The organism is Staphylococcus sp. 11007852, from assembly GCF_011394325.1.
GTDB lineage: Bacteria > Bacillota > Bacilli > Staphylococcales > Staphylococcaceae > Staphylococcus > Staphylococcus agnetis.
The window spans coordinates 1-50029 of the sequence record NZ_JAANBJ010000034.1; the positions used below are offsets into that span (position 1 = coordinate 1).

The window sequence follows — 50029 nt, forward strand, 5'->3', positions numbered from 1 at the left end:
TTAAATGATAAGGAATGAGATTTATTATTTTTACAAGTTCTTAATCAATTCATCCGCAAATTCAGATGTTTTAACTTCAGTCGCACCATCCATTAAACGTGCAAAGTCATAAGTCACTACTTTAGATGCAATCGTTTTCTCAACAGACGCTGTAATTAAATCAGCAGCTTCTTGCCAACCTAAATGTTCAAGTAACAACACACCGGATAATAATACTGATGATGGATTTACTTTATCTAGATTTGCATATTTAGGCGCTGTACCGTGCGTCGCTTCAAAAATAGCGTGACCCGTTTCATAGTTAATGTTTGCGCCTGGGGCAATACCTATACCTCCAACTTGAGCAGCTAGTGCATCTGAGATATAATCTCCATTTAAATTCATTGTCGCAACAACATCGTGGTCAGATGGGCGTGTTAAAATTTGTTGTAAGAAAATATCAGCAATGGAATCTTTAATAATAATTTTACCATCATTTTCAGCTTGCGCTTGAGCGTCATTTGCAGCGTCTTTACCTTGTTCATCAACAATTTTGTCGTATTGTTGCCAAGTAAATACTTTGTCACCAAATTCGCGTTCAGCTAAGTCGTAACCCCATTGTTTGAAGGCCCCTTCAGTGAACTTCATAATATTACCTTTATGAACGAGTGTGACTGATTTACGTTGATTATCTAAAGCATATTGAATCGCCGCGCGGACTAAGCGTTCTGTCCCTTCTTTGGATACAGGTTTGATACCAATACCACTTGTTTCAGGGAAACGAATATTTTTCGCACCCATTTCATTTTGTAAGAAATCAATGATTTTCTTAACTTCATCGGAACCTTCTTTAAACTCAATACCTGCATAGATGTCTTCGGTATTTTCACGGAAGATGACCATATCCGTATCTTGAGGATTTTTTACAGGCGATGGTACACCTTGGAACCAACGAACTGGACGTAAGCACGTAAAAAGATCTAACTCTTGACGTAAAGCCACATTGAGCGAACGAATACCACCACCAATAGGCGTTGTGAGCGGACCTTTAATTGCGATAAGATATTCTTTTATCGTATCTAATGTTTCTTGAGGTAACCATTCACCTGTTTGGTCAAATGCTTTTTGACCTGCTAATACTTCTTTCCATGAGATTTCTTTTTCGCCATTGTATGCTTTTTTAACAGCTTCATCGATGACACGACTTGCTGCTTTCCAAATATCTGGTCCAATACCATCACCAATAATAAATGGTACAATAGGTTGATTTGGTACATTTAAACCTTCTGCTGTTTTGACAATTTTTTCACTCATTATAAAGTACCCTCCATGAATTTAAAATCTCGTCTAACTTTAGACTTATTTAACGTTTTTCGATTGGTTCGTATTTACGATCAGTTTCACCAATATATGTTGCACGTGGACGCATAATTCTATTATTACGTAATTGTTCTAAAATATGTGCAACCCAACCTGATGTACGGCTGACAGCAAAAATTGGTGTAAATAAATCATGATCAATACCCATGCTGTGATATACAGTTGCACTGTAAAAATCAACATTTGGTAATAATCCTTTTTCCTGTTTTACAATGTCGGCAATTTTAAGTGAAATTTCAAACAATTCACTTTGACCTGTTTCTTCCGTAATTTTATGACTCATTTCTTTTAAATATTTTGCACGTGGATCGCCATCTTTATAAACACGATGACCGAATCCCATAATTTTTTCTTTGTTGTCGAACGCTTTTTTCAAGTATGCTTCAACGTTATCAATTGAGCCAATTTCAGTTAACATTCTCATAACGCGTTCATTTGCGCCACCATGAAGTGGACCTTTCAAAGAGCCTACAGCAGCTGTAATTCCAGAATACATGTCTGACATTGATGAAACAGCACATCTAGCTGTAAACGCAGAAGCATTCAACTCATGGTCAGCATGTAAAATTAAAGCTTTGTTAAATCCTTCAACTTCAACATCAGTTGGCTTTTCCCCTCTAAGCATATATAAAAAGTTTGCCGCATAAGATAAGGATGTATCTGGTTTAACTGGTTTTTTCCCTTCACGTACACGTGCAAAAGATGTTACTAATGACGCAATTTTCGCTTGAATGCGGATGCCACGTTCATATAATGCTTTCTCATCATTATCATCTGCATTATTGTCAAAGTGTGCTAAGTAAGACACTGACGTACGTAATGCTGTCATTGGATGAACTTCATCTGTAGCATATTCTTCAAAATGACTATACATACGCGGATTAAGCGTCATATAATGGTGTAATTTATCTTTTAATTCTTGAAGTTCTTTTTCGTTTGGTAATCGGTAATTCCAAAGAAGAAACATTACCTCTTCGAACAAAGCATTTTCAGCCAAATCATCAATATCATAACCTGCATATGTTAACTGGCTATCGATAATTGAACTAATCTTTGTTTCTGCTGCAATTACACCTTCTAAACCTTTCTGTAGTTGTGCCATATGAATTTCCCCTTTACTGTATATTCGCTCTTTTGTAATGGCTTTCATTAGTCATTATAGCTAATATCACGCTATTTGTGAATATTTAATGAACGTTGAAATATCAGAATAATCTAATATAAACAAATGTTAAATGGACCTCATTTAACTTCAATGTATTGATATTATCATGTTTCTAGCTATTTTAAGAGCTATGTAAAATAAGTGATTTTTAATCATTTGCTTTCTTTATCATATTTAATAATAAGAATTGATAAGCATGAAGCGTCATTTAATATCTTAAAAACAACATCACTAGATGTTGTTTGAAGTGAACATATAAAAAAACCACTATATATCATTTATACCCGATATATAGTGGTTTTGTCTTTATTTATGCTTTTGATTTAAAACTTTTTTATAAAACGTTTGCATAACCTTCAAATACTTTACCTTGTGAAGCATCAACAGTTACTAAAATATTATCTTTAATTGTATCAAGTACGCCATTTACGCCTACCACTGTTGGAATACCTTTTTCTAAACCAACGATAGCACTTGGTGAAGTTAAGCCACCTTCTTCGGTAATTAATCCTATCGCATGATCTAAATAAGGGACAAAGCTTTCATCAATGGAAGGTGTGACAATAACGGATTGAGATAAATCTTTACCTTCTAATTGAGTAGCATCGTTTACAACAACAGTACGACCAACCGCTGATGTGCGTCCAATACCTTGACCTGAAGCAATTTCATCACCAATTAAGTGAAGCTTCATTAAGTTTGTTGTACCTGATTCACCAGTAGGTACACCCGCTGTAATAATGATTAAATCACCATTTTCAACACGCTCTGACTCAATTGCAGTGGCAACAGCATTATTTAACAACTCATCTGTAGTAAAGTTTCCTTTCTTAATCACAGGATAGACGCCCCAGATTAATGTACATTGACGCGCTGTTGTATCATTTGGTGTGACAGCTAAAATATCTGATTTTGGACGATATTTTGAAATCGTTTTTGCAGTGTTACCACTTTCAGTTGCTGCAACAATCGCTTTAACGTTTAAGTTAAGGGCTGTGTGCGCAGCAGAAACACCAATCGCGTTCACAAGAGATGTTTCAACAAGTTTCGTACGGTCTGACAATAATTTTTTATAGTCTTGCGCTTGCTCAGCAGCAACGGCGATATTATGCATCGCTTTAACTGCTTCTTCAGGGTAAGATCCTGCAGCAGTTTCACCTGATAACATTACAGCATCAGTGCCATCATAAATGGCATTGGCAACATCCGATGCTTCAGCACGTGTCGCACGTGGATTACGTTGCATTGAATCTAGCATTTGAGTCGCAGTAATGACAGGTTTACCTAATTTATTACATTTACGAATTAAATCTTTTTGAACGATTGGAACTGTTTCAGGTGGGATTTCAACACCCATATCCCCACGTGCAACCATTAGACCATCAGAAACTTCAAGAATATCATCAATATTATCAATACCCTCTTGGTTTTCAATTTTAGGGATAATACTAATTGTGTGGTGATTTGCTTCTTCTAAAATTTTACGAATTTCTAATACGTCACTTGAACGTCTTACAAAGCTTGCAGCGATGAAATCAACATTTTGTTCAATACCAAAACGAATATCATCAGCATCTTTTTCAGTAATACCAGGTAGGTTTACACTCACGCCCGGTAAGTTTACACCTTTTTTGTTTTTAAGTTCACCAGTATTTAGGACTTTACAATGTACATGACCTGCATTGACATCAATCTCTTCAACAAGAAGCTCAATTAAACCGTCATCTAATAAGATAAATGAGCCAACGTGTACATCATTAATTAAGTTTTCATATGTGACTGAAAACATTTCTGGTGTACCTTCTACTTCAGACATGCTTACAGTTACATTAGAACCTTTTTCAAGTGTAATTAAGCCGTCTTTCATATTATGTGTACGAATTTCTGGCCCTTTCGTATCTAATAAGATACCGATATTTAAGTTTAATTTATTGGCAACTTTGCGGATGGATTCAATACGTGCACGATGTTCTTCATGTGATCCATGAGAGAAGTTTAAACGTGCAACGTTCATACCTGCTCTCATAAGTTTTTCTAACATTTCCTCTGATTCTGATGCTGGACCAATCGTACAAACAATTTTCGTTTTTTTCATGGCTATGCCTCCTATGTTAAATCGATAATTCCTTAGTTAATTCAAGCATACGTTTATTTATTTTATTCGTATCATCATTGTTAAATATTAAATCAAATTCAGTTGCAGTTAAATGGTTATCTTTAATACCTACCCCTTTAGCAGTTTCACCATTCATTAATAATTCCAACGCATAGCCTCCAAGTCTAGACGCTAGAACGCGATCGACACCTGTTGGGCTGCCACCACGTTGAATATGACCTAAAACAGAGACACGTGCATCGACATTAATGTATTTTGTCAACTCTTCAGCACATTGATTACCTGACATACATCCTTCAGCAACGATAATGATAGAATGTTTTTTACCTCGATCAATACCGTGTTGAATTTTTTCAGCAATATCTTGGATGTTATAATCTGCTTCAGGTAAAATGATTGATTCTGCACCTACTGCAAGACCTGACCATAGCGCTAAATCACCACAATCACGTCCCATAACTTCAATAATAAATGTACGCGCATGACTTGATGCAGTATCTCTAATCTTATCGACTGATTCAATAATCGTATTCAATGCAGTATCAAAACCAATTGTAAAGTCTGTCCCTTTTATATCATTATCAATAGTTCCAGGGATACCAATAGTTTGAATGTCTTGGCACTCTTCAGTGATGCGTTGTGCACCACGGTAACTTCCATCTCCACCAATGACGACAAGCCCTTCAATACCTCGTTTACGTAAATTCTCAATTCCTTTAGCTCTGACACTTTTGTCTTTAAACTCAGGGCAACGTGCAGAATATAAGAACGTTCCTCCTCGTTGAATCGTATCACCTACAGAACCAAGTTCAAGTTTATGAATATCATCATTAATTAATCCTTGATACCCTTGATATACGCCATATACTTCAATGTTGTGATAAATCGCTTTACGAACTACTGCTCGTACAGCCGCATTCATTCCCGGTGCATCTCCGCCACTTGTTAAAACTGCTATTTTTTTCATGTAGACATTCCCTTTCTCGCTTTGTTGTTACTTTAAAAATACCATAAATCTAAAAGGCAATCCATTAAAAATAGAATCAACTTTCGATGAAAACGGTTTATTACAAAAATGTCATGAATCGTTCATATTACACGTTTTCATATGTGTTTTCATTATTTGTATTATGACATCCTAATTGTGCATTTTAACTTATAAATGATGTCATATTCTAACGGTTTCTCTGAAAGGACCCTCTCTTTAAATATAGCGCACACGTAGTTGGTTCACCAAGTTTCAATCTATGTGACTTAGTAGTGTAGAACCTCTTGCTAAATTTAAAAGCCCCCAAATTCATATTGTATGACTTTGGAAGGCTTTATGTTGTGTTGTCGAAAAAATCTAATACGTAAAATCACGCTTCTACATACGTACCCATTTTTCTAAATTTATTAAAGCGATCTTCTTTAATCGCATCTGGACTCATAGTTTCAAAATCTTTTAAATGCGTCGCAAATTTCTCTTTAATATGCTTTGCTTGTAATTCAATATCCTGATGCGCACCACCAAGTGGTTCATTTACCACTTCATCAATAATATTGAGTTCTTTTAGATCATAAGCCGTTATTTTCATAGTCTCTGCTGCGATTTTAGCTAATGAACTATCTTTCCATAAAATACCAGCTGCCCCTTCTGGAGAAATAACAGAATATGTACTATTTTCAAGCATCAGTATGCGGTTACTCACACCAAGGCCAAGCGCACCACCACTTCCGCCTTCTCCAATAACAATAGCGATGACCGGAACTGTTAAGCCGGCCATTTCAATTAAGTTACGCGCAATCGATTCACTTTGACCTCGTTCTTCTGCTGCTTTACCTGGGTATGCACCTTTGGTATCAATAAATGTAAAGATGGGACGTTGGAATTTCTCAGCTTGCTTCATCAAACGCAATGCTTTTCGATATCCTTCGGGATGTGCCATTCCAAAGTTACGATAAATATTATCTTTCGTGTCTTTACCACGTTGTTGACCAATTACTGTTACAGGTAGCCCATTAAAATAAGCAATACCACCTATAATGGCCGGATCGTCACGAAAGTTACGATCTCCATGAAATTCAATAAAATCATCAAAAATATGCGGAATATAATCAAGTAACGTTGGTCGCTCTTGTAAACGAGCAATCTGTACACGATCCCACGGTTTTAAAGTTGTGTATACTTTTTCTTTCTCTGTCAGTAATGCTGCTTCTAACATTTCAATTTCATCAGATAAATCTACGTCATTTTTAGATTGTGCTTCTTTTAGTGAGTCGATTTTATTTTTAATTTCTTGAATTGATTTTTCAAATTCTAGCATTACGATTTCACCTCACTATGCATTGCTAACAGTTGTGCTAACGTTTGCTTCATTTCACTGCGATGTACCACTTTATCAAGTTGGCCATGTTCAAGTAAAAATTCTGCAGTTTGGAAATCATCAGGCAATTTTTCATTAATCGTTTGTTCTATAACACGACGACCTGCAAACCCAATTAATGCTTTAGGTTCAGCTAAATTGATGTCTCCTACAGAAGCAAAACTTGCCGAAACCCCACCTGTTGTTGGATGCGTCATATATGAAATAAATAAAAGTCCAGCTTCAGAATGTTTTTCTAAAGATACACTCGTTTTAGCCATTTGCATTAAAGAAATAATACCTTCTTGCATACGTGCACCGCCTGAAGCAGTAAATAATACAAATGGTAATTGGTGCTCAGTACAATGATCAACAATTCTACAAATCTTTTCACCTACAACTGAACCCATACTTCCCATTCTAAAACGTGAATCCATCACACCTACACCAAATTCAATACCATTAATTTTAGCTGTACCTGTGACAACCGCTTCATTCAATCCCGTTTTAGCTTGATCTTTTTCAACTTTCTCCTCATAACTCGGAAAGTTTAGAGGATTAGCAGAAGTCATGCCTTTATCAAACTCTTTAAACGACCCTTCATCTGAAATCGCCTCAATACGACTGTGTGCGGATAAAGGGATATGGTGGTCACAATTGAAGCACACGTTCAAGTTTTCAGTGAGTTCCTTCGTATACATAATTTTTTTACAATTAGGACACTTGGTCATAATCCCTTCAGGAACATCATTTTGTTTCGAATCTTGAACAGTGACGTATTTTTTCTTTTTTGAATTTCGATTGAAAAAATCTTTAAACATACTTTTACCTCCACACTACCTTTATCTCTGTGTTATTTAAGGTCAGTTAATGTTAACGTTTTTTGATAGATATCTTCAGGATCTACATCAATGCGTGCGACACCAGATTCCATCGCAGCTTTAGCAACCTCTCTTGCTACAGAAGGTGCTACACGTTTATCAAAAGGACCTGGAATCACGTAATCTGCATTAAGTTCCTCATCTGATACTAAACTCGCAATGGCTTTCACAGCCGCTTGTTTCATTTTTTCATTGATATGTGTTGCACGTACATCTAAAGCACCTCTAAAGATGCCAGGAAACGCTAATACATTATTAATTTGATTTGGAAAGTCTGAACGCCCTGTTCCAATCACTTTTGCGCCAGCTGCTTTAGCAAGGCTTGGTGTAATTTCTGGGTTTGGATTTGCCATCGCAAAGATTATTGGATCATCTGCCATCGTTTTAACCATATCTTCAGTTAAAATATTCGCTACTGATACACCAATAAAGACATCTGCATCTTGAATAACATCTACTAATTTCCCATCTATTTTGTCTTTATTTGTCCATTTCGCAACAAAGTCTTTTGTAGGGTTCATTCCATGTGGACGCCCCTCATAAATCGCACCTTGTGAATCACACATCACCATATTTCTAACTCCATATGAATAAAGGAGTTTGACTATAGCGATACCTGCTGCACCCGCACCATTTAAGACAACGCGAATATCTGCAATATCCTTGTTAACGATACGTAATGCATTCATTAAACCTGCCATTGTTACAATTGCGGTTCCGTGTTGATCATCGTGAAAGACTGGAATTTTCGTTTCTTTCTTTAATCTTTCTTCAATTTCGAAACAACGTGGGGCTGAGATATCCTCTAAATTAATGCCACCAAAGTTAGGCTCTAAAAGCTTAACCGTACGAATGATTTCTTCAGTATCTGTAGTTGAAAGTGATAACGGAATGCCATCTACACCAGAAAAACTTTTAAATAAAACAGCTTTTCCTTCCATTACAGGAATACTTGCTTCAGCACCTATATTTCCTAAGCCTAACACAGCAGTACCATCAGAAATCACCGCAACTGTGTTACTTTTCATTGTATAATCATAAACACTTTCAGGGCGTTCATGGATATCCTTACATGGTTCAGCAACACCAGGAGAATAAGCTAAACTTAGTTCTTCTTTGTTGGTTACTTTTACTTTTGGTGCCACACCTAATTTCCCTTGGTTTTCTTTATGCATATGTAAAGCATCGTCTCTTAAAGACATTCATTATCAACTCCCGTATTTACTGTCACATCTTCTAGACTGCCGAACAGTCGAACTTAAACGTCATTATACTATACGTCATAAAAAATTGATATACAAATTACATTTTCAACACTCTTATAATAATCTTATATTTTTCGGGCTCATAGATTGAATGAGCGTTTGTATGTGACGTTTCTCTATAATCCCTAGATTAAATGTTTGTTTAGCATCATTATCAAAAAACACAACATGTACGCCATCCTTTAGGCCTGATGGTACATCACTTTGATAGATGTATTGATTTAAGTCATCGCTTAATTTTTCTCTAATAACAATTTTTCGTGTAGCAGCCAGCTTGTCTTTTTCAAATTGTTCTAAACCTTTAAAACTATTGATAACAATTTGAACCTTATTGTTGCGACGTTCAAACTTTCCTTCCACAACATAAAATTGATGTTTATCAATACGAGAACCTATCGTTTGATACAAATTCGGGAATATAACACCATCCAATTGTCGTACACCGTCATTTAAAACTACAAAAGCCATTTGCTGTCCTTTTTTAGTGCGGATAACTTTTAAATCTTCAAGCATAACGAGTATAGGTTCGTTATGCGCTTTCATGGTCAATGGAAAGACTCCAAGATATTGTTTGCGTTCAAAAGCTTTTTCTGCGGGGTGTTTTGACACGTAAAACCCTAAATAATGTTTTTCGTAATTCGATTTTTGTTGATCAGGCATTTCCTCAGTTTCATCATATTCTTGTTTTGTAGTAGAAAATGCTTCTAAAAATGTTTGGTCTAAGTCAGACTGAATATCACTGACTTTATCAATAGATTGTAAAAGTGTTGCCCGATTTTTATTAAAACAATCCATCGCCCCTGATAGTATCAAAGCTTCTAATAAGCGTCTTGAACGCACTCTTCCAGGTATTCTCTGACAAAAATCAAACAGGTCTTTGTACGGCCCATTCTCTTGACGCTCTTTCACAATCGTTTGCACACTTTGATAACCCACGCCTTTAATGGATCCTAATGAAATATAGATTTGATTTTTATAAGTGCGATACCGCCAATGGCTATAATTAATATGCGGCCCATTAATTTCTATATTTTGATGTTTTGCTTCATAAATCATTTGTGAAGTTTTAACTTCATTACCAATCACATTGCTTAAAATATTTGCATAGAAAAATGGTGCATAGTGTACTTTTAAATAAGTCATAATGTAGGCAATTTTAGAGTAACTTACAGCATGTGCTCTTGGGAACCCGTAATCTGCAAACTTTAAAATCAGGTCAAAAATTTCTTCACTTAGGGCTTTCTGATAACCTTTTTTTGATGCGCCTTCGATAAAATGTTGCCGTTCATTTTCTAGAACTGCTCTATTTTTCTTACTCATTGCACGTCTTAAAATATCTGCTTCTCCGTAACTAAACCCAGCAAATTGGCTCGCGATTTGCATGATTTGTTCTTGATAAATAATAACGCCATAGGTCTTTTTTAAAATAGGTTCTAAATCAGGATGCAAGTACGTAACTGTAGTAGGTTCATGACGACGTTTAATATATGTTGGGATTTCTTCCATTGGACCAGGTCTATATAAAGAGGTTACGGCAACGATATCTTCAAAATGTTGTGGCTTTAATTTTTGAAGTACCCGACGTACGCCTTCAGATTCGAGTTGAAATATTCCCGTACTCTCTCCCTTAGAAAGCAACTGAAAAACTGCTTTATCATTGAAAGGAATGGCTTCAATATCAATGTGAACACCCAAATTTTGATGCACTTGTTTGACTACTTGATGAATAATGGTTAAGTTTCTTAAGCCTAAAAAATCAATTTTCAAAAGACCTAGACGTTCAGCTTCTGTCATTGTCCATTGGGTAAGTAGACCTGTCTCCCCTTGCACTAAAGGAATCGTTTCATATAATGGTTGGTCATTAACGATAACCCCTGCGGCATGTGTGGAGGTGTTTCGCGGTAAACCTTCTAATTTTTTACATAACTCAAACCATTGTTCGTGACGATGATTACGGTGCACAAATTGTTGAAATGCTTCTGAGGTATAAGCTTCATCCAAAGTGATACCAAGTTTACTTGGGATAAGTTTAGAAGCTTCACTTAACGTTGCTTCATCAAATCCCATGACACGACCTACATCTCGCGCTACTGCTTTTGCTAAAAGATGACCAAATGTAACGATTCCTGCCACTTTGAATGCACCATACTTTTCTTGAACATAATGAATGACTTTTTCACGTTGCGTATCTTCAAAATCAATATCAATATCTGGCATTGTTACACGTTCAGGATTTAAAAAACGTTCAAATAGTAAATCATATTTTAAGGGGTCAATCGTTGTGATATTTAATAAATAACTGACTAAGGAGCCTGCAGAAGAACCCCGACCAGGCCCGACCATAACTCCATTATTTTTGGCATAATTAATAAGATCACTCACAATTAAGAAATAATCACTATACCCCATGGTTTTTATCGTTTGAAATTCGTGAGCTAGGCGCTCTTGATACATTCGAGAAGTTAAATGTCGGCGTGTTAATGCATTTTGTAATTGCTCCCATAAGAAAGTATCTGCATCCATCCCTTGCGGTGTTTTAAATTCTGGTAATAAAGGTTGATGATAGACAAGTTCGGCCTTACAAAGATTCGCAATTTCATCAGTTGTCGTCAACCATTCAGGAGGTAAATTCATAGCTTGTAATGATTCTATCGTTTTAAAGTGGCATTCAGATGCTTGTTCCATATCCATGAGGTTCAATTTAGTGTTGTCTCGAATGGCACCTAGTACTGCTACAGTGTCTTTATCGTCCGGTGTTTCATAATATGTCGCTTCTATCCAAGTTTTTGAGACGTTATCAAGGGTCGAACGGTGATCCGTGTAAACAGAAGTCGTTTGAGGTAGAGCATCAAACCAAGAAGCCACCTCTTGATTAACATCTTTAAATATTGCCACTGTATGCGCGCTATATTGAGGTAAATCATGGATATTAACTTGTAAAGTTTCATGTAAGTTTATTTCTGAAGATAAGCGATATAATCCTTTTAATCCTTCATTATTTTTAGCGAGCAAGACAACCTCTTTTTCTATTAATCCATCAGTCACATGTATCGTAAGCCCTAAAATAGGATGAATACCAACTTTTACACACATATCGTAAAACTGGGGAATACCATACATGACATTAAGGTCAGTAAGTGCAATGGCTGTGTAACCTTCTTGTTTGGCTTTAACTACAATACGCTCAATCCGAATACTTGAATTGAGCAAATCATATGAGGAATGTATATTTAAATGCGCAACCATTGCAATACCTCCTTTTAGTTTAATTTCATTTTTAAAGCTTGTGTTAGAGATTCAAAAGTCTCCCAATCACTAACCGAAACGCCCGAAGCATTTGGATGTCCGCCACCGCCAAACTTCTCGGCTATATCATTAATTACTATTTGTTTAGAACGAATACGACAACGAATTTCATTACCTTCATCCACAGCAAACACCCAAATTTTTAAACCTTTGATCTCAGCTATGCTATTCACGAATAACGATGCTTCATTCGGTGCAATTTGATGTGATTCTAGAACATCTTTCGTTATTTTAACTTTACAAAAACCATCGTTATCTAATTCAAAATGCTGTAACACGTATCCTTGAAATGCTAATAAATATGGCTCTTTCTCAGCCATTGCATTTAATAGCGCATGGTGATCAATGTTATGTTCCAACAATGAAGCTGCCGCCTGCATCGTTTTAGGCTTCGTATTATTGAATAAAAATCGTCCAGTATCTCCTACAATACCTAAATATAATGCACTTGCGATTGCACTATTGATATAGTGTAAATCACCCGATTCTTCTATCAATGAATAGATAATTTCACTTGTAGACGAAGCGTTTGTATCAACATAATTTACCATACCATATTGGTCAACAGGTGGATGATGGTCTATTTTAATAAGATAATCTCCAAAATGATATCGGTCATCATCGATTCTAGGGGCATTAGCCGTATCACAAACAATCACTAAGGCATGTGCATACACTTCATCTGCGATTGTATCCATTTCTCCAAATAAAGTTAATGTTGGTTCATTAGCCCCTACACAATACACTTGTTTTTCCGGATACTTTGCTTGAATATATTTTTGTAAACCTGTTTGAGACCCTAATGCATCAGGGTCAGGTCTGACATGTCGATGAATAATTATCGTTTCATATTCTTTTATTTTTAATTGTATTTCTTCAAACTGATTCATGTTAACACTTCCTTAATTGTCCAATAATTGACACATGAGTAAAGCAGTCGCTACAGGTTGTTGACCACTTTGCATCGTCACTTCTAGTTTTGCGAAATTTCTTCCCATATCCAATATATTGTATAGTACTTCGATTTCATTTTCTATTTGTACTGTTTTAATGTAAAAAATATTCAAGCTTTCTATCATAACTTCTAGTTTCTTTTGTTTACGCATGACATATTTGATTGTTTCTTCAATAATTGCGACCGAAACTGATTTACTTAATGTTCCGAATTGATTCGTTAGCTGTGGTGTAATTTGAACATGAATTTGATTATTACGAATATCAATATGCTTCGCCACTTGATCATTAATGGTTTCGCCAACTTGAGGTTGTCGTCCTGCAATCTGCATCGCCTTTAAAACATCTTCACGAGATATAACACCAATGAGTTTTTTATCCGCTGCGGTTACGGGGAGTAATTCTATGCCTTCCCATATCATTGAATGGGCACAACTCGCTACTGTCGTACTTAATTGCGCACTCATTGGTGGTTTTGTCATCACACGGCTTAAAGGAGCTTTAGGTGATTGACTTAAAATATCTTTACTAGTAATGATACCCGTTAATTTCATTTCTTCGTCAACGATAGGAAACCTAGAATGTCCTGTTTCTTGCGCTTTTTTACGTACTTCTTTGACGGGCATCGTATCAAATAAATAAGACGTTTCTTCTATTGGAATGACAATATCTTCTACTAATAATATCTCTTTCTTAATCATTTGATTGTACATGGCACGATTAATGATATTTGCAACCATAAATGTATCATAATTAGATGAAATAATTGGCAGATCATGTTCATCAGCATATTGTTTAATTTCTTGAGATGTTTCAAAGCCGCCTGTAATTAAGACGGCGCTTCCTTTATTTAATGCTGCTTTTTGAACATCTTCTCTATTCCCAACTATCAACAATGTATTTTTTGAAACATAATTGACAACGTTGTCTTTTTCCATCGCACCAATGGCAAATTTAGTAAGCGAATTGAATTGACCACCTCGACCAGCAATTAACTGGCCATCCACAATTTTGGCGATTTCACCAAATGTAAGCACATCTAACTGTTCACGTGTCTTCTTTTCTATGCGCACTGTACCCACTCGATCAATTGTAGCCACTAGACCACGTTGTCCAGCGTCTTTTATAGCTCGATATGCTGTCCCTTCTGAAACATCTAAATCTTTTGCTATTTTTCGAACCGAAATCTTTTGACCGATTGATAGCTTTTCAATATGTTTAATAATTTGTTCATGTTTTGTCATCTTATACTACCTCAACAATTATAGGGATAAAATTTTAAGTAGACCCGCTTCCTTGATGTCATTGTCTTCATTATTATACATTTTTTTATACCTTAATGTGAAAGAGAAATATTATATTACAAGCAGAAGTTTAATGGATTTTTGTAAATTATTTGTTTAAAATAAAATAAAAAGGAGGAATGTATGATGCATACACATATTTTACTCGCCGTTGATCCTGATTTAGAAAATGTCAAAGCAATCGAAGAAGTTCAAAAACTGTCAGGTCCCTCCACGATTGTAACTTTATTACACGTCATCGGCGAACAAGATGTTCAAGCCTCTGTACGACTAGGAACACATGTAAATGAACTGAAACATTTACGAAGTGAAAAAATGTCGGAAACCAAACAACGACTTGACGCTGCCAATATTCAATATGAAGAAATTATTGAACGCGGAAACCCTAAAGAGAAAATCGTTGCTTACGCGAATAGCGGTCGCTATGATATTGTCGTTTTAAGTAACCGTAAAGCTGAAGAAAATAAAAAATTTGTTTTAGGTAGTGTAAGTCACAAAGTCGCAAAACGTGCGAAAATACCAGTCCTTATTGTTAAGTAAAAGAAGGACTAAACAAAACACAATTTAATACTTTAGAACGTGAAAACCTTCAAAGTGATACGAATCAACTTTGAAGGTTTTTAAGTTTGAATAACGTCTTACTTGCAATAACAGTAGTAATTATTTACACCAATTGAACTGCTTCACCTGGTTTTAATATTTGCACCTCTCCATGTGTCACAGCATTTTTAAATGCTTCAGGATCTTGTTTAATAACTGGGAATGAATCAAAGTGAATCGGCACACTAATTTTAGGCTTAATGAAGTGATTCACTGCATAGCTTGCATCTTCTATACCCATCGTAAAATTATCACCAATTGGAACAAAACACACATCTACTGGGTGACGTTCGGCGATTAACTTCATATCGCTGAATAAACCTGTATCTCCTGTATGATAAATCATTTTACCTTCAAGTTTTAGAAGAACACCCATAGGCATACCCAAATAAATTGGTTTGCCATCATCATCCATTAAGCTTGAACTATGAAACGCTTGGACAAATTTTAATGTACCAAAATCAAAAGTCCATTGTCCGCCAATATTCATGCCATGCACATTTTCAATCCCATGTGCTGAACTTAGATAATTCGCTACTTCTGCCGTACCAATGACTGTGGCATTCGTACGTTTGGCAATGTCAATCGTATCTCCAAAATGATCCTCGTGACCGTGCGTTAATATGATATAATCCACATCAAGGTTTGAGGCATCTAAGTCTGATAATACATTACCTGTTATAAATGGATCAATGATGCCTGATTTGCCATTTGCCTCAAAATACACTGTTGATTGTCCGTGAAAAGATAGTTTCATTATGCATCCTCCTTTTTGTTACTTTCACTATACCACGTCTTTACCCCCAACACACATTCTTACAAATTGAATTGTTGTTCATTCTTATTTAGAATAAAAGTATTAAGGAGGCGTTATAAATGAATCAAATTGAACAATTGGTTTCTAAATTAAATGAAGCACAAGTGGATGCAGCTTGGATAAGTCATCCAATTAATATTTTTTATTTCACTGGATATAAAAGTGAGCCCCATGAGCGCTTGTTCGCATTGTTAGTCAAAGCGTCAGGTGAATGCGTTTTATTTTGCCCACAATTAGAAGTCGAAGAAGTAAAAGCATCTCCATTTGAAGGAACTATCATAGGGTATTTAGATACCGAAAACCCTTATCAAAAGTATGATGCATCCATTAAGACAATGTTTATTGAAGAAAATCATCTTACATATCGTCGTTATCAAGAACTTACTAAAGCATTTCATATTAACGCAGTATATCCTGTTGATCCTATCATACAAGAAATGAGAAATATAAAAACGGAACACGAAATCAACATCTTATCTAAAGCCGCACAACTAGCAGACGAATGTATGAGAATCGGAGAAGCTTTCTTAAAAGAAGGTGTCACTGAAAGAGAAGTTGTTAATCATATTGAAAATGAAATTAAAGCATTCGGTGTCAACGAGATGAGCTTTGATACGATGGTACTATTTGGAGATCACGCTGCAGCGCCTCATGGTACACCTGGTGAACGTCAATTAAAAAACAATGAATTTGTACTGTTTGATCTAGGTGTTATTTATCAGAATTATTGCAGTGACATCACACGAACAATCGCTTTTGGCCACCCTAGCGATGAAGCACAAAAAGTATATGACATCGTTAAAAAAGCAGAACAAGAAGCTATTAATAAAATAAAGCCTGGTGTTAAAATTAGTGACATCGATATAACTGCGCGTCAAATCATTTCAGACGCTGGGTATGGTGAATATTTCCCACATCGCCTAGGACATGGCCTAGGACTAGAAGCGCATGAATATCAAGATATATCTGAAACTAATGATAATGTTTTAGAAGAAGGTATGGTCATTACTATAGAACCTGGTATATACGTTCCGGGTATCGTTGGTGTCCGTATTGAAGACGATATACTTGTGACCAAAAATGGCTATCAATCTTTATCTTCATATCAGAAATAACACCTCCGTCAGACACATTGCGTTGTTCATGTGAAGTACAGATGTCTTTCATATCGATGTGATTCTCATTGAATAGCATTTACTTTTAGATTTACTCGTAAATACTTACACTTTGAGCTCAAACGGAACATAGATTATGCCTTCACTCGTCATCTTTAAATACGTGTTGAAGGCATTTATTGTGTGAACACATTGATGTACGATGTGGAGCTTATCTAATTTTTATGCATTCTCACTATTATTGGTGAAAACTACCGTAACGATGAATAGGGTGGGCACTGACATCAGTTCCCCACCCTATTAAGTGTTCGTAAGATTTTATTTATTATTTTAGCACTTCTGCAACTGGCGTAAATGATTTATTAAACGCCTCTGCAACAGCTTTGTTCGTCACTAAGCCATTAAACGTGTTTAATCCTTGTGATAAAGGTACGTTGTCCGTAAGTGCTTGTTTGTATCCTTTATTTGCTAATTGTAAAGCATATGGTAGTGTTGCATTGTTTAAACCAATCGTTGATGTACGTGGTACAGCTCCTGGCATATTGGCAACCGCATAATGCACAACCCCATGTTTAATATAAGTTGGGTCATCGTGTGTAGTAATACGGTCAGTAGTTTCAAAAATGCCACCTTGGTCGATTGCAATATCAACTACAACAGAACCCGCTTTCATTTGTTTAATCATATCTTCAGTAACAAGTTTAGGTGCTTTAGCGCCAGGAATCAGCACAGCACCAATCACTAAATCACTTGCTTTGACATGTTCTTCAATATTAAGTGGGTTAGACATAATCGTATGTACACGGCCATCAAATAACTCTTCAAGTTGTTGTAAACGTTTAGGATTTACATCTAAAATCGTTACATCTGCACCTAATCCTAAAGCAATGCGTGCCGCATTAGTACCTGCTTGTCCACCACCAATAATTGTAACTTTACCTTTTTGAACACCAGGTATACCACCTAATAGAATGCCCATGCCACCGTTAAATTTTTGTAAGAACTGCGCACCAATTTGAGCTGACATACGTCCAGCAACTTCACTCATTGGTGTTAAAAGTGGTAATGAACGATCAGCGAGTTGAACTGTTTCATAAGCAATTGCTACCACTTTCTTTTCGATAAGCGCTTCAGTTAATTCTGGCTCATTTGCTAAATGTAAATAAGTGAATAAAATAAGCCCCTCTTTAAAGAAGCCGTATTCTTCTTTTAAAGGCTCCTTCACTTTAATCACCATATCTACGTCCCATACTTGCGCTTGACTTTCAATGATTTCTGCACCAGCTTCGATATAATCAGCATCTTCAAAAAAAGACCCCATACCAGCTGATTTTTCGACGAGAACTGTATGACCAGCCTCAACTAATGCGTGGACACCACTTGGTGATAACCCCACTCGATTTTCATTATTTTTTATTTCCTTAGGAATACCAATTTTCATTCTCCCTGCACCTCCCAAGACTAATGATAACGCATGTATAATGTAAGCGCAATCATAAGATTGGTTTCTTTTTGTAACATATGATAATTGGCAGAATTTACAAAAAATATGATATAATTAAAGTGAAATAAGAAAGGAGTTTTTGCCATGTTAATGTACAAAAATATTCTAATCGCTGTAGATGGTTCACACGAAGCAGAATGGGCTTTCAACAAAGCAGTAGCAGTGGCTAAACGTAACGATGCCAAACTTACTATCATGAATGTCATTGATTCTCGTACGTATACTTCTTTTGAAGTTTATGATTCTAATTTCACAGAGAAATCTAAATCATTTGCGGAGAAACTATTAGATGGGTATCGTAAGATTGCTGAAGAAGAAGGCGTGGCACATGTTGAAACGAAACTCGAATTCGGTTCACCTAAATCAATTATTCCTAAAAAAGCGAGTGAAGAAGGCAGTATTGATTTAATCATGTGTGGTACTTCTGGATTAAATGCTGTAGAGCGCTTTATTGTAGGTTCTGTATCAGAAGCAATTGTTCGTCATGCTGAATGTGATGTATTAGTTGTCCGTACAGAACAAATTCCAGAAACATTCGAGCCTCGAGTTGCTACAAAAGAACTCCTACAAGATCATAATATTTAATACAAAATGTTAAAAAAAGGGTTGGGCTTATGCCCACCCTTTTTTAATAGTAAAACTGCCTACTTAAAGGTAGGCAGCACTACTTATATATTAAAGATTACCGAAAGTCATAACGTCACGTGCAATCATCACTTCTTCATTAGTTGGAATTACTAAAACTTTTACAGGTGAATGTGGGTAATTCAATTCAGCTTCTTTACCACGTAACCCATCGTTTTTACGAGGATCCCAATAAACGCCCATAAATTCTAATCCTTCTAATACACGCGCACGAATCACATCTGAGTTCTCACCTACACCTGCTGTGAAGACGATGACATCTACCCCATGCATACGTGTCGCATATGAACCCATATACTTGTGAATACGAGATGCGAAGACTTCAAGTGCTAATTCCGCACGTGCATTACCATTGCTAGCATCGTCCTCAATATCACGTAAATCACTTGATGTACCTGTAATACCTAACAAACCAGACTCTTTATTCAATGTATTTAATACTTCGTCTGCAGTTTTACCTGTTTTTTCCATAATGAATGGAATAAGGGCAGGGTCAATATTACCTGAACGTGTACCCATTGTTACACCTGCTAAAGGCGTGAAGCCCATAGATGTATCCACAGATTCGCCACCATCAATAGCTGCAATTGACGCACCATTACCAATGTGGCAAGAAATAATACGTAATTCCTCAACAGGTTTACCTAACATTTCTGCTGCACGTTGTGAAACATATTTATGACTTGTACCATGGAAACCATATTTACGAATACCATAATCTTTATAGTAATTGTAAGGTAAGCTATAAAGAAATGCAGATTCAGGCATAGTTTGGTGGAATGACGTATCGAAAACTGCTACGTGAGGGATGTTTGGTAATAGTTTTCTAAACGCTTCGATACCCATTAAATTCGCTGGGTTATGAAGTGGTGCTAAGTCTGTTAATTTTTTGATATCAGCAACTACATCATCTGTTACAAGCTCTGATTCAGGGAAACGTTCACCACCATGTACAACACGATGACCTGTACCATCAATATCATTGATATCGTTAATAATACCATGTGCTTGTAAACTATCTAACATCATATTTACAGCTTCTTCATGGTCTTTAATGTCTTTAACTTCTTTTACTTTCTCTCCGTTCACTTCGATAGTGAAAATAGAATCTTTTAATCCTATGCGCTCGATTAAACCTTTTGTAATCATTTTTTCTTCAGGCATTTCAATTAATTGAAACTTTAATGATGAGCTACCAGCGTTAATCGCTAAAATTAACTTAGACATGTAAACGTCCTCCAATATTTATAAGTTTTATATCCAAAATCTATTTAAACATTATCACAGTTTGATTTCAAGAGTGACACAGATTATTTTTTTGGATGATTTTTTTGCATCCATTCATTTAATTCACTTAAGAAATTTTGAAAGTTTTGTGGCTGTTTTAAATCTGGAATATTTGCAAGTAAAACTTCGACAGGATGGGTAATACCCTGTGCTTTCTTTTGTAAAACGAGCAATGATTTTTGTGCACGTTCACTTTTAAATAAATTTTTAGGTAAATGAAGGAAAGCTTGCATTTCAGTTTCTGTTGCAATGAAATTTTGCAACTGTTTCACTTTGGCATCTTCAAATAGTGCACGTGGTACGACTAAAAATGCAAAACCTGATGGTTTAAGTGCTGTTATCGCTTGTTCAATAAACAAATGATGCGCGTAACTGTGACCTTCTTTAAAACCTAATTTCATTTCATGACTACGTTCATCAACTGGGTAATACCCGATTGGTAGGTCTCCAATCACTACATCTGCCTCCTCAAAAGGTAATGGCATAAGTGCATCTTGAGGATAGACATCGAAAGGAATTTCAAGAAAATTAGCTAAATGTATACTTAAGCGCGATAAAACTGGATCCACTTCAACCAAATGATGCATTAATGTTTTCTCAGACATGACTTCGTTTACAGTAGCACTTAAGTGCCCTGCTCCACTACCTAAGTCTGCGATGTGAAGTGCCTCACTATCAGTTTCAAATTGAGAAATTAAATATCCTAAAATCAAACCAATTGAATCTGGTGTAATTTGATGGTTCGCCTGCACCTCTTCTTTTTGTAATTGGCTCAAATAAGCAAATTGAAATGCTTTGCGTCGATCTTGTAATGTAGATTGTTCTAAGACATCACGTTCTTTAGTATACAACTGTTCCATCGAAAGACCTAAATTCTCTATAAAACTTTGACCATTTTCATCGTTCAGTTGCTTCGTAGTCTCATCCAACTTTTTAAAAAGTTGTTCCATAATTGAAGTTGGTTGTGTCATTGTTTACTTCCTTTCAAAAAATAAAGGGGTGGGACTTGAACGTCCTCGCCCCGAATACATCAACCTTAATGCATTACATTAATAGTTGTTTATATTTCAAAAACAGATACTTCAAATATACCCGTTTTTAATGACTATGATAATTTTCGATATGCGTCTAATGCTGCTTCAAAATTTGGAAAATCTGTACCTTCAGATACAATTTCTTTATATACTACTTTATTGTTTTCATCTAAAACAAAAACTGAGCGTGCAAGTAATTGAAGTTCATCCATTAAAACGCCATAAGCCTTACCAAAAGAATGTGATTGGTAGTCACTTAACGTGATAACATTATCTAAACCGTTTGATGCACACCATCTTTTTTGAGCAAATGGTAAATCTAGAGATAATGTTAAAACATAGCCATCTTCATCATTCGCTTGTTCATTAAATTGACGTGTTTGTTGATCACAAACACCTGTGTCAAGAGATGGTACCACATTTAATAATTTTTTCTTCCCATCAAATTGAGATAACGTAACTTGTTGTAGCGCTTGATCAACGACTTTGAAATCTGGAGCTTGATCCCCTACATTCACCTCGTTACCTAACAATGTAACAGGATTTTGTTTAAATGTAATTTGTGCCATAACTGTATTGCCTCCTTAAATAAATCCGAGTCAATTTTATTATACGAGTTATGTAATGACTTCGCACGTCATAGACCTTCGTTTTCTTGAATATATTTTAAATATTTATTCTTAATCACAACTGTATCTGCAAAATAATCATGTACACCAATGTGTTTAGGTGTGAAAAACACTGCTAAATATGGTAATCCGAGTAGAATGTTAGATATAATGCGACCAATCCATTCTCTAAATATAACGTCAGACCATAGTGGCTTTTTTAAGTCCTTACGATAAACCTTGATGCCTAAAATCATTTTTCCAAGTGTTTGTTGGAAGTATTTCGTCATTAAGACGAAATATAAGAAATATAATAATGCATTCAGTATATGTGTAAGGCTAAAATAAGATATCCACAATTTAAATTCATCTGCCCCTGTAAACACTAAAATAGGGTTCAAAATGATATTAAACACTGACCACAAAATAAGTAAGTCTATGATATAACTCAAAAAACGACGGCCAAATCCTGCATAGAAAAATGCATTTAACTCATATTTATGTTTCGTCAAAAATGTAGATGCCGGCGGGTGTGCATGATATACATTATTTGATGTATTATGATGGTATTCATTGATTGTCATGCTTACCACCTACCCCTCATATAAATACATTGGACGCGTGTCCGAGTTATTATTTAAAATTTGTTTGATTTCAGTGAAATTCGCTTGAATATTTTCTAATGTCGCTTTCATTCCGAATATAGAGCCAAGTCCTTGTTGAGATTCATCAAACGTAATCACTTGAGGGTTTTTAACTTTCATTTCTTTTCCCATCGCTTTTATCGCATCTTCTTTATATCCAATTTCATCAATTAAATGATTCGCTTTCGCTTGTTGCGCGCTATAAATACGGCCATCAGCAAGTTTACGTACTTTTTCTTCAGACATATGACGTCCTTCTTTGATTACTTTCACAAATTGATCAAAACTATCTTTATTTATAGACTGTAGTATTTCACGTTCTTCATTGGTCATTTCACGTTCTGGACTCAAAATATCTTTATGATTGCCAGATTTAATCGTATTGGTTTTAATACCAAGGTTATTTAATAACTCTGAATAATCCTTTGCTTTCATAATGACACCGATAGAACCTGTTAATGTTTGTGGACCTGCGTAAATTTTATCCGCTGGCATGGAAATATAATACCCCCCTGAAGCGGCAAGTGTTTCCATTTGAACATAGATTTTTTTACCCTTATCTTTAACTTCTTTTAATTTTTGATAAAATTCATCACTTTCATATGTACTTCCACCCGGAGAATTGACTACTAATAAGACCCCTTTAATAGAATCATCTTTTTTAATTGTTTCAAGTTGTTTCAACGCCGATTTATGATTATAACCTTCACCTCCACCAAATAAACCACCTGATGATTCACCCGAGATTTCACCTTTAACCACAATCTCAGCAATTTGATGAGATGGATCTCCGTTTTTAACTACGGATGTAGGTGCTTGATCGAGATCATTCAAACTGCCATTAAAAACATTTGAAACCAATGTTGTCACAACACTCATGACAATACCACCAAATACAATCACCGCAGCTAATATGATTGCTACAATTCTTTTAGACATACTAAACTCCCTTTCATTTTAATCAATAATGCTTTCCAATTATTTTATCATTTATTTCATAGTTTTGAAAAACATTATTAAAAAACCTTGTTGTCGCACATTTTATATAACAAAAAGAATTGAGTAGACTGAACCACTCAATTCTTTAGACCTTGTCATAAGGTAGTTGCTAGATTTAGAAAAGCCACAAGTTCACATAATCATAAGCATTTTTTAGGATGAGCACTAATGTAACTACGACAAATAATAGCTTTACATAACTTACGCCCTTACGAATGGCAAATTGCGCTCCTGCATAAGAACCTAGTATCGAACTTATCGCTAGAATTAAACCGAGCACGTAATCGACGTGTCCTAAAAACATGAACATGAAGAGCGAACCTATGTTTGAGGCGAAGTTTAATACTTTTGCATTTCCTGCTGCACTTAAAAAGTCAAAGCCCATGATAAGTAGGGCAAACATTAAAAATGACCCCGTGCCGCCTCCTAGAAAACCATCATAAAACCCTATTATCATAATTAATAGGATAAAGATGATTGATTTCAAGAGCGTGAACGTTAAAACCGTACGTTCAGACCCCCACTCTTTTTTCAGCAACGTATATATTAAAACGCCAGTAAGTATGATAATGACAAGCGGTTTGAGCACATGTGAGGGTAAGAAAACAGCTAAAGACGTACCACCGACTGCTGCTAAAAAAGATAATGGAAATAGTTTTCCAACGAGTGGTAAATCTACTTTCTTCGCACGCACAAAACGAAAAGCACTAGTTAATGAACCAAATGCACTTGCCATTTTATTCGTTCCGAGCGCTGTCGCTGGATTAAGGCCTAATGCAAGTAGACCGGGAATTAAGATTAAACCACCACCGCCAACAACAGCATCTATAAAAGCGGCTAGAAATGCTAAACCGATTGCAATCAAAATTAATGTTAAATCTAACTCCATCCCCTTCACCCCTTATTCAAACTAAAATAAATCATCATCCCATTCATTTTGTTTATCATCATGAAGGCGATAATTTTTATCGATAATTAATGTTTCAATATTTTTTACAGCTTCATCAATCATCGGTTCAAAATCAAAACCTGATTCATATTTAATAACTTTATCAAACTGAGGTTCCGTTACTGGATTTTTAGGTGTAAATATTGTACAACAATCTTCAAATGGTTGTATAGATGTTTCAAAAGTGCCTAACGCTTTTGCCTTGTTAATGATTTCCTCTTTATCTAATGATAATAAGGGACGTAATACTGGCGTAGAAGTGACAGCATTAATTGCATACATACTCTTTAACGTTTGGCTTGCGACTTGTCCTAAATTTTCACCATTCACAATCGCATCGGCACCAATTTGATGTACAACTTTATCGGCTATACGCATCATCATTCGACGTGTTGACGTCATCGTATAGCGTTCATGAACTACTTTATGAACTTGCTTTTGTACTTCTGTAAACGGTACGATATGCAATTTAATCGTCCCTACACGTTCGGCCATAATACGTGTTAATTCAATGACTTTTTCTTTAGCTTTTTCACTTGTAAAAGGTGGGCTATGAAAATGAATTGCTTCAATTGTCACACCACGACGCATAACTTCCATGCCAGCCACAGGAGAATCAATACCTCCGGACAACATCAGTAACGTTTTACCCCCTGTTCCTACAGGTAAGCCTCCTATGGCAGGAATCACTTTATCATACATATAAACAGCATCTAAACGTACTTCAATTTTAATTTCATGATCTGGCTGACGTACATTTACATGTATCGCGTCGTTATGTTTTAAAATCGCACCACCTACCATTCGCTGAATCGCAAATGTTTCATATTCGAATTGTTTATCAGAACGTTTCACTTCAATTTTAAAACTTTCACCTGGTTGATATTCATTTGCAAATATACGTGCATGTTCATACATCGCATCCATTGTTTTTTCAATTTTAAGAACCGGACTAATTGAATGGACACCGTATACTTTTGAGATACGTGAAATCATTTCATCGATATCTGCTTGTTCATCAAGCTCTATATACATACGATCTCGATTTGCTTTAACCTCATATCCTTTTAAAGGCATTAACGCACGTTTTACATTGGAACGTAATTGACTGACAAATGTTTTACGATTTGCCCCTTTTAATGTTAATTCTCCATATCTAACTAGAAGATGATCATAAATCATTTTCTTAGCAACTCCTCTACTTCTTGATATACTTCTTTTAACTTTTCAAAAAACAATGTCACATCTTCATTAGTCGTGTGATGATCAAATGACAATCGAATACTCCCTAAAATATTCGTTTTGTCTATCTGCATTGCATTTAAAACTTCATTTATTTTTGCATGTTTAGAAGAACATGCACTTGTCGTTGAAATCATAACATCACGTTTTGAGAATGCATTAACAAGTACCTCACCACGTACACCCGGAAAACTAATATTTAATATATGAGGTGACGCATTCTTAGGTGAGTTGACCACAATGCCAGGATAGTTTTCAAGGCGTGTTCGAATACTGTGATTAATATGATTTAAATGTGCCACTAATTGTTCTTGGTTGTTTATCGCTAAACGCACTGCTTTTGCTAGCGCGACATTGTTGGGAAGATTAACCGTTCCACTACGTAACCCTAATTCTTGCCCACCACCATGTATAGTAGGTTGAAGTGCATGTGCGTTTTTTAAAATTAATAAACCTTGACCTTTTAATCCATTAAATTTATGGCCACTAATTGCTAAACTATCTATTCCACTCATTGAAATGGGTTGTTTACCTAATGCTTGAACAGCATCTACATGAAAATGCACTTTCGGATAGTCTGCTAACAATTGTCCAATGTCCTGGATGGGTTGCGTTTGACCCATTATATTGTTGACTTGCATACATGTTACTAAAATGACGTCACTATCTAGAAGTGATTTGAGATGAGCAAGATCTATTTGCCCCTGCTTTGTCACATTGACATATTTCAACGTAAAACCTTCTACTTCTAGTTGGCGCATCACCTCTAAAACTGAAGGGTGCTCTAATACAGATGTTATGATTGTTTTACCAAAAGGCCTTTTTTGATATGCTGCCCCTTTTAATGCCATATTATTAGATTCTGTTGCTCCACTAGTGAATAAAATGGTTTCATCATTCAATTGTAATGATTGTTTAATTTGGGCACGCGCTTCATCTAAAAGGCGTGCAGCCTCAATACCTTTTGCATGTGGACTATTAGGATTATAAAAAAATTTTTGATTAACTTTCATATAGCTATTTAACACGTCTGCTTCTGGTGCGGTTGTCGCAGCATTGTCAAAATATAACATCATACAAGAACTCCTTGATTGAAATTTGAATAGTTTTATTGTACTACACTTTTACAACTAACATGATACACACAAGAGCTATTTTCTTAAAATTACCCTAGAAGGTCAATAAAAATTTTTCAACAATAAAGTAGAGGTGAAACCTTGGGCTTCACCTCTAACCTCATATGTTATGTTGTTTGTTGTTTCATAACTTCTTGTTCAATTGTATCTGAAATTCCTGGCTCCACACGTTCCAAAGCTTGTGCTGAAATTTCACTAGAACGTTTGTAACGATTGTTTTTAAATAAGCGTTCAGCTTCATTTAAACTCTTATCTAAATCATGATAATCTTTGCGATAACGGTTACCATATTGAATTAATTTTTCTGCATACACTGCATTGATTAAGACATCATTCGCTTCATCTTCGAACTTGTTCATTTGAAGCACTACTTTATTCACTTTATCTTTTAAATGTTGAACATTAATTGGTCGTTCACTAAAGCGTTCATTTACTTCTCGCACTTCATAATCAATTTCATTCTTTAATATGATAAAACGTTCTGGAACGCTAGTAAGGTTTGACGCGAGAAGGCGACGATAAATTTCTTCTTTTTTACTTTGTACACGTAAAATATGTTCTTCCGCTTCTGCTTCATCTTCTCGTAACGAGACTAAATGATTTTGCAGTTTTTGTTGTTTTTCATTAATCACGTCGACATGATCTTCAATATATTTTAAATTATCTTGAACTTCACTATATCGTACTGATGATTTGGCCATTTCCATTAAAATTTCATCGTATACTGAAATTAAATTTTGAATTTCATTTTCAAATTGGCGTACACTTTGAATATCACTTTCGTTGATATAATAATTTTCGCGACCATATTCTATTTCAGTTTGCAATGTGTAATTCATATCTTTAGCATGGAATAAATCATCAGTAATACGTTCTTTAGATTCTTCTACAGCGTTCTTCGCTTTCACTTCATGTTCAATCAAGTCATACATTTCGTCTAATTGCGCATTAATATCTTCCAACTTTTTATTCGCCTCATCTAACTCTAGACGACTAATCATTGGTTCTACAAAACTTAATTCCGTCTTTAATGACTGCAGTTGACTATCCACTTTTACATGATCGAGGTCATAACCTTCTACCTTTAAATCACGCACACCGTATTTGAGATCTTGGAATTGTCCTGGTAATTCTTTTTGCGCTTCACGGATAAGTTCCGGTATTTCTTTCATATCTTCATTTAAATAGGTTAAATCTTCATTTAAATTTTTAATATGTTGATGTGCTTGTCGATAATTACCGTCTTCTCTTAATTCTTCGTATAGCGCAAGTTCAGGTTCCACTTGTTCAATTTCTTTTTCTAATGGCGCCGCTGCCTCACCATACTGATGGCGGTTTGCTAATACTTCTCGTTTTAATTTACGATGCTCTTCTTTCGTTTGGTCGTACAATTGACTGCTTTCATTATGAATTTGAAGTACTTTGTCCGCTTTTTCAGTTAATTCAAGATGTTTAGATTCATATGCATCCATCATTTCGTGTGCATCTTTGATATCCGTTTCGGCCTGTGAAAATTTAAATTTATCCAAATTCACTTCCGCTTCATGGATTTTTTCATCAACTGGCATTAAATAGTCATTAAGAGATGATTTCCAAGAATCATTTAATGCATCGTATTCAGCTTTTGTTTGACCTGTCATATTTAAGCGTTCTAATTTGTGCAAGCTTTCATCATATGTAAGGTCGTTCAATTTAACTTTACGATCTTCCGCAGTTTGAATCATTGTTCTTTTATTTGATCGCATCATAAAAAGGATACCGATGCCGACCAATATAATGATAATAATAGCTAATATAATATATAATGCCATGTCCTTTCGTCTCCTCCTACAAACATAAGTTCATTATAACGTAATTCTTAAACGCATTAAAATGAAATCTTTAATAAAGATAGACTTTTTAAAATTTTACCATAGATTGCGTCTAAATTGCGCCGAACAATTGAAAAGGCTATAATTATTTTATTATTTTTAAGGGAGATGGGCATATCATGGAGATTAATACAAATTATGATATTTTAATTCGCCAACTAGACGCATTGTTAACTGGTGAAACGGATTTAATTGCGAATTTGAGCAATACTTCTGCATTATTAAATGAAAGCTTAGAGCAAATTAATTGGGTCGGATTTTATTTAATGAAAAATGACGCACTCATCTTAGGTCCATTCCAAGGAAAACCTGCATGTGTGCATATTAAAGTAGGAAGCGGCGTTTGTGGCACTGCTGTGAAACAAAATGCCGTCCAAAGAGTTTCTGATGTAAATGCGTTTCCTGGTCATATTGCTTGTGACGCAAATAGCCAATCAGAAATCGTTATCCCGATTCATAAAGACGGGGAAATTATTGGCGTGTTAGATATTGATGCACCTATTAAAGATCGGTTTAATAAAGAGGATGAATTGGGCTTAATCAAAGTTGTAGAAATTTTAGAAAAACATCTCTAATCATTATTATCCTTCTTGACTTTTAAAAAGACCGTGGTAAAATGGACTTTGTGTGAAAAACGAAAATAGCAGTTAAATATTATGAGGCGCTATGGTATTCCCAAAGCGGACGTGTCACGTAACCGGCGCTATGAGGTGAAGACACATAAAATATCATATCCTTATGAGCATTTAACACTCTTTTTTGTTTTTTCATAACAACAAAAAAGAAAAAGGAGGAGTCAATTATGGCTCGATTCAGAGGTTCAAGCTGGAAAAAATCTCGTCGTTTAGGTATCTCATTATCAGGTACTGGTAAAGAATTAGAAAAACGTCCTTACGCACCAGGACAACATGGTCCAACTCAACGTAAAAAATTATCTGAGTATGGTTTACAATTACGTGAAAAACAAAAATTACGTTACTTATATGGAATGACTGAAAGACAATTCCGTAACACTTTTGAAGCTGCTGGTAAACAAGGTGGCGTTCACGGTGAAAACTTCATGATTCTTTTAGCTAGTCGTTTAGACGCTGTTGTTTACGCATTAGGTTTAGCGCGTACACGTCGTCAAGCACGTCAATTAGTTGGTCACGGTCATGTTGAAGTTGATGGTAAACGTGTTGACATTCCATCATACACTTTAAAACCTGGTCAAGTGATTACTGTACGTGAAAAATCACAAAAATTAGCAATCATCGAAGAATCAATCGAAATTAACAATTTCGTACCAGATTACTTAGAATTTGACGCTGATAACTTAAAAGGTACTTTCGTTCGTCTTCCTGAGCGTAGCGAATTACCAGCTGAAATCAATGAACAATTAATCGTTGAGTACTACTCACGTTAATATGTATACGACACCACCATGCATGGCATGGTGGTGTTTTTGCGTTTTAACCTCTATATCCCCTTTTACATTCTGAATGATTTTACGTATACTATCATCAAAAGTGAAGGAGTGAATGTTAATGAAGTTTTGGGATGAAAAAGAGGTTCAATCCGCATATCATATGAAAGATGCAATACATGATATCGAAGCTTTATTTGAAGATATCGATCAAGTGATTCAAACTCAGCGGCTCGTGATTCCTACCGGTGAAGGTGCACAGTCAATGTTATACATGCCCTCTATTCATAAAAGAAAAGCGCTTGGTATTATAAAAATTACTTCTATTACACCTAATAACCCTGAACATCATCGCCCCACTACACAGGCCAATATTATTTTGACTGACATTTCAACAGGTCAGCACTTAGCTAGTCTTGATGGAAGTTATTTAACACGCTTACGTACAGGTGCACTGAGTGGTATTGCTTCAAAATTCATGAGTAGAACAGATAGTAAAACATTAGGAATGATTGGCACCGGAGGCATGGCATATGAGCAACTTTTAGGTAATTTAGAAGTCCGACCTATTGAAAAGATTTATCTTTTTAACCGTACCGAAGCAAAAGCGATTCAATTCAAAAACCGCATATTAAAAGACTTTCCAGATTTAGAGGTAGAAGTTGTTCAACAGGTTAAGCCATTAGTTCAACACTCAGACATTATTAATTGCCAAACTCAATCAACGACACCTGTATTTCAAGCAGAAGATGTTAAACCCGGTACACACATTAATGGGATCGGCTCATATAGACCAGAAATGAAAGAATTAGACTATCATCTATTTCCCAAAGCACAACATATTGTATTTGATGACATTGAAGGTGTGACTGAAGAAGCAGGAGAATTCATCGAAGCACATGAAAAGCACATTTTCCAATTTAATGAAGTCAGTGGTGATTTGAAGTCCGTTGTTCTCAATAAAGATATATTACGTGAGTCAAATCATGATATTACCGTTTTTAAATGTGTAGGCGCTGCCTATTTTGATTTAGCAGTCGCAATTGGTGCATATCAAAAGTTAAAGTCGCAATCCTAAGAATCGTCGACATAACGTAGCCTTCCACTCATAATTATTTAAAAACATTGATGTACGTATTAATGATCAATCTAAAATGGGATAATGATAGTATTAACTTTGATGTCATTATCCCTTTAATACGTTGTTTTATAATTTAAATAAGCGGTGCGGGGCATCTGTAATGAGTCCATCAACACCTAGTTTCATCATATGTTTTGCATCATCGACTGTATTAACTGTATAAGGCATTACTTTTAAACCTTCTTGATGTGCACGTTGAATAAATCTTGGATTGACTAATTTAAAGTTAGGATTAGCATAATCAGCAAATTGAGCAATGTCTTTAAATGGTGGTTGTTTTAACCAATATTTACGTTTACTAATTAGCACGCCCAACTTAATGTACGGTGTTAACGTATGAATCCGTTGAATAGATTTCATATCAAAAGATTGAATAATGATACGATGATGCGGAAATTGCTGGTTTTTAATCTTCTGAATGACTGCCTCTTCAATCCCTGGATATTTCTTTGGCGTTTTAATTTCAATTAAAAGCATTTTAGAATAATTTTTACAAAGTGTTAAAACTTCATCGAAAGTCATAATCTCTTCATGTTGGTAGGGTGCTTTCCAACTCCCAAAATCATATGTACGTAATTCATCTAAAGTAAGTTCTTTAATTTCCCCTTTTCCATTTGATGTGCGATCAATCGTTTCATCGTGAATTGCAACGAGCGCACCATCTTTAGTCATATGTAAATCAATTTCTAACATGTCGATATGTCTTCCTAGTGCTGCTTGATATGCAAGCTTCGTATTTTCCGGGTATTTTTCTGCTAAACCCCGATGCGCAACGATTTTAAACGCTTTAAATGGTTTACTCAATTTCATTAGAGAAACATCCTTTCAAATAATACAAAATTCTACTACACTTAACTTATCATAATCCCAGTAGGAGTGAAGTAAAATGACTCAACATGCTTTTAAAGTACATTTGAAATGGCGAAGTGGTAAAGATCATGTAGGACAACTTGAAGGCGATGTCATTCATGCACCATTTTCAATCCCGAACGCTTTGGGTGGTGTTGGTGTGGGTACTAATCCTGACGAGCTATTAATTAGTGCTGCTGGTAGTTGTTTTACACTATCATTAGCAGCAACATTAGAACGCGCTCGTATAGACGTGATAGCTTTAGATGTCAACTCTGTAGGTACTGCTTCATATAAAAATCACAAGTTTTCAATGGACAATATTACACACAATGTCAACATCTACGTTCAAAATGTTGAAACTAAAGATCAACTTAATCAAAGATTAGAGCGATTAATTCATATAGCAGATCGCAATTGTATGGTCTCCAATAGTATACGTGGAAATGTAGCCATTCACATCCACCCCTCTATCATTATTTAATTTCACTGGAAAAAAGTTCCGTGAAATTTTTCTGTTAATTTATCAGAATATTTGTTAAAATTAAAAAATCTTACTTAAGGAGGTTTCTTATGTATTTTAATCATACCACATTATTGACACCTGGCCCTACTCCTGTTACTGCACAAATCCAAGCTGAAATGAATTTACCCATGGTGGGACATCGTTCATCTGACTTTGAAATGATTGCTAAGGAAGCCTTCCAAGCGCTTAAAGTTGTTTTTGGAAGTCAACATGATGTTATGATTTTATCTTCCAGTGGTACAAGCGCGCTAGAAGCAAGTATGGTGAATTTGCTTGAAGCTGAAGATCATATAGTAGTGATCGTTTCTGGTGCTTTCGGAAATCGCTTTAAACAAATTGCTCAAACCTATTATTCAAACGTTCACGTCTTTGATGTGACTTGGGGAGAAGCTTTCGACACAAAAGCTGTAATTGATTTCATTAAAAATATCAACCATCGCATCAAAGCTGTATTCACCCAATTTTGTGAAACATCTACTGCAGTATTACACCCCGTTGCTGAACTCGGTGTTGCATTAAAACAATTAGATGACGCTTTATTTTATGTGGTAGATGGCGTCAGTTGTATTGGAGCAGTTGATGTTGATATGCAACGTGACGCTATAGATGTTTTAGTATCAGGTAGCCAAAAAGCGATGGGTTTACCTCCTGGAATTGCATTTGTTGCTTATAATGAACGCGCGTTAAGAGCTTTTCAGCAAAATCAAACACCAAAATTTTACTTAGATTTGTCGAAACATTATGAATCTTTAAAGGCGTCCTCTACACCCTATACGCCAAACATTACTGCGTTCCGTGGTGTCAATGCATATATGCGCAATGTCAATGAATTAGGACTAAAAAATGTTATTCAACAGCATTATCAATTACGCGATGCTGTCCGTTCAGCTTTGAAAGCACTTGACCTTAATTTACTTGTTAACGATGCTGTGGCATCACCCACAGTCACTGCTTTCATCCCTAAAAATAAAGAGGAGCTTCAAACGATTAAAAATGAACTCAAAGCGCAGTTTAATATTACAATTGCCGGAGGTCAAGGATACTTGAAAGGACAGATTTTACGTGTAGGACATATGGCAGATGTATCACCTTTTACATTATTATCATTTATCGCAGCTTTAGAGCTCATTTTAACTAAACATAGACAAACATCTTTAGTTGGAAAAGGGACTACAGCATTTATGGAGGTTTTAAAAGATGTTATATAAAGTACTTGTCGCAGACCCCATTTCTGAAGATGGCTTAAAATCACTTACAGAAGATACACGTTTTAATGTCGTCCACCAAACAGGATTAACTGAAGCCGAACTTATTGAACGCATTCCTGAATATCATGCATTAATTGTCCGTAGCCAGACTCAAGTTACAGAAGCGATCTTGAAAGCAGCTACGCAGTTAAAAGTCGTGGCACGCGCTGGTGTAGGAGTTGATAATATCGACCTAGACTATGCCACGAAACAAGGCATCATTGTGATTAATGCGCCCGACGGTAACACTATATCTGCCACTGAACATTCTGTTGCGATGATTCTCGCAATGTCACGCAACATTCCTCAAGCACACGCATCATTATCTCAAGGCCAATGGGATCGAAAACGTTTTAGAGGAACGGAGCTTTATCGAAAAACATTAGGCATTATTGGAACTGGTCGAATTGGTATTGGTGTTGCGAAACGGCTTCAAAGTTTTGGTATGTCAATATTGGCATATGATCCATATTTATCTGAAGACAAAGCCAAAGAACTTGATTTTACTCGAGCTACAGTCGATGAAATTGCTCAAAATGCTGACTTTGTTACTGTACATACGCCATTAACCGACAAAACTAAAGGGATTATTGGTGCATCATTTTTTGAACAAGCAAAACCAAGCCTAAGGATTATTAATGTAGCACGGGGTGGCATTATTGATGAAGCGGCGTTATTGCAAGCCTTAAATAATAATCAAATCGCAGGCGCTGCCTTAGATGTTTTTGAAAATGAACCCGCAACCGATTCGCCATTAACACGTCATCCGAAAGTTATTGTAACACCACATCTTGGTGCATCTACAATTGAAGCACAAGAAAAAGTGGCTGTTTCTGTTGCTGAAAATATTGCTGAAATATTGTTACATCAAAATATTTCTCATGCAGTCAATGCACCGAGTGTCATTTTCAATGACGATGAAGCATTAAAACCATTTGTCCAACTTGCAAAAATGACGGGTCAAGTGGGCATACAATTATTGCCTAAAGCACCTCGTGAACTAAAAATTACTTATGCTGGGGATTTAGCTTTAGATGACACGAGTTTAATTACACGAACATTAGTTAAGGGTGTATTACAACAAGATATGGGAGATCATGTCAATTTAATTAATGCCCTTGTTCTTTTAAATGAACAAAATGTAACCTATACAATTGAAAAAACGAAAAGTAAAAAAGGATTCAGTAACTATATTGAGTTAGAACTCATCAATAAAGGAGACCGAGTTAAATTAGGTGCTACTGTCCTCAATGGATTTGGACCTAGAATCGTTCGTATTAATGATTATCCTGTTGACTTCAAACCTGAACAATACCAGCTCGTCATTCATCATCATGATCGACCCGGTATCGTTGGAAAAACTGGTCAAATACTTGGTGAATATGACGTGAATATTGCATCAATGCATTTAGGCCGTACACATATTGGTGGTAAAGCAATGATGATATTGTCTATCGATAACCCTATCCATCAAGCTGTAGAGGATGACTTATTAAATATAGACGGTTTCCATTCCGTTACACCAGTTACTTTGAAACAATAACTAAAAAGCTAGATAAGGTCATTGACGCATTGTGAAACACCGACCTTCATCTAGCTTTTATCATTTAAAATTTAGTTAAGCATTCATATTCAATGATGATTTAACACGATATCTTTAATATCTAGAACATGATTAACGATATAGTCCGCATCATGTGCTTCTAATTCTTTACGTGCCTCTTTCCCTTTTAAACCTGTTAAAGTTCCAATAAATGTCGCATTAATTGTTTTCGCACAGAGTAAATCTGCTAACGAATCTCCCACTATAATAACTTGTTTCTTATCGACACGATGCGTTTGATGGGTTGCATAATCATAATAACGATTCTTATCATTTCCATAATAAGCAACAAGATATGTAAATGGGTTCGGTTTACCTAATGGTTTTTGTTCTGGATATTCCGATTCAACCTCTAGTACTTCACTTGCTGTTCCAATATAATACGTATCAAAATGTGTTAATAATCCTAAAGCCTCAAAAGGAATTAATGTCTCTGGACGCGTACGACCCGTCGCTATACCAATACGATACCCTTCTGATTTTAAGGTATTTAATAAAGACTTTATGTCTTCAACCGGCACAATAACTTTCTCGTTATAAATGTAGCCTTGTTTAAAATCCGATTTTGCAGGTAATTGTTCAATTTCTTCAAAAAGAGAACACCCTAAATACCACTCTTGATAAATAGATTGTGCAAATTGCCATAAAGGACTTTGAATATCAAAAAGCGTTGTGTTTTCGTATTCCAAATGCGTTTCAGCATAAGACATGAGTGCACGGTAAAGCGTATCTTTTCCATTTTCAACATTTTTTAAAAAGTCTAATGGTTCCGCATAATCAATTCTTTTATGCGTCACATGCTGCCCCAAATTTTGCAACTGTGCTTGTGTGATGACCTTAGATTCTAAAAATGTCACTTGCATCTCTTTAGGTAATTGCTTTAATAATTGAATAAAGTGAATTGAAAATACTATAAATAACATATCCCAATTAGAGTTTACACCAAGAGATTTTAATTGATTGAGTATGAGATCCCCTTCAAAAATTTCTTTTCGTATTGCTTGAATTTGTGAATCTTTTATTTGAGATAAATCAATTTTATGATTTAAGTTTAAATATGCTTTGTCGAATAATAATTCATACACTGCTAACGCTGAGACGTCAAAACATCTTCCCTCATCTAAAAATACACCATCCACATCAAATAAAATAACTTTATCCATTCAGCAACCTCCATAAACAGAATTTTCAGATAAAGTAACTATAACATAAAAAGAGAGCAAGTTAATTATAAATACCGTAAAACATGGTAATTTTTATAATAACACTGCTCTTCATAACCATTATTTAGCGTTGACGTAGTCATTTAATTCTTTTTGTAATGTACGCGTACGCTCAGTCAAAAGTGTTGTAATATAATCCACTTTTTCTTGACGCTTTAAATCTTTAGGAATCGCCGTCGTATCGATAGGTTCACCAAATTTAATATAGGCCTTTTTCGTGAACATGTGTAAAATTTTAGTTGGACCGACGTATGCGGCAGGTAGAATAGGAGCTTTACCCAGCATCGCAATCGTTGCTGCTCCACGCTTTAAAGGTACTTCAACAGAAGTACGGTGACCTGAAGGGAAAATCCCTACTGTTTTGTTCGCATTTAATAGTTTCACCGGAGTCTTTAACGTGCTTGGACCAGGATTGTCTCTATTTACTGGAAAGGCATTTAAAGCTGTGAAAAAGCGATTCATTAATTTTGTTTTAAATAATTCTTGTTTTGCCATATAGTGAATTTCATTTGGAAATAACGCTAAGCCTAATAAAACGATTTCATTATAACTCTCATGATTACACGTCACAACATAACGGTTAGTATTCGGTTTATGGTCTAAACCAACGACCTCTAAATTGTTTAGTCGTTTCACAATAATGTAATCTAATGCCTTAGCGATAACTTTATATAACATTTAAACACCTACTTCTCTTCGTTCTATAACCCTTTAAATTCTATCATTTAGTTGTCATTTCAACAACCTCATTTCAAAATAAGACCTAAGTTGGAGTACTCTTGACTGGTCAAATAGCGCGTAACATAGCATAATAGTGATAAAGGAGGTATTTTATGAGAGAAGAAGATAATTTTAATCCCTCACAACAATCGAATCAACACCACACCCCTCAACCACCTTATCGAGATAAACCAAAGTTTCCATGGTTTAAAACGATACTGATTGCACTTGCAGCAGGTTTAATTGGTGGTTTGCTCGCATTTGGAATGGTCCAACTGTTTTCATCAGTAACATCTCAATTTTCGTCGAACTCAGGTTCACATGTAAATGAAAGCGATCAAGGTTCTGGCGGTAGTAATTTAGATGGTAAAAGCGAAAAGTATAAATCAGTTAATCAAATGATTAATGACAAGGCCCCTTCTATAGTGGGTGTCATTAATGTCCAAAAAGCGCAAAATCTAGACGATTTGATTCAAGGTAAATCACCTAAATCTAAACCTTCTGGTATCGGTTCTGGCGTGATTTATCAAAAAGATGGTAAAAACGCCTACATCGTGACAAATAACCATGTGATTGAAGGCGCATCATCAATTAAAATTCAATTACATAATTCACATCAAGTTGATGCAGAATTAGTCGGTACAGATCCTTTAACAGACTTAGCCGTGTTGAAAATTAAAGATCGAGATGACATTAAAACAATGTCATTTGCAGACTCTAGTAAAGTCAAAACCGGAGATAGTGTGTTTGCGATGGGTAATCCATTAGGCTTAGAGTTTGCAAACACTGTAACATCAGGTATTATTTCCGCAAAAGAACGCACCATTACGACGGATACATCAGCCGGTGGTAATAAAGTGAACGTTATCCAAACAGATGCTGCTATTAACCCTGGTAACTCTGGAGGCGCATTAGTGGATTTAAACGGTAACCTTGTAGGTATTAATACTTTAAAAATTGCAGCACCTCAAGTAGAGGGTATTGGCTTTGCGATTCCAAGCAACGAGGTTAAACTTGTGATTGAACAACTTGTAAACCATGGTGAAGTGAAACGCCCTTCAATTGGTATTGAAATGATTAATGTAGCTGATATTCCCGATAGTTATAAGCGCCGCTTAGAGACAAATTCAGGTGTCTACGTTGCTAATGTCCCACGTCAAGGTATTGATTTAAAACGTGGCGATATCATCACTGCACTTGATGGACATAAAGTTGAGAGCGATTCAGATTTACGTGGTTATCTTTACAAAGATAAAAAACCAGGTGACGATGTTACATTTACTGTAAATCGTGATGGTAAATCTATAAAAGTTAAAGTCACTCTTGATTCAGCAAATTAATTTAAAAAAGTCCCTTAACAGAATGCAATCTGAAAAGGGACTTTTTATTATGCATAATTAACCATAAAATATTTCTTTTTGCCTCGTCGAATAATCGTGAAACTGTCATCATATTTATCATCATCAGAAAGTGTATATTGTAAATCTTGTTGACGTTCACCATTGATATAGATTGCACCATTAGTCACATCTTCACGGGCTTGACGTTTAGAAGATGAAATCTTTGCTTCTACAAGTGCGTCTACAATATTTGTTGTTGCTTTTGAAATCGTCACTTGAGGCACATCTTTAAAGCCTGCTTTAATTTCATTAGCCGTCAGAGCTTTTAAGTCACCGCTAAATAAAGCTTTAGAAATACGTTCTGCTTCAGCTAATGCTTCTTCTCCATGAATAAATCGTGTTACTGCTTCGGCAAGTGCTTTTTGAGCTTTACGTAAATGTGGTTCCTTTTCAACGGATTGCGCTAACGCTTCAATATCATCTTGTGATAAGAATGTAAAATATTTCAAGAACTTAATAACATCCTCATCGCTCGTATTAATCCAAAATTGATAGAATTCATAAGGGCTCGTTTTATCTTTGTCTAACCAAACAGCCCCTGACTCAGATTTACCAAATTTTTTCCCATCTGATTTCGTTACCAATGGAATTGTTAAGCCATAAACATCTGTTGTACCATACATACGGCGCATTAACTCAATGCCACTTGTTATATTCCCCCACTGATCTGAACCACCAATTTGAATTTTACAATCGTAAGTTCTATTTAAATGCCCAAAATCAATGGCTTGTAAAATCGTGTACGTAAATTCAGTATAAGAGATCCCATTTGATAAACGAGATTGAATAGAATCTTTCGCAAGCATATAGTTCACACCCACATGCTTACCAAAATCACGTAAAAACTCAATTAAAGAAATTTGACTTAACCAATCTCTATTGTTCACTAAAATAGGTCCATTTTCTGTTTCAAAATCAAACAATTGTGTCATTTGATTTTGAATACCTTTTACATTTTGTTCAACTTGTTCTTCCGTTTGTAAGACACGTTCTTCAGATTTCCCTGAAGGGTCACCTATCATTCCTGTGCCACCACCAATTAATACAATAGGTCTATGACCATGCTCTTGAAAGCGACGTAAAGTCAGATAAGGTAGTAAATGACCAATATGCAAACTGTCAGCTGTTGGGTCAGCACCACAATATAATTTGACTTGTTCTTTATTCAGTAAATTCTCAATACCTTCCTCATCTGTTTGTTGATAAATCAAACCACGCCATTGTAATTCTTCTAATAATTGATTTGCCATTACAAAACCTCCTTAAAAAATAAAAAAACACCACTTACGATTACGTAAGGGCGCTTCTGCACGTTACCACCATACTTGGATACTCTTACAATGTTACGTACATTGCTAAAACGTTAAAGCATATCTATAGGTGTATTCACTTAAAGTTATTTATCAGTTTCCACCTACCACTGACTCTCTAGAAAATAAACTTAAAGCTACTTGTCCTAAGCTTCAATACTTATTTATAATGATTCATATTATAAAATGTGTCTATTGAAAAGTCAATGTTAATGATGATAATAAAAAATACCAATAAATAAAACTATGCTATACTATATGTGAAAAAAGGAGGCCATAAGAAAGTGACACAAGTATCAAAAATCGCACAATTTTTAAAGCACTATGATAACTATTTTAAATACATCAAGCGCCTCTTTATACTGTCTATTGTTTGTTCTATTTGGTTACTCATATTATCTATAGGGCTAGCATTAGGTTACTTTGCGAGTATTGTTTCTAAAACAGATGATATTAATGATGATGCTCTCGTTCAAGCTGTTACCAACTTACCTGAATTGCCTGAAGTACAATCAAGTGATGTCGATTTAATAGCACTTTACAATGAACAAACACCGATACTGATTGCCGGTCCCGCTGAAGTTTCACCATATGTAACGAAAGCAATTGTGTCTAGTGAAGATGCACAATTTTATACACATCATGGTATTTTACCTAAAGCCATTTTTAGAGCAATGTATCAAGATATTTTCAACCGCGACCACCCTACTGGAGGTAGCACGATTACGCAACAATTAGTTAAGAATCAATTGCTTTCTAACCAAAAGACCTACGATCGTAAAGCAAAAGAAATCATGTACGCGATGCGTTTAGAAAATATAATGACGAAAGACGAGATTATATATACGTATATTAACCGTGTATCTTTTGGACGTAACCAACACGGGCAGCACATTACAGGGATTACGGCCGCTTCTTATGGTATTTTCGGGAAGCCACCTAAATTATTAAACTTACCAGAAGCTGCATACCTTGCCGGACTGGTTCAAAGCCCTTATTTCTATACCCCGTATACAAATGAAGGTCATCTTAAATCACATGAAGCCATTCAACCATCAATACATCGTCAAAGATATGTGTTAAAACGTATGTATATTGAAAATATGATTACAGAACAACAATATAAACAAGCATTAGATTACCCGATTCAAGAAAAATTTATATAATGCTGTATCATCGTTTATAAAACTTCCTATTTTACCGATACTTAAATAACTGGGTTATTCTAAAAATTAACACCTTCAAAGCACATGCGTTCGCATGTACGATGAAGGTGTTTTTTTAATTTCAGCATAATAGTAATGCTGAGATTCGATTTTTAGAATAATCCAATAGCATGACCATCTGGTGTTACATCCATATTTAACGCTGCAGGTTTTTTAGGAAGACCTGGCATCGTCATAATCGCACCAGTTAATGCCACGATGAATCCTGCGCCTGTTTTCGCTTCTAGTTCACGAATCGTGATTTCAAAGTTTTCAGGTGCACCAAGTTGCGTAGCGTCGTCACTAAATGAATATTGCGTTTTAGCCATACATACAGGATAGTTGTCCCAACCATTTTCTTTAAATTGTTTTAACTGTTTTTGCGCTTTACTAGAGAATGTTACTTTCGAACCACCGTAAATATCTTTTACAATTTTTTCGATTTTTTGCTCTAGAGGTAATTCTAAGTCGTAAAGACGTTTAAAATTATTAGGTTGTTCAATCACTTCTAACACTTTTTGTGCTAAGTCAATTCCGCCTTCTCCGCCTTTCTCCCAAACTTCAGTTAATGAGAGACGTACATTATTTTGTTCAGCCCACTCTTGAACAAATTGTGTTTCTGCTTCAGTGTCGTGAATAAATGCATTTAACGCAATTACAGGTTCAACACCGAATTTACGGATATTATTGACATGACGTTCTAAGTTTTTAATACCAGATTTTAGGGCCTCAACATTTTCTTCTTTAAGGTTATCTTTTGCCACACCACCATGCATTTTTAATGCACGTACAGTAGCAACTAATACGACTGCACTAGGTTCAAATCCAGCTTTACGTGATTTAATATCAATAAATTTTTCAGCGCCTAAATCAGAACCAAATCCAGCTTCTGTAACAACGACGTCAGCTAAATCACGTGCAGTTTCAGTTGCAATAATAGAGTTACAACCATGAGCAATATTTGCAAACGGTCCACCGTGTACTAATGCTGGTGTCCCTTCAATGGTTTGTACTAAGTTTGGTTTAATCGCATCTTTTAAAATCATCGCTAAAGCACCTTCAACTTTAAGGTCTTTAACAGTAACTGGTTTACGGTCACGTGTATAACCAATCGTAATATTCGCGATATTTTGTTTTAAGTCTGTAATACCTGTACTTAAACATAAAATTGCCATAATTTCTGAGGCAACCGTAATATTAAAACCATCTTCACGAGGTACACCTTGTGTTGGTCCACCAAGACCTACGACAACATTACGTAAAGCACGATCATTCATATCAAGGACACGTTTCCATTCGATACGACGTTGATCAATACCTAATTCATTACCTTGATGGATATGATTGTCAATAAATGCAGAAAGTGCATTATTCGCAGTCGTAATTGCATGGAAGTCCCCATTAAAGTGAAGGTTAATATCCTCCATAGGTAAAACTTGAGCACGACCTCCCCCAGTAGCGCCACCTTTAATACCAAAAATAGGACCTAACGCTGGTTCACGTAATGCAACCATTACATTTTGATTAATTTTATTAAACGCATCTGCTAATCCTACTGTTACTGTTGATTTACCTTCACCAGCTGGTGTTGGACTCATAGCTGTAACAAGGACAACTTTACCTTTTTCACCTTTAGTGTTGATTTTAGAAATATCAATTTTAGCTTTATAGTGACCATATTGCTCTAAAGCATCTTCTGAAATACCTGCTTTATTGGCAATTTCACTAATAAATTTTAATGTTGCTTGATTCGCAATTTCTAAATCTGATAAATGACTCACAATATTCAGCCCCTTAAATGATTTTCATAAACTTTCACGCGTATGTAAACGCATACAAACAGTTATAAAAAAAACTATTTCCACGTTTAATAATAACGAACTCTGACGTTGTTGTCGAATAAAAGCGGTTGACCCGTGCAGATGAAGATCAAAAATAAAACATGGTGCGACAAATACGCCCACACCATGTTTTAATTAATATATTTGTTAACTTGATTAGTCTTCCATCGTACTTAAATCTCCTGTTGGTAGATCCAATTCCCAGGCTTTAAGTACACGTCTCATAATTTTACCAGATCGTGTTTTCGGAAGTTTATCTTTAAATTCAATTTCTCGTGGTGCAGCATGTGCAGCAAGTCCTTCTTTAACAAATTTACGAATGTCTTCTTTCAAATCATCAGAAGGTTCATAGCCCTGTCGTAAAGCCACAAACGCTTTTATAATTTCTCCTCTAACGGGATCAGGTTTGCCAATCACACCTGCTTCTGCAACAGCTTCATGTTCTACTAATTTTGATTCAACTTCAAAAGGCCCTACACGTTCTCCGGCTGTCATAATAACGTCATCTACGCGTCCTTGGAACCAAAAATACCCGTCTTCATCTTGATAAGCGGAATCTCCAGAAACATACCAATCGCCGATAAAATAGGATTGATATTTTTCAGGATTTTTCCAAATTTTATACATCATCGATGGCCAACCTTTTTTAATTGCTAAATTACCCATACGATTTGGTGGTAATTCGCGGCCTTCGTTATCGATAATTGCGGCCTGTATACCTGGTAACGGTTTACCCATAGAACCTAATTTGATATCCATACTAGGGTAATTCACAATCATGTGCCCGCCAGTTTCAGTCATCCACCATGTATCTAATACACGTTTACCGTATACCTTTTTCGCCCATTTGATTACCTCAGGGTTGAGCGGTTCTCCGACAGATAAAATAGTGCGAACAGAAGATAAATCATACTTTTCTACTAAATCATCACCTGCACTCATTAACATGCGTAAGGCAGTGGGTGCAGTATACCAAATCGTCACTTTAAATTGCTCTAACATACTATACCACGCTTCTGGTGAAAAACGACCTCCAGCAATACAGTTTGTTGCCCCATTAAGCCACGGCGCAAAAATACCATAGGATGTACCAGTCACCCATCCCGGATCAGCAGTACACCAGTAAACATCATCTTCTTGTAGGTCTAATACGTATTTTCCAGATATGTAATGCACGAACATCGCATTTTGGACATGTAATACACCTTTAGGTTGACCTGTAGAACCAGATGTATAGTGCAATATCAATCCATCCTCTTTATCTAACCATTCAATATCAAAAGCTGTACTTGCCTCTTTAAGCGATGTATTAAAGTCGACATATTGCTCATCAACTTCATCGTCTACAATAATAATTGTTTCTAGATGCGGTAAATCATCTTTAGGTATACGTGGTAGTAGACTATTCGTTGTTATGATGACTTTTGCATCGCTATTATCCAAACGGTCTTTCACAGCTTTTTCCATAAAAGCTTCAAATAATGGCCCAACAATTGCACCAATTTTTAAAATTCCTAAAAATGCAAAATAGAGTTCAGGTGTACGTGGCATAAATATGAACACACGATCACCTTTTTGGACATTCGCTTTATCTTTTAGTACATTAGCTGCTTGATTTGATTTTTTTTGCAAATCTTCAAATGTATACTGTTCAGTACGAGCATCATCTTTATAATTCAAGGCAATTTTATCGCCTTTTCCTTCATCAACGTGGCGATCAATACATTCATATGCCATATTTATTTTTCCAGTATCATACCAAGAAAATGCTTTTTCAACATCTTCCCATTTAAAATTTTTATAAGTACTCTCATAATCCTTTAAATTGAAGTTTCCTTCTTCCCCTTTATAAACTTCGACTTTCATGTGGATTACCCCCTTGTTTGAAATCGCTTTCAATGCAATTATAGCGCATGGATTCAATGTTTTCAAAAAATTATACTTATTCTGAATAATGCGTGAAAAATGGGAATGAATTGGCTATACTATGAGTAATATAAGAAATTGAAAGGAGTCGCTCATGGAACATATTAAAACATATGAAAAAGAAACTGTCGTCGTCAACGATAAAACGATTATCATTGAGGGACCCGTTGAAAAGCAACAATTAGAACAAATGACATTTGATGAGGGCCTCAATGCTTTTCGAATACCAATTGAACAATTTGAAGCGATTCAGGATATTAGTACGCTAGATGAAGGAAGAATTTATATTATTCGAGATCAAATGCACATCGTGGGCTATGTGACTTATCTATATCCCGATCCAATGGAACGATGGTCTACAGGTAATTTGCCCTATTTACTTGAACTTGGTGCAATTGAAATCAGTTTACCCTATCGAAATTTCGGTCTAGGTCGTGAACTTTTAAAAGTAAGCACAAGAAGTAAAGAGCTAGAAAATTATATTATTATTACGACTGAATATTACTGGCATTGGGACCTTAAAAATTCTGGTTTAGACGTTTTTGAATATAAAAAATTAATGCAACGAATGATGTCCAATGGAGGTTTAGAGGTTTTTGCAACAGATGATCCTGAAATTACGAGTCATCCTGCCAATTGTTTAATGGCGCGAATAGGCAAAAATATTACAGTTGAACAAATGCGCGCATTTGATGATATTCGCTATATGAATCGGTTCTTTTTTTAATGGGGGTATGTGAGATGGGAGATCAACAAACACAACGAACGGGCTATGTTTATGCTGATACACTTTTACAGTATCGCTTTCATAATAAACATCCTTTTAATCAAATGCGACTCAAATTAACGACAGAATTATTACTTTCTACTGGCCTTTTACAGCCAACGCAAATCATAAAACCTCGAATCGCAACAGAAGATGAAATCGCGACGGTACATAAATATGACTACATTCAGGCAATAAAACGTGGTGAACGTAATTTACTTAACCCTGATGAAAAATCAAAATATGGTTTAGATGATGAAGATACACATGTTTTTCCTAGAATTCATAAAAGTGCGGCCAACATCGTTGGTGGTGGTCTAAATTTAATTGATGCAATTATGGACGGTCAGTTTGATAATGGCTGTCATTTAGGTGGTGGCTTGCATCATGCGCTAGAAGGACGTGCCAATGGCTTTTGTGTGTATAACGATGCTGCTATTTATATTCATCATCTCATTCATAACTATGGTCAACGTGTATTATATGTAGATACTGATGCGCATCATGGTGACGGTGTACAATGGCGATTTTATACTTCTAATGACGTGATGAATTACTCTATTCATGAGACTGGTAAATTTTTATTTCCAGGATCTGGTCATTACACAGAACGTGGCGATGATCAAGGTTTTGGCTATACAGTGAATGTCCCTCTTGAGCCTTATACAGAACATGAAAGTTTTATGACCGTATTTAAAGATACGCTAGAAGCTGTTGCAACAACATTTAACCCTGATTTTGTCATTAGCGTTAATGGGTCCGATATTCACTATTTAGATCCACTGACTCACATGCATTGTGATTTGAATACACTTTATGAAATCCCTTATTTTGTAAATGAAATCGCTAAAAAATATGCTAATGGAAAAATTGTCATGCTTGGTGGAGGGGGTTACAACATATGGCGTGTTGTTCCTCGGGCTTGGAGTCATGTCTATTTAAGTTTAATTGATCATCCCCCACTAGAAGGACGTTTACCTGAAGCATGGCTTTCTAAATGGAAACATTATAGCCCTGTACCTATTCCTGAAAATTGGGAAGAATCATTTCCTGACTACACGTCTATTCCTAGAATTGCAGAAATTACTCAAAAAAATTTGAGTGTCGCAACAAAAATTAAAAATTGGTTTTAATTAATTTTTAAATGCAATAAAACCCTTGTATCCCAATGTTTGACTAAAATACAGTTATCTGTAATTTAACTTCGGGCGAATACAAGGGTTATTGTTTATACTTTTGTTGTGCCACGATATCTTACTTTATGCGGTAAGATAACATTGGGTTCTTCAATTTCTTCGTTGTTCATATATTTTGTAAGAAGACGCATACCTACTGCCCCTATATCATAAAGTGGCTGAATGACACTTGACAGTTGTGGTCTAACCATTTCAACAAGACGTGTGTTATTAAAACTAATGACTTGAAGATCTTCTGGAACACGAATGCCTTGATCCATTGCACCATGTACTATACCTATAGCTTGTTCATCACTGATAGATAGAACAGCGTCTGGTTGGTATGTGCTTAATTTCTCAAACGCACGTAAGCCATCTTTATATGTCTCGTTTCCTACGTACATTAAATGGTCATCTACCTCTAAATCGTGTTTAGATAATTGTGCTTTTAATCCTTTTAACGCATCGTCTTGAGCTTTTTTAGAATAACCGCCACCTACAAATGCAAACTTCTTAGCACCAGATTGAATCAAATGTTCTGTAATTTCTTGACTCGCTTTCTCAAAATCAATATTTACAGAAGCAATGCCGTCATCTTTACCATTAGTTCCTGAAACAACTACAGGAATAGAAGCTTTAGCGATGTGTTCTTTAATTTCAGTAGTTAATGTGCCACCTAAAAAGATGATACCGTCTACTTGTTTACTTAATAAGTTGTTAAAAATCTCTTTTTCTTTTTCAGGATCATCATCTGAATTTGAAATAATTGTGTGATATTTATACATTGTGGCGATATCTTCTAACCCTCTAGCAAGTTGGGAATAGTAAATATTTGAAATATCGGGAATAATCACACCAACTGTTGTTGTTTTTTTGCTTGCAAGGCCTCTCGCTACAGCATTTGGACGATAATTTAAACGTTTAATTACTTCATTAACTCTTTCTCTCGTCTCAGGTTTTACATTTTGATTTCCGTTCACCACACGAGAAACCGTTGCCATTGATACACGTGCCTCACGTGCCACATCATAAATGGTTACCGTCATTATTTTTACCTCCTTGGAAACGCTTACTCTATTATTATATTCCGTTTTCATCACATTTTCAAAGTTTACCATATTATGAAAGGATAAGAAATATAAAATTGTGGTTGTCATATGTTTGTCACGAATAAAAATACATTTAAAGTATTTTAAATGAAAAAATGAGGCAAAAGTTTAATATCTGCCTCATACATTAATCATTATTTCAATGTTTTATTATTATACATTTCAGATAATGGCTTAATTTCATTATAAAATGCATCAAATTCATTTAAATCCATTTGTTGTGCACTGTCACTCAATGCAACTGAAGGATCTGGATGCACTTCTGCCATTACACCATCAGCACCAATTGCGAGAGCTGCTTTAGCTGCTGGTAACATAATGTCTTTACGTCCTGTACTATGTGTGACGTCAACCATCACAGGTAGATGCGTACCTTGTTTTAAGATTGGTACCGCTGATATATCTAATGTGTTACGTGTTGCCTTTTCATATGTTCTAATGCCACGCTCACATAAAATAATATTTTGATTCCCTTGTGCTGCAATATACTCTGCTGCATACGTAAATTCCTCAATTGTAGCTGATAAACCACGTTTTAAAAGAATAGGTTTATTCGTACGACCTGCCTCTTTTAACAATTCAAAGTTTTGCATATTACGTGCACCAATTTGGAAGACATCTAAATATTGATCAGCTATAGCGAAATCATTTGGATGAACAATTTCACTAACAACATTTAAATCGTATTTATCTTTAATTTGTTTTAATATTTTTAAACCTTCTTCGCCAAGTCCTTGGAAATCATAAGGAGATGTACGTGGCTTAAATGCGCCACCACGAATAAACTTTTCACCTTTTTGTTTTAAGTGTTTAGCAACAGCATCTACTTGGTCGAAGGATTCAACTGAACATGGACCAAAAACAAAGGACTTCGTTCCTTCGCCGATGGCAGCACCATTTTCAAATTTTACGATGGTATCTTCTGGTTTTAATTTACGTGAAACATATAAATGTTTTTCATTATCAGATTTTTGTAAATCAGTTGAGGCTTTAAAGATTTCTTTAAACAATTGTTTGATTACGTTGTCATTAAACGGACCTTGATTTTTATCAATTAATGTATTTAACATTTCTTTTTCACGTTGAGGATCGTAAATGACTGTGCTTTTTTTACGCTTTTCCTCACCAATCTTTTTAGCAAGTTCTCCCCGCTTTGAAAGTAATGATAAAATTTGCTCATTAATGTCTTCGATTTCTTTTCTGTATGTTTCTAAATGATTTGTCATGAAATTCACCCCAACTTAAAATTTCTCACTTGCTTTAAAGCGATAAAATAAATAGTGATATTTGGTATTCTAACAAGAATAAAAATTATTTTCAACCCATCTACAAAAATAAGCCTAAATTTTGAGAAAATTCAATCAATATAAGGATTTTAAAACGTTAAACTAAGGATGTCAATAACTTCTATAGGACAATACGCTTTTCATACAAAAA

At 35.5% G+C, this 50029-nt stretch carries 42 protein-coding genes; 13 read left to right on the forward strand and 29 right to left on the reverse strand.

All coding sequences use genetic code 11. From position 1 onward, the window contains the following. Positions 1-30: 30 nt before the first annotated feature. The 10 genes from icd to G8Y85_RS10145 all read right to left on the reverse strand — a co-directional run bounded on the left by icd (position 31) and on the right by G8Y85_RS10145 (position 14635). Positions 31-1296: an NADP-dependent isocitrate dehydrogenase gene (icd, locus tag G8Y85_RS10100; RefSeq protein WP_103345304.1), complete on the reverse strand. Its 1266-nt coding sequence runs from the start codon at positions 1294-1296 to the stop codon at positions 31-33. Between the two features lie 46 nt (positions 1297-1342). Continuing rightward, positions 1343-2461: a citrate synthase gene (locus G8Y85_RS10105; protein WP_103345305.1), complete on the reverse strand. Its 1119-nt coding sequence runs from the start codon at positions 2459-2461 to the stop codon at positions 1343-1345. A gap of 397 nt (positions 2462-2858) precedes the next feature. Further along, a complete protein-coding gene (gene pyk / locus G8Y85_RS10110) occupies positions 2859-4619 on the reverse strand; it encodes a pyruvate kinase (RefSeq protein ID WP_165805778.1) in 1761 nt (586 codons plus the stop codon). A gap of 16 nt (positions 4620-4635) precedes the next feature. After that, positions 4636-5607: a 6-phosphofructokinase gene (gene pfkA, locus G8Y85_RS10115; RefSeq protein ID WP_037565520.1), complete on the reverse strand. Its 972-nt coding sequence runs from the start codon at positions 5605-5607 to the stop codon at positions 4636-4638. A gap of 391 nt (positions 5608-5998) precedes the next feature. Further along, a complete protein-coding gene (locus G8Y85_RS10120; protein ID WP_060551231.1) occupies positions 5999-6946 on the reverse strand; it encodes an acetyl-CoA carboxylase carboxyltransferase subunit alpha in 948 nt (315 codons plus the stop codon). Further along, positions 6946-7806 carry an acetyl-CoA carboxylase, carboxyltransferase subunit beta gene (accD, locus tag G8Y85_RS10125; protein ID WP_060551232.1) on the reverse strand — a complete coding sequence of 287 codons (861 nt, stop codon included), beginning with the start codon at positions 7804-7806 and terminating at the stop codon, positions 6946-6948. The genes G8Y85_RS10120 and accD overlap by 1 nt, the downstream gene beginning before the upstream one ends. 32 nt (positions 7807-7838) lie before the next feature. Continuing rightward, positions 7839-9068, reverse strand: coding sequence for an NADP-dependent malic enzyme (ystJ, locus tag G8Y85_RS10130; protein ID WP_103345307.1), 1230 nt, complete (start codon positions 9066-9068; stop codon positions 7839-7841). Between the two features lie 117 nt (positions 9069-9185). Beyond that, positions 9186-12377, reverse strand: a complete 3192-nt coding sequence (locus G8Y85_RS10135) for a DNA polymerase III subunit alpha (RefSeq protein WP_165805779.1) — start codon at positions 12375-12377, stop codon at positions 9186-9188. Positions 12378-12391: 14 nt separating this feature from the next. Continuing rightward, positions 12392-13327 carry a DHH family phosphoesterase gene (locus G8Y85_RS10140; RefSeq protein WP_060551235.1) on the reverse strand — a complete coding sequence of 312 codons (936 nt, stop codon included), beginning with the start codon at positions 13325-13327 and terminating at the stop codon, positions 12392-12394. 12 nt (positions 13328-13339) lie between these two features. Beyond that, entirely contained in the window at positions 13340-14635 is a 1296-nt protein-coding gene (locus G8Y85_RS10145; RefSeq protein ID WP_060551236.1) for a DRTGG domain-containing protein, read from the reverse strand. Positions 14636-14821: 186 nt separating this feature from the next. Between G8Y85_RS10145 and G8Y85_RS10150 the strand changes: the two genes are divergently transcribed. Next, entirely contained in the window at positions 14822-15235 is a 414-nt protein-coding gene (locus G8Y85_RS10150; protein WP_060551237.1) for a universal stress protein, read from the forward strand. A gap of 124 nt (positions 15236-15359) precedes the next feature. On the opposite strand, the gene G8Y85_RS10155 is transcribed toward G8Y85_RS10150, so the two are convergent. Beyond that, positions 15360-16052 (reverse strand): metal-dependent hydrolase, encoded by a 693-nt coding sequence (locus G8Y85_RS10155; RefSeq protein WP_165805780.1) that lies wholly within the window; start codon positions 16050-16052, stop codon positions 15360-15362. 119 nt (positions 16053-16171) lie between these two features. On the opposite strand from G8Y85_RS10155, the gene G8Y85_RS10160 reads away from it, so the two are divergent. After that, positions 16172-17227, forward strand: coding sequence for a M24 family metallopeptidase (locus G8Y85_RS10160; RefSeq protein ID WP_107400948.1), 1056 nt, complete (start codon positions 16172-16174; stop codon positions 17225-17227). A gap of 325 nt (positions 17228-17552) precedes the next feature. Here G8Y85_RS10160 and ald read toward each other — a convergent pair whose 3' ends face one another. Continuing rightward, entirely contained in the window at positions 17553-18668 is a 1116-nt protein-coding gene (gene ald / locus G8Y85_RS10165) for an alanine dehydrogenase (RefSeq protein ID WP_037565530.1), read from the reverse strand. Positions 18669-18815: 147 nt separating this feature from the next. Between ald and G8Y85_RS10170 the strand changes: the two genes are divergently transcribed. Beyond that, positions 18816-19316: a universal stress protein gene (locus G8Y85_RS10170; RefSeq protein ID WP_037565531.1), complete on the forward strand. Its 501-nt coding sequence runs from the start codon at positions 18816-18818 to the stop codon at positions 19314-19316. 90 nt (positions 19317-19406) lie between these two features. Here the strand turns inward: G8Y85_RS10170 and G8Y85_RS10175 are convergent, their stop codons facing one another. From G8Y85_RS10175 to ezrA, 9 genes are all read right to left on the reverse strand, one after another. Then, positions 19407-20603 carry an acetate kinase gene (locus G8Y85_RS10175; protein ID WP_037565532.1) on the reverse strand — a complete coding sequence of 399 codons (1197 nt, stop codon included), beginning with the start codon at positions 20601-20603 and terminating at the stop codon, positions 19407-19409. 83 nt (positions 20604-20686) lie between these two features. Continuing rightward, positions 20687-21634, reverse strand: coding sequence for a class I SAM-dependent methyltransferase (locus G8Y85_RS10180; RefSeq protein WP_165805781.1), 948 nt, complete (start codon positions 21632-21634; stop codon positions 20687-20689). 134 nt (positions 21635-21768) lie between these two features. Beyond that, positions 21769-22266, reverse strand: coding sequence for a thiol peroxidase (gene tpx / locus G8Y85_RS10185; RefSeq protein ID WP_037565535.1), 498 nt, complete (start codon positions 22264-22266; stop codon positions 21769-21771). A gap of 68 nt (positions 22267-22334) precedes the next feature. Further along, positions 22335-22889: an RDD family protein gene (locus tag G8Y85_RS10190; protein WP_165805782.1), complete on the reverse strand. Its 555-nt coding sequence runs from the start codon at positions 22887-22889 to the stop codon at positions 22335-22337. A 9-nt stretch (positions 22890-22898) separates the two neighbouring features. Continuing rightward, positions 22899-23888 (reverse strand): signal peptide peptidase SppA, encoded by a 990-nt coding sequence (gene sppA, locus G8Y85_RS10195; protein WP_103345311.1) that lies wholly within the window; start codon positions 23886-23888, stop codon positions 22899-22901. A 175-nt stretch (positions 23889-24063) separates the two neighbouring features. Beyond that, complete coding sequence (locus tag G8Y85_RS10200; protein WP_105995534.1) at positions 24064-24837, reverse strand: sulfite exporter TauE/SafE family protein; 774 nt, start codon at positions 24835-24837, stop codon at positions 24064-24066. A 21-nt stretch (positions 24838-24858) separates the two neighbouring features. After that, on the reverse strand, positions 24859-26079 hold the full coding sequence (thiI, locus tag G8Y85_RS10205; RefSeq protein WP_103345313.1) for a tRNA uracil 4-sulfurtransferase ThiI: 1221 nt from the start codon (positions 26077-26079) through the stop codon (positions 24859-24861). After that, positions 26076-27212, reverse strand: coding sequence for a cysteine desulfurase family protein (locus G8Y85_RS10210; protein WP_103345315.1), 1137 nt, complete (start codon positions 27210-27212; stop codon positions 26076-26078). The genes thiI and G8Y85_RS10210 overlap by 4 nt, the downstream gene beginning before the upstream one ends. Positions 27213-27382: 170 nt before the next feature. Then, positions 27383-29086 (reverse strand): septation ring formation regulator EzrA, encoded by a 1704-nt coding sequence (ezrA, locus tag G8Y85_RS10215; RefSeq protein ID WP_103345314.1) that lies wholly within the window; start codon positions 29084-29086, stop codon positions 27383-27385. A 179-nt stretch (positions 29087-29265) separates the two neighbouring features. Between ezrA and G8Y85_RS10220 the strand changes: the two genes are divergently transcribed. The 3 genes from G8Y85_RS10220 to G8Y85_RS10230 all read left to right on the forward strand — a co-directional run bounded on the left by G8Y85_RS10220 (position 29266) and on the right by G8Y85_RS10230 (position 31629). Continuing rightward, on the forward strand, positions 29266-29721 hold the full coding sequence (locus G8Y85_RS10220; RefSeq protein WP_037565541.1) for a GAF domain-containing protein: 456 nt from the start codon (positions 29266-29268) through the stop codon (positions 29719-29721). A 227-nt stretch (positions 29722-29948) separates the two neighbouring features. Further along, the gene (gene rpsD, locus G8Y85_RS10225) at positions 29949-30551 is read left to right on the forward strand and encodes a 30S ribosomal protein S4 (RefSeq protein WP_037565542.1); all 603 of its coding nucleotides are present in this window, start codon (positions 29949-29951) and stop codon (positions 30549-30551) included. A gap of 121 nt (positions 30552-30672) precedes the next feature. Continuing rightward, positions 30673-31629, forward strand: coding sequence for an ornithine cyclodeaminase family protein (locus tag G8Y85_RS10230; RefSeq protein WP_165805783.1), 957 nt, complete (start codon positions 30673-30675; stop codon positions 31627-31629). Between the two features lie 129 nt (positions 31630-31758). Here G8Y85_RS10230 and G8Y85_RS10235 read toward each other — a convergent pair whose 3' ends face one another. Beyond that, positions 31759-32502, reverse strand: a complete 744-nt coding sequence (locus G8Y85_RS10235) for a glycerophosphodiester phosphodiesterase (protein WP_107370871.1) — start codon at positions 32500-32502, stop codon at positions 31759-31761. A 76-nt stretch (positions 32503-32578) separates the two neighbouring features. Here G8Y85_RS10235 and G8Y85_RS10240 point away from each other — a divergent pair, with 76 nt between their 5' ends. The 3 genes from G8Y85_RS10240 (at position 32579) to serA (ending at position 35857) form a co-directional block, all read left to right on the forward strand. Next, complete coding sequence (locus G8Y85_RS10240; RefSeq protein WP_103345085.1) at positions 32579-33025, forward strand: OsmC family protein; 447 nt, start codon at positions 32579-32581, stop codon at positions 33023-33025. An 89-nt stretch (positions 33026-33114) separates the two neighbouring features. Continuing rightward, a complete protein-coding gene (locus G8Y85_RS10245) occupies positions 33115-34275 on the forward strand; it encodes a pyridoxal-phosphate-dependent aminotransferase family protein (RefSeq protein WP_107400951.1) in 1161 nt (386 codons plus the stop codon). Then, entirely contained in the window at positions 34265-35857 is a 1593-nt protein-coding gene (serA, locus tag G8Y85_RS10250) for a phosphoglycerate dehydrogenase (protein ID WP_103345083.1), read from the forward strand. The genes G8Y85_RS10245 and serA overlap by 11 nt, the downstream gene beginning before the upstream one ends. 89 nt (positions 35858-35946) lie before the next feature. Here the strand turns inward: serA and G8Y85_RS10255 are convergent, their stop codons facing one another. Continuing rightward, a complete protein-coding gene (locus G8Y85_RS10255) occupies positions 35947-37080 on the reverse strand; it encodes an HAD family hydrolase (RefSeq protein ID WP_105971588.1) in 1134 nt (377 codons plus the stop codon). Between the two features lie 120 nt (positions 37081-37200). Beyond that, positions 37201-37818, reverse strand: coding sequence for a lysophospholipid acyltransferase family protein (locus G8Y85_RS10260; protein ID WP_060551254.1), 618 nt, complete (start codon positions 37816-37818; stop codon positions 37201-37203). 155 nt (positions 37819-37973) lie between these two features. On the opposite strand from G8Y85_RS10260, the gene G8Y85_RS10265 reads away from it, so the two are divergent. After that, complete coding sequence (locus G8Y85_RS10265; RefSeq protein WP_060551255.1) at positions 37974-39200, forward strand: S1C family serine protease; 1227 nt, start codon at positions 37974-37976, stop codon at positions 39198-39200. A gap of 47 nt (positions 39201-39247) precedes the next feature. Here the strand turns inward: G8Y85_RS10265 and tyrS are convergent, their stop codons facing one another. After that, entirely contained in the window at positions 39248-40510 is a 1263-nt protein-coding gene (tyrS, locus tag G8Y85_RS10270; RefSeq protein ID WP_060551256.1) for a tyrosine--tRNA ligase, read from the reverse strand. 344 nt (positions 40511-40854) lie between these two features. Here tyrS and G8Y85_RS10275 point away from each other — a divergent pair, with 344 nt between their 5' ends. Beyond that, positions 40855-41736 (forward strand): transglycosylase domain-containing protein, encoded by an 882-nt coding sequence (locus G8Y85_RS10275; protein WP_165805784.1) that lies wholly within the window; start codon positions 40855-40857, stop codon positions 41734-41736. A gap of 152 nt (positions 41737-41888) precedes the next feature. Here the strand turns inward: G8Y85_RS10275 and G8Y85_RS10280 are convergent, their stop codons facing one another. Continuing rightward, complete coding sequence (locus G8Y85_RS10280; protein WP_103345792.1) at positions 41889-43556, reverse strand: formate--tetrahydrofolate ligase; 1668 nt, start codon at positions 43554-43556, stop codon at positions 41889-41891. Positions 43557-43772: 216 nt separating this feature from the next. Then, positions 43773-45482, reverse strand: coding sequence for an acetate--CoA ligase (acsA, locus tag G8Y85_RS10285; RefSeq protein ID WP_107370876.1), 1710 nt, complete (start codon positions 45480-45482; stop codon positions 43773-43775). A 154-nt stretch (positions 45483-45636) separates the two neighbouring features. On the opposite strand from acsA, the gene G8Y85_RS10290 reads away from it, so the two are divergent. Continuing rightward, positions 45637-46269, forward strand: a complete 633-nt coding sequence (locus tag G8Y85_RS10290; protein WP_060551260.1) for a GNAT family N-acetyltransferase — start codon at positions 45637-45639, stop codon at positions 46267-46269. Between the two features lie 14 nt (positions 46270-46283). Then, positions 46284-47441 (forward strand): acetoin utilization protein AcuC, encoded by a 1158-nt coding sequence (locus G8Y85_RS10295; RefSeq protein WP_060551261.1) that lies wholly within the window; start codon positions 46284-46286, stop codon positions 47439-47441. A gap of 95 nt (positions 47442-47536) precedes the next feature. On the opposite strand, the gene ccpA is transcribed toward G8Y85_RS10295, so the two are convergent. Then, positions 47537-48529, reverse strand: a complete 993-nt coding sequence (gene ccpA / locus G8Y85_RS10300; RefSeq protein ID WP_037565560.1) for a catabolite control protein A — start codon at positions 48527-48529, stop codon at positions 47537-47539. A 197-nt stretch (positions 48530-48726) separates the two neighbouring features. Then, complete coding sequence (locus tag G8Y85_RS10305; protein ID WP_060551262.1) at positions 48727-49818, reverse strand: bifunctional 3-deoxy-7-phosphoheptulonate synthase/chorismate mutase; 1092 nt, start codon at positions 49816-49818, stop codon at positions 48727-48729. Between the last annotated feature and the right edge of the window lie 211 nt (positions 49819-50029).

Coding starts and splice junctions, on each gene's coding strand:
- G8Y85_RS10105 (WP_103345305.1), bottom strand. CDS start 2,461: ATGGCACAACTACAGAAAGGTTTAGAAGGTGTAATTGCAGCAGAAACA.
- pyk (WP_165805778.1), bottom strand. CDS start 4,619: ATGAAAAAAACGAAAATTGTTTGTACGATTGGTCCAGCATCAGAATCA.
- pfkA (WP_037565520.1), bottom strand. CDS start 5,607: ATGAAAAAAATAGCAGTTTTAACAAGTGGCGGAGATGCACCGGGAATG.
- G8Y85_RS10120 (WP_060551231.1), bottom strand. CDS start 6,946: ATGCTAGAATTTGAAAAATCAATTCAAGAAATTAAAAATAAAATCGAC.
- accD (WP_060551232.1), bottom strand. CDS start 7,806: ATGTTTAAAGATTTTTTCAATCGAAATTCAAAAAAGAAAAAATACGTC.
- ystJ (WP_103345307.1), bottom strand. CDS start 9,068: ATGTCTTTAAGAGACGATGCTTTACATATGCATAAAGAAAACCAAGGG.
- G8Y85_RS10135 (WP_165805779.1), bottom strand. CDS start 12,377: ATGGTTGCGCATTTAAATATACATTCCTCATATGATTTGCTCAATTCA.
- G8Y85_RS10140 (WP_060551235.1), bottom strand. CDS start 13,327: ATGAATCAGTTTGAAGAAATACAATTAAAAATAAAAGAATATGAAACG.
- G8Y85_RS10145 (WP_060551236.1), bottom strand. CDS start 14,635: ATGACAAAACATGAACAAATTATTAAACATATTGAAAAGCTATCAATC.
- G8Y85_RS10150 (WP_060551237.1), top strand. CDS start 14,822: ATGCATACACATATTTTACTCGCCGTTGATCCTGATTTAGAAAATGTC.
- G8Y85_RS10155 (WP_165805780.1), bottom strand. CDS start 16,052: ATGAAACTATCTTTTCACGGACAATCAACAGTGTATTTTGAGGCAAAT.
- G8Y85_RS10160 (WP_107400948.1), top strand. CDS start 16,172: ATGAATCAAATTGAACAATTGGTTTCTAAATTAAATGAAGCACAAGTG.
- ald (WP_037565530.1), bottom strand. CDS start 18,668: ATGAAAATTGGTATTCCTAAGGAAATAAAAAATAATGAAAATCGAGTG.
- G8Y85_RS10170 (WP_037565531.1), top strand. CDS start 18,816: ATGTTAATGTACAAAAATATTCTAATCGCTGTAGATGGTTCACACGAA.
- G8Y85_RS10175 (WP_037565532.1), bottom strand. CDS start 20,603: ATGTCTAAGTTAATTTTAGCGATTAACGCTGGTAGCTCATCATTAAAG.
- G8Y85_RS10180 (WP_165805781.1), bottom strand. CDS start 21,634: ATGACACAACCAACTTCAATTATGGAACAACTTTTTAAAAAGTTGGAT.
- tpx (WP_037565535.1), bottom strand. CDS start 22,266: ATGGCACAAATTACATTTAAACAAAATCCTGTTACATTGTTAGGTAAC.
- G8Y85_RS10190 (WP_165805782.1), bottom strand. CDS start 22,889: ATGACAATCAATGAATACCATCATAATACATCAAATAATGTATATCAT.
- sppA (WP_103345311.1), bottom strand. CDS start 23,888: ATGTCTAAAAGAATTGTAGCAATCATATTAGCTGCGGTGATTGTATTT.
- G8Y85_RS10200 (WP_105995534.1), bottom strand. CDS start 24,837: ATGGAGTTAGATTTAACATTAATTTTGATTGCAATCGGTTTAGCATTT.
- thiI (WP_103345313.1), bottom strand. CDS start 26,079: ATGATTTATGATCATCTTCTAGTTAGATATGGAGAATTAACATTAAAA.
- G8Y85_RS10210 (WP_103345315.1), bottom strand. CDS start 27,212: ATGTTATATTTTGACAATGCTGCGACAACCGCACCAGAAGCAGACGTG.
- ezrA (WP_103345314.1), bottom strand. CDS start 29,086: ATGGCATTATATATTATATTAGCTATTATTATCATTATATTGGTCGGC.
- G8Y85_RS10220 (WP_037565541.1), top strand. CDS start 29,266: ATGGAGATTAATACAAATTATGATATTTTAATTCGCCAACTAGACGCA.
- rpsD (WP_037565542.1), top strand. CDS start 29,949: ATGGCTCGATTCAGAGGTTCAAGCTGGAAAAAATCTCGTCGTTTAGGT.
- G8Y85_RS10230 (WP_165805783.1), top strand. CDS start 30,673: ATGAAGTTTTGGGATGAAAAAGAGGTTCAATCCGCATATCATATGAAA.
- G8Y85_RS10235 (WP_107370871.1), bottom strand. CDS start 32,502: ATGAAATTGAGTAAACCATTTAAAGCGTTTAAAATCGTTGCGCATCGG.
- G8Y85_RS10240 (WP_103345085.1), top strand. CDS start 32,579: ATGACTCAACATGCTTTTAAAGTACATTTGAAATGGCGAAGTGGTAAA.
- G8Y85_RS10245 (WP_107400951.1), top strand. CDS start 33,115: ATGTATTTTAATCATACCACATTATTGACACCTGGCCCTACTCCTGTT.
- serA (WP_103345083.1), top strand. CDS start 34,265: ATGTTATATAAAGTACTTGTCGCAGACCCCATTTCTGAAGATGGCTTA.
- G8Y85_RS10255 (WP_105971588.1), bottom strand. CDS start 37,080: ATGGATAAAGTTATTTTATTTGATGTGGATGGTGTATTTTTAGATGAG.
- G8Y85_RS10260 (WP_060551254.1), bottom strand. CDS start 37,818: ATGTTATATAAAGTTATCGCTAAGGCATTAGATTACATTATTGTGAAA.
- G8Y85_RS10265 (WP_060551255.1), top strand. CDS start 37,974: ATGAGAGAAGAAGATAATTTTAATCCCTCACAACAATCGAATCAACAC.
- tyrS (WP_060551256.1), bottom strand. CDS start 40,510: ATGGCAAATCAATTATTAGAAGAATTACAATGGCGTGGTTTGATTTAT.
- acsA (WP_107370876.1), bottom strand. CDS start 45,482: ATGAAAGTCGAAGTTTATAAAGGGGAAGAAGGAAACTTCAATTTAAAG.
- G8Y85_RS10290 (WP_060551260.1), top strand. CDS start 45,637: ATGGAACATATTAAAACATATGAAAAAGAAACTGTCGTCGTCAACGAT.
- G8Y85_RS10295 (WP_060551261.1), top strand. CDS start 46,284: ATGGGAGATCAACAAACACAACGAACGGGCTATGTTTATGCTGATACA.
- ccpA (WP_037565560.1), bottom strand. CDS start 48,529: ATGACGGTAACCATTTATGATGTGGCACGTGAGGCACGTGTATCAATG.
- G8Y85_RS10305 (WP_060551262.1), bottom strand. CDS start 49,818: ATGACAAATCATTTAGAAACATACAGAAAAGAAATCGAAGACATTAAT.